The sequence below is a fragment of the Prosthecomicrobium pneumaticum genome, assembly GCF_014199915.1.
In the GTDB taxonomy this organism is placed as follows: domain Bacteria; phylum Pseudomonadota; class Alphaproteobacteria; order Rhizobiales; family Kaistiaceae; genus Prosthecomicrobium; species Prosthecomicrobium pneumaticum.
Window position 1 is genome coordinate 224,444 of sequence record NZ_JACHOO010000004.1, and the last position, 54,055, is coordinate 278,498.

A 54,055-nucleotide genomic window follows, 5' to 3' on the forward strand; every position below is an offset into this window, starting at 1 on the left:
TGACGGCGGGGCCGAATGCCGGCGAGATCCTCGTCTCGACCAGTTCCGGCTTCGAGACGGGATCGAAGACCAAGGTGCTGACCGGCTTCGAGCAGCTCGAATATCACGGCACGCAGCACGACGATTTCGTCACCGGCCTGCGCGGGGGCGACGACCGGCTGTTCGGCGGCGCCGGCAATGACAGCCTGATCGGCGATGGCGGCGCCGATTATCTCGACGGCGGCGCGGGCGACGATTTTCTCAACGGCCGGCAGATGGTCGAGGACGGCACCTATGCGAACGGCGCCGACGTGCTGTTCGGCGGCGACGGCAATGACCGGCTGATGGTCGACGAGGGCTTCGCCTATGCCGATGGCGGGGCGGGCACCGACACGCTCTATCTCTGGACCAACCCCTATCTCGACCAGGTGATCGACCTTTCCGAGGACAGCCTCCTGATGCTGCGGATGGAGAGCATCGAGAAGATCATCGTCTGGACCGGCGAGGGCGACGACACGCTGATCGGCGGCGCGCAGGACGACACCTTCGTCGCGGGGGCCGGCAACGACGTCCTCTATGGCGGCGACGGTGACGACCTCCTGACCGGCGGCGCGGGGGCGGACACCTTCGTCTTCTCCGGCACGGCCGGCTCCGGCTTCGACACGGTGACGGACTTCACGGTGGGCGACCTGATCGCCTTCGGCTCGGAGAGCCTGATCGGCGGCTATTCGGACTTCCTCGCCGCGGCGACGCAGACGGCGGACGGCGTCCTGCTCGCAATCGGCGGGGCGGGCGACGGCGTGCTGTTCGCCGGCACGACGCTGTCCGACTTTTCCGCCGCGAGCTTCACGGATACGAACCCGATCGGCTGATCGCGGGCCGACCCCATCCCAGACGGCGACGACAGAACCGAAACGCCAGGCGCCCGTCCCATCCGAAGAGAAGGAACGAACCGATGACCGTTCTCGTCACCGGTGGCGCCGGCTATATCGGCAGCCACATGGTTCTCGCGCTGCGCGACGCCGGCCGTGCCGTCGTCGTGCTCGACGATCTCTCGACCGGCTTCCGCGATCTGGTGCCGGACGGCGTACCGCTGGTGCGCGGCGACATCGGCGACGCGGACCTCGTCGCCGCGACGCTCGCCGGGCACGGTGTCACGGCGATCGTGCATTTCGCCGGGTCGATCGTGGTGCCGGATTCCGTCAAGGATCCGCTCGGCTACTACCTCAACAACACCGTCAAATCCCGCGCGCTCCTCGCCGCAGCGGTGGCGGGCGGGGTGAAGCATTTCATCTTCTCCTCGACCGCCGCGGTCTATGGCGAGCCGGAGACGAGCCCGATCGACGAGACCGCGGCGACCGCGCCGATCTCGCCCTATGGCGCCTCGAAGCTGATGACGGAATGGATGCTGCGCGACACGGCGGCGGCGCATGGGCTCACCTATGCGGCGCTCCGCTATTTCAACGTCGCCGGCGCCGACCCGCAGCGTCGCGCGGGCCAGTCCTTCCCGCGCGCCACCCATCTGATCAAGCTCGCCGCGCAGGCCGCGCTCGGCGAGCGGCCCTATCTCGAGATCTTCGGCGAGGACTATCCGACACCGGACGGCACCTGCATCCGCGACTATGTCCACGTTTCGGATCTCGCCCGGGCGCATCTCCTCGCGCTCGAGCATCTGGAAGCGGGCGGGGAGAGCCTCGTCGCCAATTGCGGCTATGGCCGCGGCTATTCGGTGAGGGAGGTGATCGCGGCGGTGAAGCGCGTCTCGGGCATCGACTTCCCCGTGCTCAAGGCCGCCCGGCGGCCGGGCGATCCGGCGGCGCTCGTTGCCGGCGTGACGCGGATCGGCGCGACGCTCGGCTTCCGCCCGGCGCTCGACCACCTCGACACGATCGTCGCCGATGCGCTCGCCTGGGAGGAGCAGCTCCGCCGCCGGCGCGACGGCGCCGCGCCGCTCGCCCCGCAGGACGAGAGCCGTATCGCCGCGGCGCCCGCGGCGGGCTGAGGCGCCGTTCAGGCGGAGCGCGCGGCGCGCTGCTCGGCGACGAAGAGGAAGAGGCCGGAGGCGACGATGATCGCCGCCCCGGCGATCATGCTGACGGTCGGCTGGTCGCCGAAGACGAGATAGCCGAGCAGCACCGCCCAGACGATCGTGCTGTACTGATAGGGCACGACGACCGACGCCGGCGCGAGCTTGAGCGAGCGCGTCACCATCAGATGCGCCCCGAGCGCCACCACGCCGAGGAGGGCGAGCAGCCCGAGATCGGCGAGGTGCGGCGTCGCCCAGTCGAGCGGGCCCCAGACGAGCCCGACGGCGAGCGCGCCGACCATCTGGTAGGTGACGAGCACCGTGTCCGGCGTGCCGCGCAGATGCCGGGTGACGAGCATCAGGAAGGCGAAGACGATGCTGCCGGCGATCGCCACGATCGCCGAGAGGGAGAAGGTGGCCGCCGACGGATTGAGCGAGACGAGCACGCCGACGAAGCCCGCGAGGATGGCGAGCCAGCGCGCCCGGTCGATCTTCTCGCCGAGCAGGAAGGGCGACAGCGCCGCCACCCAGATCGGGCTCGCGAGATAGAAGGTCATGACATCGGCGAGCGGCAGCGCGATCACCGAGAAGTAGAAGAAGGCGACCTCGGCCGTCGAAAGAACGACGCGCAGGACCTGCAGGCCCGGCCGTGGCGGGCGCAGGAAGGCGGCGACCGGCTCGCGGCGGATCAGCGGCACGAGCACGACGAGCGCCGCCGCCGAGCGGACGAGCAGCACCATGCCGACCGAATAGGACGCGACCAGCCATTTGCCGAGCGCGTCGTTCACCGCAAAAAGGAAAATGCCGCCGAGCATCAGGGCGATGCCGAGCGTCACGGCGTGGCGCGCGGCGGGCGCGAAGGGGATCGACGTCATGGTCTGCTCTCGTGCGGGACCGGCAGTCTGCACAGTTCCTAGGCAGAAGCAATCACCGTCTGCCCGTTTGCCGGCGCAACTCCGGAAAGTCCCGTATATTGCTATTCCTGCATCTGCCGGTTAGATTATCCCTGCGTGGTGGCTCCGGGCGGGCCGCGATGCGTTTCGATGTGGGCGGCGGCGCCGCGAAGCCGTCGAGGGAAGCGGATGCGTATGGATCTCCTGAAGAAGCCGGGCCGCGGCACCGAGAAGCGGATGCCGGAGATTCGCGGTCTGCTGCGCCAGGCCGGGCTGCGGCCGACGCGCCAGCGCGTCGCGCTCGCCGATCTCCTGTTCGCACAGGGTCCGCGCCACATCTCGGCGGAAGGCCTGCACGAGGAGGCGATGGCGAACCGCGTGCCCGTCTCGCTCGCCACCGTCTACAACACGCTGCATCAGTTCACCGAGGTCGGCCTGCTGCGCGAAGTCGCAGTGGATGGCACGAAGACCTATTTCGACACCAATACCGACGATCACCATCATTTCTTCGTCGAGGACGACAATGAGGTGCTCGACGTGCCCCTGTCGAGCCTGCGGGTGGAAGAGATCCCGGTGCCCCCCGAGGGCATGGAGATCACCCGCATCGACGTGATCGTCCGGCTGCGGCGCATCAAGAACGCCTGAGCCCCGCAAGCGGCGGGTCCGGTTGCTTCCGATTCTCGAGGGCGCGCTCCGCATTCCAGGCGGCGCGCGCCCTTGTCGCATGTGTGGCCCGGTCGGGGTTTTTCTCCGGAGCGGGGATGCACGCCGTTTCGTCTTGCGTTATATCCAAACCGCTTTGGAAGGCCGTCGGGCCGCCGCTGTGACGAGGCCGGCCGTGTGATCGGCGGGCCGGTCCTCGGCGAACTTCGGCGCGCGTTCCGGGTTCTGTAGTCGCACGCCGATCTCGTCCGGGGCGCAGACGACCCCGGAAGCATCCTTCAGGGAGAAACGTTCATGACGATCCGTTGCGTGGTCTGGGGCGAAAACGTCCACGAGCAGGAGAACGAAGTCGTTCGCGGGATATATCCCGAGGGCATGCACACGACGATCGCCAGGGGCCTCGCCGAGGACGGGATGATCGAGGCGTCGACCGCGACGCTGCAGGAGCCGGAGCACGGCCTCTCGGTCGAGCGGCTCGCCGCGACCGATGTGCTCGTCTGGTGGGGCCACAAGGCGCACGGCAAGGTCGACGACGCGATCGTCGAGCGGGTGGCGCAGCGGGTCTGGGAAGGGATGGGCCTGATCGTCCTCCATTCCGGCCATTTCTCGAAGATCTTCAAGCGGCTGATGGGCACGCCCTGCTCGCTGAAATGGCGCGAGGCGGGCGAGAAGGAGCGCGTCTGGGTGATCAACCGCAACCACCCGATCGCCTATGGCCTGTCGGACTATTTCGAGATCGAGCAGACCGAGATGTATGGCGAGCCCTTCACGGTTCCCGAGCCGATGGAGACGGTGTTCGTCACCTGGTACGAGGGCGGTGAGGTCTTCCGCTCCGGCCTCACCTATCGCCGCGGTGCCGGCAACGTCTTCTATTTCTCGCCCGGACACGAGACCTATCCGATCTATTACGACGCCAACGTCAAGCTGGTGCTGAAGAACGCCGTGAAGTGGGCGTACAACCCGGCGCCGGCCTGGGCCGGCATCGACAAGGCGCCGAACACGCCCGCCGACAAGGCGCCGAACGGTCCGCTCGAGATCAAGGGCGGCCGGCTGCACCGGCCGGGCGAGGAAGGGTTCCGCTAGGCGCGGACGGGGGAGACGATCGATGAGGGTCCTGATCCTCGGCTCGGGCTCGATGGCCGAGCAGCATGCGCGGAGCTTCATGGCGGAGGAGGGCGTTCTGCTCGCCGCCGCGGTGGAGCCGAACGCCGAGCGGCGCGCCGTGTTCGGCGCCATGTTCGAGATTCCGAAGCTCTTCGCCTCGCTCGACGAGGCGCTCGCCTGGGGCGAGTTCGACGCCTGCGCCAATGTCACGCCGGACGCCGTGCACCATCCGACGACGATGGCGCTGCTCGCCGCCGGCAAGCATGTGTTCTGCGAGAAGCCGCTCGCGACGAGCTATCCGCTGGCGATCGAGATGGCGGAGGCCGCCGAGAAGCGCGGCGTCATCAACATGGTGAACTTCACCTATCGCAACTCGCCGGCCCTGCAGCGCGCCCATGCGCTGGTCGAGGCCGGTGCGATCGGCGAGGTCCGCCATTTCGACGCCGCCTATCTGCAGAGCTGGCTCGTCGGCAAGCACTGGGGCGACTGGCGGACCGAAAGCCGCTGGCTGTGGCGCCTGTCGGAGAAGCACGGCTCGAAGGGTGTGCTCGGCGATGTCGGCGTCCACATCGTCGATTTCGCGAGCTTCGCCATGGCGAGCGACATCGTCGGTGTCGAGAGCCGGCTGCGGACCTTCGCCAAGGCGCCCGGCGACAAGATCGGCGACTATACGCTGGACGTGAACGACAGCGTGGTGATGACGGCGGAGCTCGCCAATGGCGCGCTCGGCACGATCAGCGCGACCCGCTACGCGACGGGCCACGCCAACGACCTCGTGCTCAACATTTACGGCACCGAGGGCGCGCTCGAGGTCCGCACCACGGCGCGGGAATGGTCGCTGCGGATCTGTGCCGGCGCCGACATCGACACACAGACCTGGCAGGAGGTGCCGCTCGAGCCGGTGGCGACCACCTATCAGCGCTTCGTCGCGGCCGTGAAGTCGGGCGAGAACGGCGTGCCGAGCTTCCGCCGCGCGGCGGAGATCCAGCGCATTCTCGACCTCTGCTTTGCGCAGGACGAGGCCCGCCGGCTCGCCGCCGCGGCCCCGGCCGCCACGGCCTGATCGGTCGCACGGGGATCCTCCCCTGCGCGGTGTCGCGGGGGAGGATGTCGCCCGAGACCGGCAGTCGCGGATGCCCGCAGGCGACGGCCTGTGGCCGTCTTCACAGTCCGGAAACCATGATCGTGGCAAGCTCGTGTCCGGTTGCGCCGGGGCGGGCGCGGCGGCTCCGCGGCCTTTCGCGGGGGCCGTCCCCCTTCGGCCAGGTCGTTCCGGGCGTCGGGCGGTTCCGGCGCTCCTCCTCGTCGCAAGGGCACCAGGGCATGCTGAAGCCGTTTCTCCTCATCGCGGGCGTCGCCGCCGCCATTACAGGCGCCACCTCCGGTGCGCAGGCCGCCAAGAAGGTCTTCTGGGACGGCGTCACCCAGAGCTTCCGGGAATTCGAGACCGATCCGGCGCTGTTCAACACGCCCGGCGCCCGCAGCTACACGCCGATCCGGCGCGAGGACATTTCCTATGACGGCCCCTATGGCCCGCAGACGCTGGTGGTCGACACCGCCGAGCGGCGGCTCTATTACGTCTATGCGGCGGGCCGGGCGCTCAAATACGGCATCGGCGTCGGCCGCGACGGCTTCCAGTGGTCGGGCGTCAACCGGATCACGCGCAAGGCCGAATGGCCGGGCTGGACGCCGCCGCCGCAGATGCGCAAGCGCCGCCCCGACCTGCCGGCCTATATGGAAGGCGGCATCAACAATCCGCTCGGCGCCCGCGCCCTCTATATCGGCTCGACCGTCTTCCGCATCCACGGCTCGAACGAGCCCTGGACGATCGGCCACGCCGTCTCGTCGGGCTGCTTCCGGATGACCAATGAGGACGTGACGGACCTCTATGACCGCGTGCCGGTCGGCACCAAGGTCGTCGTGCTGCGATAGGCCGCCTTCGGCCATCGCCTCACCTCGCAGAGAGCCGGGACCCATCCCGCTGACCGTCTGACGGCGTTCTTCTTGATGGATTCTGGCTCTTCGCGTCGCCCGGGATGACGGACGCTGACGCAAGCGGCAGGACCGCGCCTACTCGAACTTCACCATGACGTGGCGGACGACCGAATAATCCTCGAGCGCATAGGACGACAGGTCCTTGCCATAGCCGGATTGTTTCAGCCCGCCATGCGGCATCTCGTTGACCAGCATGAAATGGCAGTTGACCCAGGTGCAGCCGTACTGGAGCTGCGCCGCGGTCGCCATCGCCTTCGAAACGTCCTTCGTCCACACCGATGAGGCGAGGCCGTAATCGGAATCGTTCGCCCAGCCGACGGCGTCCTCGACCTCCGAGAAGCGGGTGACCGAGACGACCGGGCCGAACACCTCGCGCCGGACGATCTCGTCCGTCTGCAGCGCGCCGGCGACGACGGTCGGCTCGTAGAAGAAGCCGGCGCCGCCGGCGACCTTGCCGCCGGTCGTGACCTCGATGTGCGTCTCTTCCGCCGCACGGGCGACGAAGCTCGCGACGCGGTCGCGCTGCCTCGCCGAGATCAGCGGGCCGATATCGTTGTTCTCGTCGTCGGCCGCGGCATAGCGGATCGAGGCGACGGCGGCGGAGAGATCGGCGACCAGCCGGTCATAGATCTTCGGGCCGGCATAGATCCGGCAGGCGGCGGTGCAGTCCTGGCCGGCATTGTAGAAGCCGAAGACCTTGACCCCCTCGACGACCGCCTCGAGATCGGCATCGTCGAAGACGATCACCGGCGCCTTGCCGCCCAGTTCGAGATGGGTGCGCTTGACGCTCTTCGCCGCCGCGGCGAGCACCTTGCGGCCGGTCGCGATGTCGCCGGTGAGCGAGATCATCGAAACCTTCGGATGGTTGATGAGCGTCGAGCCGACGCTCTCGCCGCGGCCGACCACGACGTTGAGCACGCCTTCCGGCAGGATGTCCGCGGCGAGCCGGGCGAGCTTCAGCGTCGTCAGCGGCGTCTGCTCGGAGGGCTTCAGCACGACCGTATTGCCGGCGGCGAGCGCGGGGCCGAGCTTCCAGGCCGCCATCATCAGCGGATAGTTCCACGGCGCGATCGAGGCGACGACGCCGATCGGGTCGCGCCTGATCATCGAGGTGTGGCCGGGCAGATATTCGTTCGCGGCGCTGCCGGTCTGGACCCGCGCGGCGCCGGCGAAGAAGCGGAAGCAGTCGACCACCGCCGGAATCTCGTCGCGCAGCACCGCCGGACAGGGCTTGCCGCAATTGAGCGCCTCGAGCGCGGCGAACGCTTCCGCCTCCGCCTCGATCGCATCGGCGAGCTTCAGGAGGGCCGCGGCCCGACCCGAAGGGGGCGTCCGCGACCAGGTGCGGAAGGCCTTCGCCGCCGCCTCGACCGCGGCGTCGATCTGCGCCGGCGTCGCCTCGGCGAGGTCGAGAATGGTCTCGCCCGTCTTCGGCGCGAGCACGCGCTCGGCCTCGGCCGAGCCGCTCTCGAAGCGGCCGCCGATCAGCATGGCGGTGTCGGTGACGGGGGTGGCGGGAATCGGGGCGTTCATCGGAAACCTCCCTATTTGCCTTGTCCGGCGATGCGGTCGCCGTCGCGGGTGAGGTAGTAGGCGGCGAGGATGGGCAGGAAGGTCACGGCGATCACCATCGCCGCGACGACATTGGTGACCGGCCTCTGCCGCGGCCGGATCAGCTCCGACAGCATCCAGATGGGCAGGGTGGTCTGCTGGCCGGCGGTGAAGGTGGTGACGATCACCTCGTCGAAGGAGAGCGCGAAGGCGAGCATGCCGCCGGCGAGCAGAGCCGTCGAAAGCTGCGGCAGCACGACGTGGCGGAAGGTCTGGAAGCCGTCCGCGCCGAGATCCATCGAGGCCTCGACGAGCGAGCCGGAGGTGCGGCGGAGCCTTGCCACGGCGTTGTTGTAGACGACGACGATGCAGAAGGTCGCGTGGCCGACGACGATCGTCCAGAACGAGAAGGGGATGTCGGCGAGGCTATAGGCGGAGCGGAGCGCGATGCCGGTGACGATGCCGGGGAGCGCGATCGGCAGGATGATGAGAAGGGTGACGGAATCCCGCCCGAAGAAGCGCGACCGGGCGACCGCGGCAGCGGCGAGCGTGCCGAGCACCAGGGCGATCGCGGTGGCGGTCGCGGCGACCCGCACCGAAAGGCCGAGCGCCGCCCAGATGTCCGGCCGGTTCCAGGCGACGGCGAACCATTCGAGCGTATAGCCGGGGGGCGGGAACTGGTAGCTCCGCTCCTCGGTGGTGAAGGCATAGAGGAAGATCAGCGCCAGCGGCAGATGCAGGAACAGAAGGCCGGCGGCCGCGGCGATCCTGAGGCCGAGCGGGGCGCGGTTCATGGGGCCGCCCTTCCGGCGTATTCACCCCCCACCCAGACCCTCCCCCACGAGGAGGGAGGGGGATTGCCGCTCTGGACGTCGAAGCGCCGTTCGTGCCGCGGTGCGTCCTGCTCACTCCCCCCTTGTGGAGAACGGCAAGGGGGGAGGGTGAATATCTCACAGCGCATCGAAGGCCCCCATGCGCTTGGCGACCGCCAGATAGCCGACCATGATGGCGATCGGCACCACCGAGAAGGCGGCGGCGAGCGGGATGTTTCCGGCCGTGCCCTGCAGGGTGTAGACCGCCTGGCCGATATAGAGGGTCGACGAGCCGACGATCTGCGGCGTGATGTAATCGCCGAGCGTCAGCGCGAAGGTGAAGATCGAGCCGGCGACGACGCCCGGCAGGGCGAGCGGCAGGATCACCTTGCGGAGGGTCTGGCCGGGCCGCGCACCGAGATCGGCCGACGCTTCGAGGAGCGAGCCGGGCACGCGCTCGAGCGCCGCCTGGATCGGCAGGATCATGAAGGGCAGCCAGAGGTAGAGGAAGACGAGGAAGGTGCCGGTATAGCTGATCGACAGCGACGGCCCGCCGACCACCGGCAGAGCGAGCCATGCGTCGAGGAGCGGCGTCGTGCCGGTCCTCTCGGTCGCCCAGGCGAGGATGCCCTCGCGCGCCAGAATGAGCTTCCACGCATAGACCCGGACGAGATAGCTCGACCAGAGGGGCAGCATGACGGCGAGATAGAACAGCGCCTTCGTGCGGCCGCGGGCGTAGCGCGCCGCGTAATAGGCGATCGGAAAGGCGATCACCGCGCCGACGAGGGTGACGAGCGCCGCCATCGTCACGGTGCGGCCGATGATGTCGAGATTGGCCGGCCGGAAGAGCTCGCCATAGGTCTTCAGCGTCCATTCCCGGACGATCAGGCCGGAAAACTCGTCGATCGAGAAGAAGCTCTGGGCGAGCAGCGCGACGAGCGAGCCGAGATAGACGACGCCGAGCCACAGCAGCGGCGGCGCGAGGAAGAGCGCGACGAGGAGGCGCGGCCGGGCGACGAGCCGGTCCGACAGCCGGCGCAGCGCGCCGTCGCGGCCGTCGATCGGCAGGGCGGCCATTCAGCCCTCCATCCGGTGTGCCGCGCCGGGCGGCACGAAGAGGCGCACGGCGCTGCCGACCGGCAGCGGCCCGCGCTCGGCCGGCGCGACGACGGCGAGCCGGTCCGACCCGACCGCGACGACGACGCGGCGCTGCGCGCCCTGATAGAGCGTCGTCTCGACCGTGCCGGCGAAGCCGATCTCGCCGAGTCGGATCTTCTCGGGGCGAAGGCTGTAGAGGCCGCGCGGCAGGCCGAGCCGCTCCGCCGCGTCCGGTTCGACGACGTTCGAGCCGCCGACGAAATCGGCGACGAAGCGGGTCTGCGGCCGTTCATAGACCTCGTCGGGCGCGCCGACCTGGACGATGCGGCCCTCGTTGAACACGGCGATGCGGTCGGCCATCGACAGCGCCTCGCTCTGGTCATGGGTGACGAAGACGAAGGTGATGCCGAGCCGCCGCTGCAGGCTCTTCAGCTCCACCTGCATCTGCTCGCGCAGCTTGAGATCGAGCGCGCCGAGCGGTTCGTCGAGCAGCAGCACCTTCGGCTCGTTGATGAGTGCGCGGGCGAGCGCGACGCGCTGACGCTGGCCGCCCGAAAGCTGCGCCGGGCGGCGATCCTCGAAGCCGGAGAGCGCGACGAGGGCGAGCAGCTCGCGTGCCCGTGCCTCGCGCTCGGCGCGCGGCACGCCGCGCACCATCGGCCCATAGGCGACGTTCGCCCCGACCGTCATGTGCGGGAAGAGGGCGTAGTCCTGGAACACGGTGTTGACGCTCCGTCGGTAGGGCGGAACGCCCGTCATCGGCGCGCCGAAGATCTCGATCGAGCCGGCATCGGGCTGTTCGAAACCGGCGATCAGCCGCAGGCAGGTGGTCTTGCCGGAACCGGACGGCCCGAGCATGGCGAAGAAGGCGCCGGGCGCGATGTCGAGATCGACCCCGTCGACCGCCCGCGTCGCGCCGAAATGCCGGGAAACGCCCCGGAAGCGGACGGCGGAAAGCGCGGCGGGGTCGGTCATCGATCGTCCGTGAGACGGGCGCCGGCGGTCATGCCCGGATCAGGCGGACCATGGCGCCCTCGAGGAGGGGGGAGATGGCCGGGAAAAGCCCGGCCATCGCGGTCTTCGGCGGGCGGGCGCCGGCTCAGCGGCCGCCGAGGATGGCGATGTAGTCGGTGACCCAGCGGTAATAGGGCACGCAGCCGGCTTCCTGGGTGGCGCACTTCGAGACCGGCGTGCGCCAGAAATGAATCCGGTCGAAATTGCCGAGGCCGTTGGTGTCGCAGCCGCTGTCGCCGAGGAGCGCGTTGCCCTTGCAGGCCTCGAGATTGGCCGGAACGGAGCCGAACCAGGCGGCGAGGTCGCCCTGCACCTTGGCGTCGATCGAATGCTCGAGCCACTGATAGGCGCAGTTCGGATGGGCGGCGTTGGCGTGCATCATCGTCGTGTCGGCCCAGCCGGTCGCGCCCTCCTCGGGAACGGTGGAGGCGATCGGCTGCTTGTTGGCGACGAGCAGGTTGACCTGGAACGGCCAGCTCGACGAGGCGACGAAGCCTTCATTGGTGAAGTCGTCGATCTGCACCATCGCGTCGTGCCAGTAGCGCGAGACGATCTGGCGCTGGCCGCGCAGCAGCTCGAGCGCGGCCTTGTACTGATCCTCGGTCAGCTCGTAGGGATCCTTGATGCCGAGGTCGGGCTCCTTCTTCATCAGATAGAGCGCCGCATCGGCGATGTAGATCGGTCCGTCGAAGGCCTGGACGCGGCCCTTGTTCGACTTGCCGTCCGGCAGGTCCTGTTCCTCGAAAACGACAGACCAGCTCTTCGGCGCCTCCTTGAACACCGTGGTGTTGTACATGAGGACGTTCGAGCCCCACTGATAGGGCACGCCGTAATGCACGCCGTCCACGGTGTGCCAGGGGGCGCTCTTCAGCCGGTCGTCGACCTTCGACCAGGAGGGGATGAGATCGGTGTTGATCGGCTGCACGGTCTTGCCGGCGATCAGGCGGAGCGATGCGTCGCCCGAAGCGGTGACGAGATCGAAGCCGCCCTCGTTCATCAGCGCCACCATCTCGTCGGAGGTGCCGGCGGTCTTCACATTGACCTTGCAGCCGGTCTTCTCCTCGAAGGCGGTGACCCAGTCATAGGCCTTGTCGGTGTCGCCGCGTTCGATATAGCCGGCCCAGGCGACGATATCGACCTGTCCTTCGCCAGGGCCGATCGCGGTCACTTGGGCGAAGGCGGCGAGCGGCTGCGTCACGGCGAGTGCGGCCGCGGTACAGCCGGCGGCGAAGCGTGCAATGCGGAGCATGGACTTCTCCCCTTTTTCGGCGCGACAGCCGCCCTCTTTTCTCCGGCTGTCGCGCCCCTCTGCCCAGAGTGCGCGCAGGATCAAATCTTCGCCAATACAAAATTCAGAACCGATCCATCGGAATCTCCGAAGGATCAGCCGCGCATCCGCTCCGAGCGCTGGCTCAGGCTGACCGCGACGAAATCGGCCGCCGGCTGGCGCATCGCCGCGCCGCGCCGCCAGGCGAGGCCGACCCGGATCGCCGGCAGCGGTTCCGCGGCCGGCCGCGCCTCGATGCGATCGCCTTCGAGCGACCAGGGCCGGTAGACGAGATCGGGCAGCACCGCGATGCCGGCGCCGGTCGCGACGAGGCTGCGCACGGCCTCGACCGAGCGGGTGCGGAAGGCGACCTTGGGGCGGATGCCGCTCGCCACCCAAAAACCCTTCGTCGCCTCCTCGATCTCCTCGACCGAGAGCATGACGTGCGGCTCGCCGGCGATCTCGGCGAGGGGCACCTCCCGCAGCGCCGTCAGCCTGTGGCCCTGCGGCAGCCAGATCCGATAGGGCGTCTCGCCGAGCAGCGCGGTGTCGAATGCCCGATCGGCCGGGCGATCGGGCACCACCATCACGACGACGTCGAGTTCGCCATTGATCAGAAGGTGTTCGAGATGGTCGCGGCCGTCCTCGAGCGCCTCGACGGCGACGGCCGGGTGGGCGCGGCGGAAGCGGGCGAGGAGATCGGAGAGCACATAGCCGGCGACGAGCGCCGTGACGCCGAGCGACAGCCGGCCGGCGGTCGGCGGCGCCCCGCCGAGCGAGCGGCGGGCATCGGCAACGGCCTCGAGGACGCGCGTCGCATGGCGCAGGAACATCCGGCCCTTATGGCTCAGCGCGACGCCGCGGCCGCTCCTCTCGAGCAGGGTCACGCCGAGATCGGCCTCGAGCTCCTTCACCGCCTCGGTGATCGTCGATTGCGACACGGAAAGCTGCTGCGCCGCGCCGGAGATCGAACCGGCATCGGCGACGGCGACGAAATATTGCAACTGGCGGAACTTGAAAGCCATGCCTCAGGCGACGGCACCGAGGCCGCCCCCCGCGCGCCGCAGCTCGATGTGGGCGCAGGCGAGCGCGATGTGGCGCGGCACGGGGCGGTCCTTGGCGTAATAGGCGACGAGCCTGCGGCTGATGCCGAGCTCGGCCGCGGCCGCATCGAGCGAGAGCCGATTGCGGGACAGGAAGGCGGCGAACTCCTCATTGGACATCGCCTCGGCTGCGAGCCGCTCGACGCTCGTCGCCGGCATGTCGATCGCGTCGTCGCTGCCCCAGGCGATCGCCGCGCCCTCGTCGACGAGGTGGACGGAGGCGAAAAGCGCGGGGTCGAAGCGGAGTGGACGATAGATTCGATAGGCGTGAAGATCGGGTGCCAGGCTGACGGTCTCGCGTCGTCCGGCACGGGGGCCCGCCGACCATTCGACGTCCACAGAGAGCGGTGCGACGGCGCGGACGGCGCCGATCCGAGGCATCGGGACGCCGGCGGCGATACGGTCAGTCGCGCTCATTGAGGTCTCTCCAGGCGGCGATGAGGAGGTCGCGGTGAGCCGTCGCCCACGTCTCGACGATCCCGAAGGCTCTGCGCGGGATGGAACCCCGGATGACACGAGGTCGGCGATCCGGATCTGCACGTCGGTGTCCGGGCCTCGGACGTGGAAATGGGGCGGCATGATCGGCCGCATAAACGAAGATCGACATTCCATTCGCGAGCGTGGCGATCCGCGGCAAACCGACTCCCTTTTCCCCACCCTAGTGCATTCCGTGCACGAATGCCAATAGGTCAAAGGTCTGACCTCATTGACCGCTGCCTCGTGGGGGCCTAGGCTCCGGCCTCTATCGGAAGCGAGGAATCACGTGACCCGCCGCAAGCTCATTCTCGACGTCGATACCGGCACGGACGATGCCGTCGCCCTCATGCTCGCGGCGCTGCATCCCGCGCTCGAACTCGTCGGCGTCACCGTCGTCAACGGCAATGTGCCGGTCTCGGTCTGCACCGACAACACGCTGCGCGTGCTCGATCACATCGGCCGCGGCGACATTCCGGTCTTCGAGGGGGCCGACCGGCCCTTCATGCGGCCGGATTTCCCGATGCCGCGCGGCACCGGCGAGCAGGGCTCGAAATATCACGGCGAGACGCTGCCCGTACCGCCGACGACGCGACAGAAGCAGGAGAAGCGGGCGGTCGAATATCTGATCGAGACCTATCGCGCCGCGACCGATCCGATCACCCTCGTGCCGGTCGGCACGCTCACCAACATCGCGGCCGCGCTCGCGGTCGAGCCGAAGCTCGTCGGCCTGATCCCCGAAGTGGTGATCATGGGCGGCGGCCACGAGATCGGCAATGTCACCCCGGCGGCCGAGTTCAACATCTGGGGCGACCCCGAAGCCGCCGAACGGGTTCTGAACGCCGGCTTCGAGAAGGTGACGCTGGTGCCGCTCGACGCCACCCACCGGGCGCTCGTCTCCTATGACGACTGTGACCGGCTCGCCGCGCTCGGCACGCCCGCCGGCACCGCGACGGCCGAGATCGTCCGCTTCCGCATCGACACGCACGAGAAATGGCAGCGCATGCCGATCCGTGGCACCGCGCCGGTGCACGACGCGCTCTGCATCGCCTTCCTCGTCGATCCGACGATCCTGACGACCAGGCGACTCAATGTCGTCGTCGAGGCCGCCGGCACCTATACGATCGGCCGGACCGTCATCGACGTCTATGGCCGTTCGGGCCGGGCGCCGAATGCCGACATCGCCTTCGACGCCGACCCGAAGAAGTTCGTCGACATGCTGGCCGAGATCTTCGCCCGGCCGCACGGCGCCGCGGCTTCGGTCTAATCGAGCCCTTCGAAGAGCGCCGTCGACAGATAGCGCTCGGCGAAGGACGGGATGATCAGGACGATGGTCTTGCCGGCGAATTCCGGCCGCGTCCCGACCTTCACCGCGGCGGCGATCGCCGCGCCGGACGAAATGCCGACCGGGATGCCTTCGAGCCGGGCGGCGAGGCGGGCATTCTCGAACGCCTCCTCGTTCGACACCGTGATCACCTCGTCATAGATCGCGGTGTCGAGCACGCCCGGCACGAAGCCGGCGCCGATGCCCTGGATCTTGTGCGGGCCCGGCGCGCCGCCCGACAGGACCGGGCTGTCCTTCGGCTCGACGGCGACGATGTGGAGCGAGGGCCGGCGCGGCTTCAGCACCTGGCCGACGCCGGTGATCGTGCCGCCGGTGCCGATGCCGGCGATGAAGGCGTCGATCTCGCCATTCGTGTCGTTCCAGATCTCCTCCGCGGTGGTGCGGCGGTGGATCTCGGGATTGGCCGGGTTCTGGAACTGCTGCGGCATCACAGCGCCGGGAATGGTCGCGACGAGTTCCTCGGCGCGGGCGATCGCCCCGCGCATGCCCTTCGGCCCTTCGGTCAGCTCGAGCTCGGCGCCGAGCAGCTTCAGCATCTTGCGCCGCTCGACCGACATCGTCTCCGGCATCACGAGGATCAGCCGATAGCCGCGCGCGGCGGCTGCAAAGGCGAGCGCGATGCCGGTATTGCCCGAGGTCGGCTCGACGAGCGTCGAGCGGCCGCGCTCGATGCGTCCCTCGGCTTCGAGCGCGTCGATCATCGCGACGCCGATGCGGTCCTTGACGCTCGCGATCGGATTGAAGAATTCGAGCTTGGCGAGGAGGTTGGCGGCGACGCCCTTCTCCTTCGCGATGCGGTCGAGCCGCACGAGCGGCGTATCGCCGATCGTGTCGGTGATCGAATCATAGACGCGGCCGCGTCCCGGCTTGGTCATGGCGTCGGATCTCCTCGAACGGGCTTTTCCGATAGCTAGCGCAGCAGGGGCGCGGAGGAAACCTCAGCCCGTGCCGGTCGAGCCGAAACCGCCGGTGCCGCGCGCCGTCTCGTCGAGCGGTCCTTCGACGAGACGGGCGCGCAGGCAGGCCGCGACGACGAGCTGCGCGATGCGCATGCCGCGGCTGACGAGGAAAGGCTCGGCACCGTGATTGACGAGCGGCACCATCACCTCGCCGCGATAATCGGCGTCGATCGTGCCGGGGGCGTTCAGCACCGTGACGCCATATTTGACCGCGAGCCCGGAGCGCGGCCGCACCTGTCCTTCCGTGCCGGGGGCGAGCGCGATCACGAGCCCGGTCGGCACCAGCGCCCGCGCGCCCGGATCGAGCGTCAGCGGATCATCGGCCGGCAGGGCGGCGAGAAGGTCGAGGCCGGCGGCCTGTTCGGTCTGATAGGCCGGCAGGGGGAGGTCCGCGCCGTGCGGCAGGCGCTGGACGCGCAGTTCGGTCGTCACGGTCATCCGGCCGCCTCCAGCCGCGCCGCGAGCCAGGCGACGAGGCGGCGGCCGACCTCCGCCTTGGAGAGGGTCGGCCAGTCCTCGACGCCGTCGGCGGTGAGGATGTGGACGGTGTTCGCCGGCCCCCCCATCACGCCGGTCTCGGCCGAGACGTCGTTGGCGACGATCGCGTCGGCACGCTTGCGGGCGAGCTTCGCCCGGCCGTTCGCGATCAGATCGTCGGTCTCGGCCGCGAAGCCGACGACGAGGCGCGGCCGGCCTTCGCCGAGCCGGCCGACAGTGGCGAGGATGTCGGGGTTCTCGGTGAGCGCGAGGGTCGGCGGACCGTCGGCGCCCTTCTTCATCTTCGATCCATGCGTCGCCTGTGGCCGCCAGTCGGCGACCGCGGCGGCGAAGACCGCGATGTCGGCCGGCAGGGCGGCGAGCACCGCTGCCTTCATCTCCTCCGCCGTCTCGATCCTTACGACTGCAGCGCCCGCCGGGTCGGCGATCGAGACCGGCCCGCTGACGAGGGTGACGCGGGCGCCGGCTTCCGCCGCAGCGGCGGCGATCGCGTGGCCCTGGCGCCCGGAGGAGCGGTTGGCGAGATAGCGGACGGGATCGATCGGCTCGTGCGTCGGCCCGGAGGTGACGAGCACATGCCGGCCGGCGAGCGGCCCCGAGGGGGCGAGCAGCGCCTCGAGCGCGGCGACGATCTCGAGCGGCTCGGCCATGCGGCCTTCGCCCGCCTCGCCGCGCTCGGCCATCTCGCCGGAATTGGGGCCGACGAAGCGGATCCCGTCTTCCCGCAGGCGGGCGGCGTTCCGCCGCGTCGCGGCGTTCGCCCACATGGCCGGGTTCATCGCCGGGGCGACGAGGATCGGCGCGCGCGCGGCGAGCAGGACCGCGCTCGCCAGATCGTCGGCGTGGCCGCCGGCCATCTTCGCCATCAGATCCGCGGTCGCCGGCGCGACGATGATCGCGTCCGCCTCGCGGGCGAGCCGGATATGGCCGACATCGTGCTCGTCATCCCGGTCGAAAAGATCGGTGAACACCTTGCCGCCCGACAGCGCGCCGGCAGCGAGCGGTGTGACGAAGCGCTGGGCCGCCGCGGTCATCACGACGCGCACGGTCATGCCGCGCTCCTTCAGCCGGCGGATCAGGTCGAGCGCCTTGTAGGCCGCAATGCCGCCACCGACGAGGAGAAGCACGGAGCGCCCGGCGAGCGATGCCATCTCAGTCCGTCCAGGGATCGACGACGGCGACGCCGCAGCCGGAGAAATCGCGCAGATTGCGGGTCGCGACCATCATCCCAGCGGCCTGGGCGATCGCCGCGATCAGGTGGTCGAGCGGCTTGCCGCCCAGCCCTTCGCGTCGCCGCGCGGCGACGATGCTGGCATAGCTCGCCGCCGCCGCCAGATCGAACGGAAGGATGCGCGGGCCGAAAGCGGCAGCGAGCACGCGCTCGAACATTGCGGTCTTCTCCTCCTTGCGCCGTCCGTCCGGCATGAATGCCAGACCGGAGCGGATCTCGGCAACGGTGATGGTGGTCGTGAAGGCCGCCTCCGGGCGCACCCGCGCGAACCAGGAGACCACGGCGCCGGAGACGAGTGCCGGCGGCTTCATCAGTTCCGACAGCACATCGGTGTCGAGGACGATCATTGCCGGTCGTCGTCGAGGCGCGGTGGCGACCACTCCTCCGAGCGGGGCGGCAGATCGAGTTCGAGCCCGCCCTCCGGCTCGACGATGCTCCGGATCAGCGCGGCAATATTGCCTTCGACTGCGGCCGCTCCCTGGCGCGGCGGTGCGCCCCTTGTCCCCCCGAGCCCCGCGGCGAGCACCTGACGGGCCTCCTCCTCCATGGATCGGCCGTTCTCCGCGGCCTGGACACGAAGACGGCGCTTCAGATCCTCGTCGAGGCGACGAATGAGAAGGCTCGCCATGACGATCTCCGGCACGATAGCGATGCTATCAACGTAAGCCCCGCGCGCCGCCGGTCAACCGGTTCACCGCAGCACGAGGATCAGAAGGAGCAGCGCGACCGCCCAGACGCCGGCGGTGAGCCAGCGATTGCCGCGGCCCTCGGCCCGGCCGATCGCCTCGACGGTCTCGGGTGCGAGGACGAGGCCCTTCTCCGTCGCGCGGTCGAGATGGCCGAGCACCCGCTCGGCGCGGGCGGCGATGGTCGGCAGCCGGACGGCGGCGCGGCCGAAATCGAACAGGCCCTCCTTCGCTTCGCCGAGCCGGCCCGCGGGGCCGAAATTCCGCTCGATCCACTCGCGCAAGACCGGTTCGGAGCTCGACCACATGTCGAAATCCGGGTCGAGCGTGCGGGCGACGCCTTCGACGACGACCATCGTCTTCTGCAGCATGATCAGCTCGGGCCGCGTCTCCATCTCGAAGATCTCGGTGATCTCGAAGAGCAGGGCGAGCAGCCTGCCCATCGAGATGACGCGGGCCGACTGGCCGTGGATCGGCTCGCCGATCGCCCGCAGCGCCTGTGCGAAATCGTCGATCGAATGACGCGCCGGGACGTAGCCGGCCTCGAGATGCACCGCGGCGACGCGGCGATAGTCGCGCCGGACGAAGCCATAGAGGATCTCCGCGAGAAAACGACGCTCCGGCGCGCCGAGCCGGCCCATGATGCCGAAATCGACGGCGACGATCGACCCGGCCGCGTCGACGAAGAGATTGCCCTGGTGCATGTCGGCGTGGAAGAAGCCGTCGCGCACCGCGTGGCGGAGGAACGCCTGCATCAGGCGGCGGGCGAGCGCCTTGCGGTCATGGCCGGCGGCATCGATCGCCGCGAGGTCGGACAGCTTGATGCCGTCGATCCACTCCATGACGAGCACATCGCGGCCGGTACGCGACCAGTCGACCTGCGGCACACGGAAATCGGGATCGTCGGCGGTGCGCTCCGCCATCTCGGAGAGCGCCGAAGCCTCGAGCCGCAGATCCATCTCGAGCGCCACCGAGCGGGCGAGGATCTCGACGACCGCCCGCGGCCGCAGTCGGCGCGACGCCGGATCGAGCCGTTCGGCCATGTCGGCGGCGACGAAGAAGGTGGCGAGGTCGCGCCGGAAATCGCCCCGCACCCCCGGCCGCAGCACCTTGACGGCGAGATCGCGCGCCGTGCCGTCGGGTTCAATGGCGCGGGCACGGTGGACCTGCGCGATCGAGGCCGCGGCGAGCGCCGGCGAGAGACTGGCGAAGAGCGCTTCGACCGGCTGGCCGAGATCGGCTTCGATCGTCCTCCGCGCCGCGCTGTCCGGGAAGGGCGCGATCTCGTCGCGCAGCCGGCCGAGCGCATCCGCGACATCGGCGCCGACGAGATCGGGCCGGGTGGCGAGGAACTGGCCGAGCTTGATCCAGGACGGGCCGAGCCGGTTGAAGGCGGCGGTCAGCCGGTCGCCGCGGTCGGACAGCGCGGCGCCCCGCCGCTCGACCAGCCGCGCCATGCGGACGAGAAAGGTCGGGCCGGGCGGCAGGTCGTCGGTCGCAACGAGCGCGAAGGCGCCCTCGCGGGCGAGCACATAGCCTGCGGCGAGGAGGCGGACGAAGGCGATCGGGCGAAAGGCCAAGCGCGCGTATCCGTCAGAGCTTCCAGCCGGAATGGATCGCCGCGATCCCCCCGGACAGATTGCGATAGGAGACCCGCGCGAAGCCGGCATCGCGGATCATCTGGGCGAAGCGCTCCTGATGCGGGAAGCGACGGATCGATTCGACGAGATAGCGGTAGCTCTCGGAATCCCCGGCGACGAGCCGGCCCATCGCCGGGATGGCCCGGAAAGAATAGAGGTCGTAGAGCCGGTCGAGGGCCGGCATGTCGACGGTCGAGAACTCGAGGCAGAGGAAGCGGCCGCCCGGCTTCAGCACGCGATAGGCCTCGGCGAGCGCCCGGTCGATCCGCGGCACGTTGCGGATGCCGAAGGCGATCGTATAGGCCTCGAAGCTCGTGCCGCCGAAGGGGAGGTCCTCGGCATTGCCCTCGATGAAATCCACCGTCTCGGCGAGGCGGCGCTTCTCCGCCCTCTCACGGCCCACGGCGAGCATCGAGCCGTTGATGTCGCAAACCGTCGCCCGCGCATGGCCGCGCGACCGCTCGACGATCCGGAAGGAGATGTCGCCCGTGCCCCCGGCGACGTCGAGGACCCGATAGGGCGCGCCGGAGCGCGGCGGGTTGAGCCAGACCACCATCGCGTCCTTCCAGACGCGGTGCAGCCCGCCCGACATCAGGTCGTTCATCAGGTCGTAGCGCCGGGCGACCTTGTGGAACACCTCGTCGACGAGATCCTGCTTCGCTTCGACCGCGACCTCGCGAAAGCCGAACGAGGCGCGGGGCGCGGCGGTTTCCAGCGGCATCATCCTGTTCCTTTCCGCAAACGGGCGGGACCATAGCGGATGGGGTCCGGCGGCGCTATGGTCCGCCGCTTTCGGCCGCATCCGTGGCCTGTGGGACGAGAGATATGCCGGAACTGCCCGAGGTCGAGACCGTGCGCCGCGGCCTCCTTCCCGCCATGGAGGGGCATCGGATCGAGAGGGTCGAGCAGAGGCGGGCCGATCTGCGCTTTCCCCTGCCCGAGCGCTTCGCCGCGCGGCTCACCGGCCGGCGGGTGGAGAGCCTCGGCAGGCGGGCGAAATACCTTCTCGCCGACCTCGATGACGGCATGGTGCTCGTCATGCATCTCGGCATGTCCGGCTCGTTTCGCGTCGAGGACGAGGGGGGCGGCACGACGCCCGGCGTCTTCCACCACGAACGCTCGTCCGCCCTCGCGCACGATCACGTCGTCTTCCACCTCTCCTCCGGCAAGCGCGTGGTCTACAACGATCCGCGCCGCTTCGGCTTCATGGACCTTATCGCCCGGGCCACGCTCGCCGAGGCCCCGTTCTTCCGCGATCTCGGCCTCGAGCCGGCCGGCAATGCCCTCGACGGCGCGCGGCTCGCCGCGCTCTTCGCCGGCAAGCGGACGCCGCTCAAGGCGGCCCTCCTCGATCAGAGCCGCATCGCCGGGCTCGGCAACATCTATGTCTGCGAGGCGCTCAACCGCGCCCGGCTGTCGCCGCGCCGGATGGCGGGGACGCTCGCCACCGCGAGCGGAGGGCCGACGGTCGCGGCCGGCCGGCTCGCCGAGGCGATCCGCAGCGCCATCGCCGAGGCGATCGAGGCGGGCGGCTCGTCGCTGCGCGATCACCGCCAGACCAATGGCGAACTCGGCTATTTCCAGCACGCCTTCCGCGTCTACGATCGCGAAGGCGAGCCTTGCCCGACGCCCCGCTGCCGGGGCATCGTCGCGCGGATCGTGCAGAGCGGGCGCTCGACCTTCTATTGTCCCGTCTGCCAGCGCTGAGGAGCTTCGGGCATGTCCTACGAGACGGTCAGGGTCGAGACGCTGGGGTCCGTCGGGCTCGTCACGCTCGACCGCCCGGCGGCGCGCAACGCCCTCTCCCGCCAGCTGATCGCCGAGCTGAACGCCGCGCTCGACGGCTTCGAGGCGGACCCGGCGATCGGTGCGATCGTGCTCACGGGCTCGGACAAGGCCTTCGCCGCCGGTGCCGACATCGCCGAGATGAAAGGGCTCGGCCTCGTCGACGTGTTCGAGAACGATTTCGTCGCCGCCTGGGAGCGGCTCGCGGCGGTGCGCAAGCCCGTCGTCGCCGCGGTCGCCGGCTATGCGCTCGGCGGCGGCTGCGAGCTCGCCCTGATGTGCGACCTCGTGATCGCCGCCGAGACCGCCCGTTTCGGCCAGCCGGAACTCTCCCTCGCCCTCATCCCGGGTGCCGGGGCGACGCAGCGCCTCGCGAAATCGGTCGGCAAGGCGAAGACGATGGACATGGTGCTGACCGGACGGCTGATCGACGCCGCGGAGGCCGAGCGGATCGGCCTCGTCTCCCGCGTCGTTCCGGCGGCGGCGCTCCGCGATACGGCGCTCGCCGTCGGGGCGAAGATCGCCGCCCTGTCGCGGCCGGCGGCGCTGATGGCGAAGGAGGCGGTCAACCGCGCCTTCGAGAGCGGCCTTGCCGACGGCATCCGCTATGAGCGCCGGCTCTTCCAGGCGCTCTTCGCGACGAGGGACAAGGAGGAGGGCCTCGCCGCCTTTCTCGAGAAGCGGCCGCCGCGCTTCGAGAACCGTTGACGACCGGGGCGCGCCCGACTATAAGCGCCCACCGAACCGGGGCGGCGCGAGCCGCCTCTTCCGTTTGGCCGGGCGCCGCGTCGTCACGCGCCGCCGCCCGCCGGGCGGAATCGACAGAATCGAGAGCGACAGACCGACATGGCCAATACGCCGTCCGCCAAGAAGGCCACGCGCAAGATCGAGCGCCGCACCGCGATCAACCGCATGCGCCGCAGCCGCCTGCGCACGATCGTCCGCAAGATCGAAGAGGCGATCGCCTCGGGCGATCAGGCGATCGCCGCCGAGGCCTTCAAGGCGGCGCAGCCCGAGCTGATGCGGGCCGCGCAGAAGGGCGTGATCCACAAGAACACGGCCTCACGCAAAGTGTCCCGTCTCGCCGCCCGCGTGAAGGCGATCGGCGCCTGACGAAGCGTCATCAAACACTTCCGAAAGCCCGGCTCCGCCGGGCTTTTTTGTTATCCGGATTAAGTCATTGAGTTGCCTTAATCGCCGCCCGCACGGCCGTTGGCGGGCCTCGCGGTGGCCGAAATTTCGGTGGTAATTCATAGACTTAAGACTAGATCGCCGGGGTTGCCGGAGTCGTCCGGGGATTCCCCGCGAGTCAAGCCCTCGAAGCAGATTCTTTTTTGCTCGCTATCCTTCGATTCGCCCCTGCCCGATCGCGTCGGCGAATCGAAAGAGGAGCAAGGGTTTATCGAGTCGGGCGGCGCGCTGCCGCCTTTCTGTTCCGTCTTCGTTCGTGGCGCGGGCGGCGAATCCGGGCTTGCAGGCGTTGCGGCGCGCGGAGGCGGCGTGTAGTTTCCTGTGCATAGCGTTGGGCGGTGAAGTCACCGCCACCTATGAGGGAGGCGCGGATCGGCATCGGGAGCTTCGGCGAGGTCGGCTTTGGTTGTCAAAACGAGTTTGCGAGTTCCTATGCTTGTTGTTTGTTTTTCCGCGCGTGTTCCGTTGGGTAGTTCCGTGCGCCCTTAGTATAGGGCGGTCCCCAAATCCAAAGAGTTCAAGAAGATGTGGAAGCGCTTGGCCGTGAAGGTCGGGTGCCGACGGAGAACGCATGTCTGAAGGGTCTGATCGGGCCGGCTTTGCCGGCAACGTTTCGGTCGAACACGCTTTCGATCGGCTGAGCGCGGAAGCGGCGGCGACGCTGATCGACGTGCGGACGCGCGCCGAATGGTCCTATGTCGGCGTTCCCGACCTGACGGTGCTCGGCAAGGAGCCGGTGCTCGTCGAATGGCAGAGCTGGCCGACCGGCGCGGTCGCCGCGGATTTCGTCGGAACGCTCGAGGCGGCGCTCGCCGCCCGGGGCGTCGCGAAGGGCGCGCCGCTCTATTTTATCTGCCGGTCCGGTGCCCGCAGCCATGCCGCCGCGCTCGCCATGGCGGCGGCGGGCCATGGACCCTGCTTCAACGTGGCGGATGGATTCGAGGGGCCGCTCGACGGCGCGCGGCATCGGGGAGCGAGCGGGGGATGGAAGGCGGCGGGGCTGCCCTGGGTTCAGACCTGAGGAGCGGCGCAGATGCGGGAACAGGCGGAACGTCGGGTGCGGCGCCCGGCGGAAACTTCCACGGCGGTTGAAGAGGTCGAAGGCATGGACGGATCGGACGCGAGCGGACGAACGGGCGTTGAGGCGTGGGCGCGCGTGAAGCAGAGGCTGCGGACCGAGCTGGGCGAAGATGTCTTCCAGAGCTGGTTCGCACGGGTCGAGTTCGTGGCGACGGACGGGCTCTCGGTCGAGCTTTCGGTTCCGACCCGGTTCCTCAAATCCTGGATCGTCAGCCATTATCAGGACAAGCTGATCGCGCTCTGGCAGACGGAGATCGCCTCGATCCGGCGGGTCGAGATCGCGATGCGCAGCGCCGTGCGGCTGCGGCCGCAGGCTGTGCCGGCGGCGGAGGAGCGAGCGGTGGAGGCACCGGCCGCTCCCCGAGCCGCGGCTCCGGCGGTGGCGCCCGCGGCTGCGGCGCCGCAGCCGCTGCGTCCGGTCGAGGCGGAGAGCGCCCATGGCGGCTCGCCGGTCGATCCGCGCTTCACCTTCGAGACCTTCTGCGAGGGGGCGGCGAACCGGGTCGCCTTCGCGGCGGCGAAGGCCGTCGCCGAGACGCCGGCCGGCCGCGCGACGCCCTATAACCCGCTCTACATCCATGCCGGGGTCGGGCGCGGCAAGACGCATCTCCTGCACGCCGTCACCCAGGCGGCGCGCCGGATCGACCCGGCCCGCCGCGTCGTCTATCTGACGGCGGAGCACTTCATGGTGCGCTTCGTCGCGGCCCTGAAGACGCAGTCGACCCTCGCCTTCAAGGAGGGGCTGCGCGACATCGACCTGCTCCTGATCGACGACCTGCAGTTTCTTCAGGGCAAGTCGGTGCAGCAGGAGTTCTGCCATACGCTGAACGCCCTGATCGACGGAGCGCGGCAGGTGGTCGTGGCCGCCGACCGGCCGGCTGCGGAGCTCGAGACGCTCGACGAGCGGGTCCGCTCGCGGCTGCGCGGCGGCGTCGCCTTCGAGATCGCCACCCCCGATCTCGAATTGCGCCAGCACATCGTGCTGGGGCGGTACGAGGCCGCCCTTCGGCAGCATCCCGGGCTCGATATCCCGCCGATGGTGCTCGACTACGTCGCCCGCACGGTGGTCTCGAACGGCCGCGATCTCGAGGGGGCGCTCAACCGTCTCGTCGCGCAGTGGCAATATACCGACCAGCCGGTGACGCTCGCCTCCGCCGAGATTTCGCTGCGCGATCTCGTCGGCGTGCGCGAGGCGAAGCGGGTCCGCATCGAGGACATCCAGAAGGCGGTGTCGCGGCACTACAACGTGTCGAAGGCCGACCTCCTGTCGAGCCGGCGGACACGGACGATCGTGCGGCCGCGCCAGATCGCGATGTATCTCTCGAAGATGCTGACGCCGCGCTCATTGCCCGAGATCGGCCGGCGCTTCGGCGGACGGGATCACACCACCGTGCTGCACGCGGTGCGGAAAGTGGAAGAGCTGATGGCCGCGGACGCCACGCTCGCCGACGAGATCGAGCTGATCAAGCGGCTGATCGACGAGTAGGCATGCGAGAAGGCCCGGCGGGACGGCCGGGCCTCTTCGGTGGTGAAACAAGGGTGCCGCCGGCTTGCGCGCCGGCCTGCCGTCAGGCGGCGCGCGCGTGCGCAGCCGGCTTGTCGGGCTCTTCCTCGGTGATCACCTTGAAGCCGACGAGTTGGGCCGCGCCGAAGGCGTGGGTGAGCGGCACGTCGGTCGCGTCGCGGCCACGGGCGATCACGACACGGCCGATGCGGCGCTTGTTGTGCCGGGCGTCGAAGGTATACCAGCGGCCGCCTATATAGGCCTCGAACCAGGCCGAGAAATCCATCGGCGCCGGATCGCGCGGAATGCCGATGTCGCCGAGATAACCGTTCACATAGCGCGCCGGGATGTTCATCGCCCGGCAGAGCGTGATGGCGAGGTGGGCGAAGTCGCGGCAGACGCCGCGCCGCTCCTCGAAGGCCTCGAGCGCCGTGCGGGTCGAGCGGGCGTGCCGATAGCCGAATTCGATGTGGTTGTGGACGTATTCGACGATCGCCTGCACGCGGCTCCAGTCGGCCGGCAGATGGCCGAACTGCGCCCAGGCGAAATCGCTCAGCCGGTCCGTCTCGCAATAGCGGCTGCCGAGCAGATAGACGAGGGTCTCGGGCGGCAGATCCTCGACGGCATGGAGCGCGGCATAGGGCGCCGCCTCGTCCGGCGCGCCGCTGTCCTCGATCAGCGCGTCGCTGAAGAGCCGGGTGCGGCCGGCCGGCAGAACCGTGCGGGCGACCCGGTTGCCGAAGCCGTCTATATAGGTGCTGAGGGGAACCGCCGGATCCGACCGCAGGAGGTCGGGCACGACGAGATCCTGCATACGCGAGGGATGGACATTGAGCATCAACAGCATGGGCGTCGGCAGCGGGCAGTCGAAGGCGATCTCGAATCCGAGTCTGATGCGCATCGCGGGCTTCCTGGCTGGTTTGGCCGCAGCGTCGCGCGCGGGCCATCTTTGCCGACACAATGTCCGGATGGCCGGCTTCGTTCCGGAGCGGAAGGAATGCCGATGAGCGAGGACGGTACCGTGCTGTCGCCCGACGAGGTCGCGCGCTATGCGCGCCACCTCGTCCTGCCGGAGGTCGGCGGGCCGGGGCAGCGGAAGCTGAAGGCGGCTCGCGTGCTCGTCGTCGGGGCGGGCGGGCTCGGCGCGCCGCTGATCGCCTATCTCGCCGCGGCGGGGGTGGGCACGATCGGCATCGTCGACGAGGATACGGTCGCGCTGTCGAACCTGCAGCGGCAGATCATTCATGGCACCGGCGATCTCGGCCGGAGGAAGGTCGACAGCGCCGCGGACGCGGTCGCTGCCCTCAATCCGCATGTCGCGGTCGAGCGCCATGCCATGCGGCTCGACATCGATAATGCCGAGCACCTCCTCTCCGCCTATGATGTCATCGCCGACGGCTCGGACAATTTCGCCACCCGCTTTCTCGTCGCCGATGTCGCCGAGCGGCTCGAAAAGCCGCTCGTTACGGCGGCTGTCGGGCGGTTCGACGGCTCGCTGACCACGCTGCGGCCGTTCGAGCGGGACGAGGAGGGGGTTCTGCAGCCGAGCTATCGCTGCCTGTTCCCCGAGCCACCGCCGGAAGGCCTCGTGCCGGCCTGCGCGGAGGCGGGCATTCTCGGCGCGCTGACCGGCGTGCTCGGCACGCTGCAGGCGCTCGAGGTGCTGAAGGCGATCCTCGGCATCGGCGAGCCGCTGGTCGGGCGGCTGCTGCTCGTCGACGCGCTCTCCTTCCGCTTCGAGACGATCCGCTATCGCCGGCGCCGGCCGTGAGCCGCTAGCGGCCGCGGCGGCGCGGCCGGTCGGTGCGGTCGCCGCGCAAAGGACCGGTGAGAAGGAAATCGGCGAGGATCGCCGACAGGGACGGCCGGGCATCGCGGCGGCGGGCGAGCAGCGCGTCGTCGCCGTCCGGCCCGTCGAAATGCTGGTCGTAGCGGTTGCGGAAGAGATAGCTGGCCGGGATCATGGGAGCCTCCTGTCGGCCGGGATGGTGATATGAATCGATTCATTGAATCGCTTCAATATGCCATCTAATGCATCGTGCCGATGGCGTCAAGAGGTTGATTGAACCGATCCAATCCGTCGACTATCTAATTTTTTCGAGAGCGATTAGGATGCCTCCGACGCGGCAGGGGGCCGGCAGACGGGGGCGAAACCGGGAGAGCGGATGAGGACGGTAAGGCTGGCCGATGTCGCCAAGGCTGCGGGGGTCTCGCAGGGAACCGCCTCGAACGTCTTCAATCGTCCCGATCTCGTCCGCGACGAGGTGCGCCAGCGGGTCGTCGCGACCGCGCAGGCGCTCGGCTATGCCGGACCGGACCCGAAGGGCCGGCTGTTGCGTGCCGGCAAGGTCAATGCGATCGGCGTCGCGACGGCCGAGCCGCTGTCCTATTTCTTCGACGATCCGTTCGCCCGCGTCCTGATGACGGCGATCAGCGCCGCCTGCGACGCGCGCGGCGCGGGCATCTCCCTCGTTTCCGCGATGAGCGACGAGCGGCTCGCCTGGAACATCCAGAGCGCGGTGGTCGACGGCTTCGTGCTCCTCTGCATCGAGGGTGGCACAAGGCTCGTCGAACTGACGCGCGAGCGGCGCCTGCCCTTCGTCGCGCTCGAACTCGGCAGCAATGACGAGACCGTGGCGGGCATCGGCATCGACGATTTCGGCGGCGCGCGGGCGGCGGCCGTCCATCTCTGCGAACTCGGCCATCGCCGCTTCGGTGTGCTCGGCATCCAGTTCGTCGACGACCATGTCGGGCCGGTGACGCCGGACCGGGTCGAGACGGCGATCTATTCGACCGGCCGCGACCGCTGGCAGGGCTATCGTGCCGGGCTCGCGCCCTATGGCGTCGACGCCGGCGCGATCCCGATCTTCGAGACCGAGAACGAGCCGAAGAGCGTTCGTGAGGGGCTCGATTATCTGTTCTCGCGGCCGGAACGGCCGACCGCCATCCTCGCCATGTCGGACCGGGTCGCGCTGTGCGCGCTCGAATGGTTCGCCGAGAGGGGGATCGCCGTGCCGGGCGAGGTCTCGATCGTCGGCTTCGACGGCGTGCCGGAGGCGGCGCGCGCGACGCCGCCGCTCACCACGGTCGAGCAGCCGATCGCGGAGATCGGCCGCCGTGCGGTGGAGATGATCCTCGACGGCGCGCTGCCCGAAGGGCGCGAGCGCCTGCCGGTTCGCCTCGTCGTGCGCGGCTCGACCGGGCCGCCCCCGGCCTGACGCGGCTCAGAGCATCGAGGGCAGCACGCGGTCGGGCGGCTTGTGGCCGTCGATCAGCATGCGGATGTTGATGATCACCTTCTCGCCCATCGCGATCCGGCTTTCGATCGTCGCCGAGCCCATGTGCGGCAGGAGCACGACGCGACCCTGCTGTGCGAGGCGGACGAGTTTCGGATCGGGGACCGGCTCGTGCTCGAAGACGTCGAGCCCGGCGCCGGCGATCTCGCCGCTCTCGAGCAGCCGGATCAGCGCCGCCTCGTCGATCACCCCGCCGCGCGCCGTGTTGACGATATAGGCGTCGGGCCGCATCAGCTTCAGCCGCCGTGCCGAGAGGAGATGATAGGTCGCCGGCGTGTGCGGGCAGTTGACCGAGATGACGTCCATGCGGGCGAGCATCTGATCGAGGCTCTCCCAATAGGTCGCCTCGAGCGCGTCCTCGGTCTCGGCCGGGACGCGGCGGCGGTTGTGATAATGGATCGACATGCCGAAGGCGCGCGCCCGGACCGCCACGGCGCGGCCGATCCGGCCCATGCCGACGATGCCGAGCCGCTTGCCGGCGAGCCGGCGGCCGAGCATCCAGGTCGGCGACCAGCCGTCCCAGGCATGCCCCTCGACGAGATGGCGGGCGCCCTCGACGAGCCGTCGCGGCACGGCGAGAATCAGCGCCATCGTCATGTCGGCCGTATCCTCGGTCAGCACGCCGGGGGTGTTGGTCACCGTGATGCCGGCCTCGCTCGCCGCTTTCACGTCGATGTGATCGACGCCGTTCGAGAAGGTGGCGATCAGCTTCAATTGGCCGCGCCCCGCCTCGATCACGGCGGCGTCGATTCGATCGGTGACGGTCGGGACGAGGATATCGGCGGTGCGCGCCGCTTCAACGAGCGCAGCAGGGCTCATCGGCCGGTCGTCGAGGTTGAGACGGGTATCGAAGAGCTCCCGCATCCGCGTCTCGACCGTCTCGGGCAGCTTGCGGGTGACGACGACGACCGGCTTCTTCTTCATCGGCTGCCGCCCTTCGTAAATCCGTCCTTAACCACGCGCCCCAAGACTCCGCGATGCGACCGGGCCGCTCGTCTCTAGCAGATGGCCCGGCGAACCAAAAGGCGAGGCGGGACGGCGGCCCGCGCGCTCGAGGGCATTGGCGAAGGGCGATCGACCATGCGGACACGGCATTCGAGGCATTTGCGGGGCCTCGCGGCACTCCTTCTCATTTCCTGCGTCGTCGCGGCTCCCACCGCGCCGGCGACCGCGCAGGGCGCTGCGGCGGCCGGCATCCGCACGGGGCCGAGCGGCCTGCCGCTGCCGCGCTTCGTCTCGCTGAAGGCGAGCCGGGTCAATGTCCGCGTCGGCCCGGGCGAGGATTACGACATCGCCTGGGTGTTCACCCGGCCCGGACTGCCGGTCGAGATCGTCCAGGAATTCGACAACTGGCGCCGCATCCGCGATTCGGACGGCGCCGAGGGCTGGGTCTTCCACAGCCTCCTGAGCGGCCGGCGCACCGCGGTGGTCGCCCCCTGGGAGGCGAAGCAGCCGATCCCGATGCGCGCCGCACCCGATGCCACGGCCGAGATCACCTATTACCTCGAGCCGAAAGTCGTCGGCGCCGTAACCCAGTGCGACAAGGGCTGGTGCCGGCTGAGCGACAAGCGCTTCCGCGGCTGGATGGAGCAGCAGCGTCTGTGGGGCGTCTATCCGAACGAGACGGTCGACTGACCGGCCGGCCGGACGCGCCGACCGCCTGTATGCCCATCATCCTTCGCTCCGCTGCCCGCCCTGCACGGCGGCCGCCATCCGCCTTGTGTGGCGCGCGGAACCGGCGGGCCGCGGCCTCCGTTGAGCTCCCGAGAGGTCGCGCTCGTGAACCGGCGTCGAAGGAGATGGAACATGGCTGCTCGCCCCCGGCCGGCGCCGCTCGCGCCGCTGCAGAACGATCGCCCCGCAACCGGTCCGGCCCTTTTCGCCGGTGGCCCCGTGCCGATCCGCATCGGCTTCCTCGTCGCGCTGACGCTCGAATTGAGCCTGCTCGGCGCCGTCGTCGCCCTGGTCGGCGTCGTGGTCGGGGTCTGAGGGTCGAGCGGATTCCGCCTCGCACGGCGAGATAGCCCGAAACGGCCGGCGACGTGCCGTGCCCGATGCAGCGCCTTCGGCATCTCGTCCATATAGCGGCGGAGCCGGCATTCGGTCTCTGCCGCCCCGTCCATCCGGACGCCTGCTCGAGACGCGCCCCCAAGGGCATCGGCAACCCTTCGCCATCGCCGTCTGACGGCGATCATCGCCCGGCTGGACGAGTTTTCACGTCGATCGTAGTCTCCCCATGTCATAAGCTTGGTGGGGTGGCGATCATAATTAATATGCGACAATGTTTAGGAAAAATAACCGCCATTATCGAGCGCATGGTCGACTCATTTGCGCGCAGAGATAATATTTTTAAATCAAAGTATGAAAACACGGCGGTGGCATTATTAACATTTAAGCCTGATCCGCATCAAATTAAGTTCTATGAGCAGGTCGCGGCGCTCGGATACAGAGTTTTTGTTTTTGTTGATGACAATGATTTTGTTATACCGGCCTCAAAGGCGGTTCGATATATCAAGATTGACGAGGATAGATGCATTTCCCGCGGCTATATTCTGTTGAATCCTGTAATATCGAAGAACAAGAGGCCTCAGGTTAGTGCATGGGAGAAGGCGTTGTTCTTCTTCAACGTCATCGAGCCCGGATTCGATAATGTCTGGTTTCTCGAGCATGACGTTTTCATTCCGCGTGCGGATCTGATTACGGCTATTGATATCAAATATTCTGGCGATGATTTGTTGTGCGCCCGCACTGATGTAGTCAATTATGATGGAACATTAGAGGGGTGGTCTTGGTGGAAGTTCATTCCCATCGATGTTCTTCCCCTTCCCTGGGCTGCCTCGATGGTGTGTGCCGTCCGAATCAGTAGATCTCTCCTCGGTCACCTGGATGACATTATTGTTGAAAACTCGGATAGGGTAACAAAAATGGGAATTTCGAGCGAAGTCGGGGAAGGTCAGGAGAAATACCTGTTCATCGAGTATCTGTTTAACACGGTGGCCCTTCACCGTGGGCTTAGAATGGCTGCCCCGCCGGAGCTTTCGACGATCACATTTTCTCGAAGCTGGCAGCCTTCCGAGTTGGATGATGAACACCTCTATCATCCAATGAAAAATATCAGTGAACATGATAATCTGAGAACGCTCGTGAAAGGCAAGCGTAACATTGGCGTCGCGAAGGCGATGCCGTAATCTTATGATCAAGCGGCTCGCGTGTTTATATCTTCGTGTGCCGTCTCTGCGTTCCGCGAGATATGGAAATAATGCGCTGGATTGGCCTCGTATCTCAGGAACAGTCGGGCTTTTAACGGGTTAGGCGGAGCCGGCTATGATCTCAAAGGCGCTACACGTTCTAGAGTAGCGGGGAGGACGCGCGCTCCGGCGTCCCGAGGCGAGATCCCGTTCTTTGCCGAAAGGCGATAAACGCATCTCGGGCGGCGCTCACGCGACGAATGCTTCCTGTGGCCGCGGGACTGCCGTCGACCGCTTCGAGGGCGGTGCAGGACGCCGCTCCCGCCCTTGACTCGCCCGGCCCGCCCCCCTTATATCGCCGCCACCCTGCCGCTCCGCGCGGCGGAGGGCGATTAGCTCAGCGGGAGAGCACTCCCTTCACACGGGAGGGGTCACAGGTTCAATCCCTGTATCGCCCACCATTTTCTGAAAGGCTGTTTGACGGAGTGCCGTAGTCGGCATGCGTCGTGCGATCCGGTTCATCGGAACTCGTGCGTCGTTTCCTCGATGCGGGCCTTGGTCGATCGCGGCCGCCGCCGGACGATGTGACCTGTCTGCGCGCGAGCCCTTCGGCAGCGCCGGCGCACTCTTGGAACCCTCTGAGGGCGGTATCCGGTCCGGCCTCTCGGCCGGCCGCATCACGGGCGGCGATGCGCCGCTCCGTCAGGTCCGCGTGTAGGCGTATGGCCCGCCGGCGTCGAGGGCGCGGCGGTAGGCCGGGCGCGCCTGCACCTTCTCGAGCCAGGCGAGCATGTGCGGGCGGCGCGAATCGAGCCCGCCGCGATCGCGGGCCACTTCGATCGGGAAGCTCATCATGACGTCCGCTGCCGTGATGGCGTCGCCCGCGAACCAGGCCTGCCGCGCCAAATGCGATTCGATGAAGTCGAGATGCACATCGATCATCGGCTGGATCCGCCGGATCGCCACCCGGCCGAGAACCGGCACCTGGGCGAGCACCAGCTTGACGAGCAGAGGCGGCATCACCGAGCCCTCGGCATAGTGGAGGAACATCCGGTAGGCGAGCGCCAGTGCCCGGTCATCGGGTGGTCCGAAGCGACCGCCTGTGCGCTCGACCAGATATTCGACGATCGCCCCGCTCTCGACCAGAACGGCGCCGTCGATCTCGAGCGCGGGCGCCTTGCCGAGCGGATGGATCCGGGCGAGCGCAGGGGGCGCGAACCGGGTCTTCGGATCCCGCGCGTAGCGTTCGATCCGATAGGGCAGTTCCAGCTCCTCGAGCAGCCAGAGCACACGCTGCGAACGGGAGTTGTCGAGATGGTGGAGGACGATCATGGGTCAGCCTTGCTCAGCGCGACGTATCGTGTTTACAACGTAAACATAGGGCGGAAAGTTTACGGTGTAAACAGGCGATGGCCGAATCCGGCGGTTTGCGCGCAAGGCTGGTGCAGGAAGCGATCGAGATGGTGGCGGCGGGCGGGGGCGAGCCGAGTCTGCGCGACCTCGCGAAGCGTCTGGGCGTCTCGCCAATGGCCTCCTATCGCCATTTTCCGAACAAGGCCGCCCTCATGGAGGCCGTCACGGAGGCGGGCTTCTGCCGGCTCCATGCGCGGCTCGAGGAGGCCGATGCGAGCGGCGACGACGACGAAAGGCTGCTCGCCCAAGGTATCGCCTACGTCACCTTCGCGATCGACCATTCCAGTCTGTTCCGGCTGATGTTCAGCGGACATCCGGCCGAGGCCGGCGACGGGTCGGCGCGCGGCGCGGCCTATGGCGTGCTGCAGAGGCGGATCGCGCAGAGCCTCGCCGAGGCCGGCCCGCACGCCGCTCTCGCCTGCTGGGCGCTCGTCCATGGGCTGGCCGTGCTCCACCTCGACGCCGGAATGGTCTTCGACCGGGAACGGGTCGCCGCGACCCTTGAGGTCTTCCTCCGCCGCTCGGCCGAGCGGTCTCGGCGCTCCCAAGAAGGGCCGTGCGGGCCGGACGCGGCGCCTGCAGGTGCGGGCGGACCGTGAAACCTCGGCAACCGCTCGTGGGGTGAGGAACCCGCTCGCCCCGGCGCCGTTATCCGCCGATCGAGGAGGGAGGCCGCCATGAACAGCTTCGACAGCGACAGCGCCGGGCGCGAGCACGAATTCGTCTATGGCGACGCCTCGCTCTATGGTCGCGAGGCCCATGTGCCCGAGGCGGACGGCGCGATCGATTACGATCCGGTGCTCGTTCTCCCTGCCGGTCTCGCCCGGCTCGACCGGCTGCCGGCTGCGCGCCGCTCGGCGCGGCGCTGAGGCGTTCGGGTCGCCCGCCCTTCTTCCTTTTTGCCTCTCCTGCTTGGACTCGACGGATGATCGCGCGGGCGGACGGGGCCGCGCTCGCGGCTCAGAACCGTCCGAACGAAGCCGACGAGCAGCCGATCCCGGCGGCGATGCACAGCTCGACCTGGGTCGAGCGAGCGCCGCCGAAGCCGCGCGGCGGGGCCGACTGGACGAGTTCGGCGAGGCCGATGCCGACGAGCGTGGCGAACAGCGTGACGAGGAAGAAGGAGCGATTGGCCATGACGCGCAACTCCGATCGGCCGATGATGGACGTCAGCCTCACCCCCCGCGACTGAACCCGCCCTGAAGCCTTCGTTCAGCTAGCGTTCGGATTGCTTACCGAGTGCTTAATCTTCCAGAGGATTCACCGTAACGGTCCGGTCGGCGCCGCGGACGCGCAGCGTCCCGCCGGTCGGCCCTTTCGGGACAGGCGCCTGAGTGTCGGGGCAGGGGAGCGCGATGGCGGCGAGCCGAGGCAGGGAGCGGGACGGCGGGGGCGTTGCGACGCTCCGCATCCCGTCGTCGACCGAATTCTTCGTCGGCGCCGGCCGCGCCTTCGCCGGGGCGCTCCTCTTCAGCCTGCCGATGCTGATGACGATGGAGTTCTGGCAGCTCGGCTTCACGATCGATCCCTTTCGCCTCGCCCTTCTCCTCGCCATCGGCGTGCCGCTCCTCGTGCGCCTGTCGCGCTATGGCGGTATCCGCCATACGGTCCGGCTGCAGGACGATGTCGCCGATGTCTTCGTCTCGCTCCTGATCGCCTTCGTAACCGCGGGGCTGCTGCTCTGGCTGTTCGGCGAGGTCGCGCCCGGCCGGCCGCTCCGCGAGGTCTGGGGCAAGGTCGCGGTGCAGGCCTTCCCCGCCGCGATCGGCGCCATGTTGGCGCTCAACCAGTTCGGCCAGGGCGATACCGACGCCGATGCCGACGCCGACCGCGGCGAGATCGAGACGCGCTATGGCGGCGAACTGTTCCTGATGGTCGTCGGCGCGCTGTTCCTTTCCTTGAACCTCGCGCCCACCGACGAAGTCGCCGTGCTCGCCTTCACGATGTCGGTCTGGCAGGAGATCGGCCTTCTCGTCCTCACCCTTCTCCTGATGCACGCCTTCGTCCACGCGGTCGAGTTCGGCGGGACCCACCGGCGCGTCGCGGGCGAAAGCGTCCTCGGGCTCTTTGCGCGTTCGACGCTCGCGGGCTATGCCGCGGTGTTCCTCGTCAGCGTCTACGTGCTCTGGACCTTCGGCCGCACCGACGGCGTCGCCCTTCATGAGGTGATCAGCATGGCGATCGTTCTGTCGTTTCCCGGCGCGGTCGGGGCCGCCTTCGCCCGGCTGATCCTCTGATGGCCGGCCGGGACAGCGAAGGGAAGCGCGACGGAAAGGCCCCGGTCGGCACCTCGCCGGTCGAATGGGCGGCGGCGGCGGCCGGCGCCGTGCTGCTCGTCGCGACGATCGCCTATCTCGTCCATTACGGGCTGACCAAGCCGGAAGGACCGCCGGTGATCCGCGTGGTCGTCGAGACCGTCGAGCCGGCGGGGGAAGGCTACCGTGTCGGCTTCACGGCGACGAATGAGGGGAACGGCACGGCGGCCGAACTGTCGATCCGCGGCGTGCTGCGCGCGGGCGGCGCCGAGATCGAGGCGAGCACCGCCCGGATCGACTTCCTCCCTCAGGAGTCGAGCCGCTCCGGCGGCCTCTTCTTCCGTCGCGATCCCCGCGCGCTGACGCTCGACCTGCGTGCGGAGGGCTATGTCGAGCCTTGAGCGGCGGGCGCCTCGCTGCCTTATGCGGCGACGCCGTGGATCGCGCAGAGGCCGCGCATTCGCGCGGCGGCCCGGTCCGCGTCGGCCAGCAGGCCGGCTTCGGCGGCGAGGCGGAAGACCTCGGCATAATGCGCGATGCCGCGCCCTGCCTGCATGCCGCCGACCATCGTGAAATGATCCTGGAAGCCATTCAGCCAGGCGAGGAAGACGACGCCGGCCTTGTAGTATTGCGTCGGCGCCTCGAAGATCGCGCGCGACAGCGGCACGGTCGGGCCGAGGATCGCATGGAAAGCGTCGAGATCGCCCTCGCCGAGCCGGGTCAACGCCGCCGCAGCCGCCGGGGCGATCGGATCGAAAATGCCGAGCAGCGCGTGGCTGTGGCCGAGCGCGTCGCCGGCGATCAGCTCGGCATAGTTGAAATCGTCGCCGGTGAACATCATCACGCCGGCGGGCAGGCGGCGGCGGAGCGCCACCTCCTTGTCCGCGTCGAGCAGCGAGATCTTGATGCCCTCGACCTTCGCCGCATGGCGGCCGATCAGGTCGACGACGGTGTCGAGCGTGTCCTCGAACCGGTCGGAGCCCCAGTAGCCGGCGAGGGCCGGATCGAACATCGCGCCGAGCCAGTGGAGGATCACCGGCCGCGCGGCCTGTGACAGGATCCGGTCGTAGACCGCGGCATAGTCCTCGGCCGAACGGGCGAGGCGGGCGAGCGCCCGGCTCGCCATCAGGATCGCCTTGCCGCCCTCGCCCTCGACGAAGCCGAGCTGCTCCTCATAGGCCGCGACGACATCGTCGAGCGAACGGGCGGCGGCCGGATCGAGATGATCGGTGCCCGCGCCCGAGGCGAGATCGGCCCCCGCAATCGTCCGCGCCTCGGCGATCGACCGGCGGATCAGCTCCTGCGCCGAGCCCCAGTCGAAGCCCATGCCGCGCTGCGAGGTGTCCATCGCCTCGGCGATCTTGAGCCCGAGCGACCAGAGATGACGGCGGAAGGCCATCGTCGCGTCCCAGTCGACCGCGGCCCGGCCGAAGGGATCGTCCTGGCGCAGCGGATCGGCGACGACATGGGCGGCGGCATAGGCGACGCGGGAAAAGCGGGCCGGATCGATCGCGCCGAAATCCCGCCGCTCCGGCATCGTGAAGGGTGCGAGACCGCCCGCGCGGGTCGGCAGAACGAGACGGATCGACATCGGACATCCTCCCCGAAGATTTGGAACGTTCCAATATCCCTCTTCCCGGCGATTCACAAGCGGCGGAAACGCGCCCCGGAACCTCTTGACGCTCGCGCCGGGAAGGCCTATCCGAATTGGAACGTTCCAAACTTGGCCGAAAGAAGCCGATGTCCCTGGGAGAGATGCCGAATGCGGGAGGCGGGTCGTCGCGGGTCACCGTGATCGACATCGCGCGCCATGCCGGCGTCTCGAAATCGACCGTCTCGCTGGTTCTGCAGGGCTCGCCGCTCGTCAAGGCCGAGACCCGCGAACGGGTGCTCTCGTCGATCGAGGCGCTCGGCTATGTCTACAACCGCGGCGCCGCCAATCTCAGGAGCGCCCGTTCGAACATCGTCGGCATGGTGATCAACGATCTCGCCAACCCCTTCTTCGCCGAGCTCGCGGTCGGCATCGAGCGGGTGTTCCAGACCGCCGGCTACATCCCCTTCATCGCCAACACCACCGAGAGCCCGACGCGGCAGGGCGAAGTTCTGCGCTCGATGAGCGAGCACGACATTGCCGGCCTGATCATCTGCCCGGCGCGCGGCACGCGGGCGGCGGAGATCGAGAGCTTCGCGAGCCGCGGCTTCCCGATCCTGCTCGCCATGCGCCGGCTCGCCGGCCTGCGGGTGTCGTCGGTCGCGCCGGACAATTTCCGCGGCGCCCGCCGGGCGACCGAGCATCTGATCGGCCTCGGTCACCGCCGCATCGCCTTCTTCGGCGGCTATGCCGACATGAGCGCGCAGGCGGAGCGCTCCGGCGGCTATCTCGCCGCGCTCGACGCGGCTGGGATCGTTCCTGACCGGGCGCTGATCGTCGAGGGGCCGCCGAACCGCGAGGGCGGCCTCGCCGCGATCGATCGCGTGCTCGACATGGCCGAGCCGCCGAGCGCCGCGCTCTGTTTCAACGATGTGGTCGCCTTCGGCGTGCTCGACGGGCTGGAGCGCCGGCGGCTCGCCGCCGGCCGCGATTTCGGCCTCGTCGGCTTCGACGATGTGCGCGAGGCGCGCCACACCAATCCCGCGCTCACCACCGTGCATGTCGACACGCTGGCGCTCGGCGAGCGGGCCGCCCATGCGGTGCTGCGGATGATCCATGGCGACACGCGGCCGGAGGAGCACATCGGCGAGGTCCAGCTCGTCGTGCGCGAGAGCTGCGGGGCGAAAGAGGTGAGGAGACCGTCGTGACGAGCATCAACTGGGCCCTGATCGGGGCGTCCAACATCGCCCGCGAGTTCGTCATCGGGGCGATCCGCGACAATGGCGGCACGGTATCGTGGGTGATGAGTTCGAATGCCGAGCGGGCGCGCGCCTATGCCGACGCGAACGGCATCGAGAAGGCGACCACCGATCTCGACGCGCTGCTCGCCGATCCGGCGGTCGACGCGGTCTATATCTCGACCACCAACGAGTTGCACCGCGACCAGGCGATCGCGGCGGCGAAGGCCGGCAAGCACGTGCTCTGCGAGAAGCCGCTCGCCCTGTCGCTCGGCGACGCCCATGCGATGGTCGCTGCGGGGAGGGCGGCGGGCGTCGTCTTCGCCACCAACCATCATCTGCGCAATGCCGGCGCGCATCGCGCGATGCGCCAGGCGATCAAGGACGGGCTGATCGGCCGGCCGCTCGCCGCCCGCGTCTTCCATGCCGTCTACCTGCCGGAGAGCCTGCAGGGCTGGCGGATCACCAATCCGTCGGCCGGCGGCGGCGTGGTGCTCGACATCGCCGTGCACGACGCCGACACGCTGCGCTTCGTCCTCGACGACGAGCCCGAAGCGGTCGCCGCGATCACGCAAGGAGGCGGCATGGCGTCGGCCGGGCTCGCCGACGCCGTGATGACGACGGTGCGCTTCCGCTCCGGCCTGATCGCCCAGACGCACGATGCTTTCACGGCGAAGTTTGCCGGCACCGGCTTCGAGGTGCACGGCACCGAGGGCTCTCTGATCGCACGGGACGTGATGACGCAGCGGCCGATCGGCGAGGTCGTGCTGCGCACCGCGGAAGGTGAGCGCTCGCTCGATTTCGATCGCACCGGCCTCTACGTCACCGCGCTCGCCGCCTTCCATGCTGCGATCGCCGGCGAGGGCCGTCCGGCGGCGGACGGCGAGGATGGCATCCGCTCGCTCGCCTTCGGTCTCGCCGTGCTGGCCGCGGCGGAGACCGGCCGGACCGTGCCGGTGGAGACCGGCCTGTGAGTGCCGTCGCTGGGGCGGCCGCCCTCGCCCTCTCCCGCAGGCGGGAGAGGGGGCAGCCGCTCATGTCATCAAGGGTTGGAAGTCTCTGAAATGAAGTCGAAAGTGATCTCGGCGGCCGAGGCCGCGGCGCTCATTCCGGACGGGGCGGTCGTCACCGTCTCGTCCTCGAGCGGGCTCGGCTGCCCGGATGCGGTGCTCGCCGCGATCGGCCGGCGCTTCGAGACCGAGGGCCATCCGAAGGCGATCACCACGCTCCATCCGATCGCCGCCGGCGACATGTCGGGCATCAAGGGCATCGACCACATCGCCAAGGCCGGCCTGCTCGGCAAGGTGATCGCCGGCTCCTATCCCTCCGGCCCGTCCTCGGCCGAGCCGCCACTGATCTGGCAGATGATCGGCGGCGATGAATTGCCGGCTTATAATGTTCCCTCGGGCATCCTTTTCGATATGCATCGCGAGGCGGCGGCGAAGCGGCCGGGCGTGCTGACCAAGGTCGGCCTCGACACCTTCGTCGATCCCGACCGCCAGGGCTGCGCGATGAACGCCAAGGCGGCCGCCGAGCCGATCGTCGAGAAGATCGAGTTCGACGGCGAGGAATGGCTCTATTTCCGGGCGATCGCGCCACAGGTGGCGATCCTGCGCGCCACCACGGCGGACGAGCGCGGCAACCTCACCTTCGAGCACGAGGGCGCCTTCCTCGGCAATGTCGACCAGGCGCTCGCCGTCCGCAACAATGGCGGCATCGTCATTGCGCAGGTGAAGCGCCTTGCCGAGGCCGGCACGCTGAAGCCGCACGCCGTGCACGTGCCGGGCGTGCTCGTCGATCACATCGTCGTCGCGCCGGACCAGATGCAGACGACGCAGACCGTCTACGATCCGGCGATCTCGGGCGAGATCTTCCGGCCGCTCTCCTCCTTCCGCACCCCCGCCTTCGATATCGCCAAGGTCATCGCCCGGCGTGTCGCGATGGAGCTGAAGGCCGGCTGGGCGGTCAATCTCGGCTTCGGCATATCGGCCAATGTGCCGCGCATCCTGCTCGAGGAGGGCCGGCACGGCGACGTCACCTGGGTGATCGAGCAAGGCGCGGTGGGCGGCGTGCCGCTGCTCGATTTCGCCTTCGGCTGCGCCTCGAACGCCGAGGCGATCTTCCCCTCGCCGCATCAGTTCGTCTATTTCCAGGGCGGCGGCTTCGACTGCTCGCTGCTCTCCTTCCTGCAGATCGACCGGGCCGGCTCGGTCAATGTCTCGCGCCTCGCGGCGCGGCCACACGTCACGGCGGGCGCAGGCGGTTTCGTCGACATCACGACGCGGGCGAAGAAGATCGTCTTCTCGGGCTATTTCAACGCCGGCGCCAAGCTCGCGGTCGTCGACGGCCGCGTGGTGATCGAGAAGGAAGGCAAGGTTGCGAAGCTCGTCGACGAGGTCGAGCACGTGACCTTCTCCGGCCGCAACGGCGTCGCCCGCGGCCAGGACATCACCTATGTCACCGAGCGCTGCGTGATGAAGCTGACGGCCGAGGGCGTCGTCGTCACCGAGATCGCGCCCGGCATCGATCTCGAGCGCGACGTGCTCGGCAAGGCCGCGTTCCCGCTCGGCGTCGCTTCCGATCTCGAGGTCTCCCCGGCGGCGCTCTACCATCCCGAGCCGATCGGCCTCGATCTCGGAGAAGCGGCATGAGCGCCATCGTCGATGACCCCGACGGCACCGCCCCCTCTCCCGCGCGCGGGAGAGGGCTTCGCCTCTTGGCGAGCGAAGCGAGCCTAGATGCGAAGGGTGAGGGGTTCTTCCTCGCCGGCCGCCGGAGGTGCCCTCACCCTTCCGGCCTAAGCGTCTCGGCCGCTGCGCGGCCTGCGACGCCAAGTCCGGAAGCCCTCTCCCGCGCGCGGGAGAGGGGCGGTCCGGGCGTTCCTCTCCTCGGAGAAGCGGCATGAGTGAGACCCGTATCCGTTCCGAGGTCGAGGGTGATGTCGCCATCCTGACGCTCGACCGCCCGGAGAAGCTCAACGCCCTCGATCAGGCGATGATCGCCGGCATCGAATCCTGGGTCGACGCCGTCGAGGCGAGCCGGGCCCGCGCCGCGATCATCACGGGCGCCGGCGAGAAGGCGTTCTCGGCGGGCGGCGACATCGCCGCCTGGGCGGATCTCGATCCGATCGGCTTCGCCCGCCACTGGATCCGCACCGGCCATCGCGTCTTCGATCGTCTGGCCCGGCTCCGCCAGCCGCTCGTCGCGGTGCTGAACGGCCACGCCTTCGGCGGCGGGCTCGAGCTCGCCGCGACCGCCGATTTCCTGATCCTCGAGACGCACGGCCGGATCGGCCTGCCCGAGACCGGCATCGCCATGGCGCCGGGCTGGTCGGGCACGCAGCGTCTCGTGCGCCGCTTCGGCGCCGCGGTGGTTCGTCGGATGGCGCTCGCCGGCGACATGATCGGCGCGGAGGAGGCGCTCCGCCTCGGCCTCGTGCATCAGGTCGTGCCGAAGGGCGAGGGCCTCGCCGCGGGCCGGGCGCTCGCCGCACGGATCGCCGCGCGCGGGCCGGCCGCGGTGCAGATCACCAAGCAGCTCATCAACGCCGCCGAGGGCGAGGAGCGCGACGCCGCGCTCGAGAGCCTCGCCGGCGGTCTCGTCGCCACCACGGCCGACCTTGCCGAGGGCGTCGCGAGCTTCCGCGAGAAGCGCGCGCCCCGTTTCGAGGACAAGTGACATGACGCTCCGCATCGATCCGGCGACCCTCGCCGAGACGACGGCCGGCCCCGGCCGCTACCAGCTCTTCATCGACGGCCGCTGGACGGACGGCGCCGAGGGAGTGACCGGCGAACGGACGAGCCCCGGCCACGGCGTGGTCGTCAGCCGCTATGCCTTTGCGAGCGCGTCCGACGTCGATGCCGCGGTCGGCGCGGCGCGGCGGGCCTTCGATCTCGGCCCCTGGCCGCGGATGAAGGCCTCGGAGCGCGCCGCCGTCCTCCTCAGGACCGCGGATCTCATCGCCGCCAACGCCGAGGAGATCGCCCGGCTCGACGCGCTCGAGAGCGGCAAGCCGATCCGCCAGGCGCGCGGCGAGGTCGCCGGTGCGGTCGACATCTGGCGCTACGCGGCCTCGCTCGCCCGCACGCTGCACGGCGAGAGTTACGCCAATCTCGGCGAGGACATGCTCGGCGTCGTGCTGCGCCAGCCGATCGGCGTGGTGGCGATCGTCACGCCGTGGAACTTCCCCTTCCTGATCGTCGGCCAGAAGCTGCCCTTCGCGCTCGCCGCCGGATGCACGGTGGTGATGAAGCCGAGCGAGCTCACCTCGGCCTCGACCGTGCTGCTCGTCCGCCTGCTGATGGAAGCCGGCCTGCCGGAGGGCGTCGTCAATCTCGTGATGGGCACCGGCCCGCAGGTCGGGGCGCCGATGGTGAGCCATCCCGACGTCGACATGATCTCCTTCACCGGCTCCACCCGCGTCGGCAAATGGGCGATGGAATCGGCGGCGAAGACCCTGAAGAAGGTCTCGATGGAGCTGGGCGGCAAGAACGCGCAGGTCGTGTTCCCCGACGGCGACATCGAGGCGGCGGTCGATGCGGCCCTCTTCGGCGCCTTCTTCAACGCCGGCGAATGCTGCAATGCCGGCTCGCGCCTGCTGCTCCACAGCGACATCGCCGAGGATTTCCTCGCCGCGATGGATGCCCGGCGGAAGGAGGTGGTGGTCGGCGATCCGCTCGACGAGGCGACCGATGTCGGCGCGATCATCACGCCCGACCATCTCGCGAAGATCGAGAGTGCGGTCGCCGCGGCGACCGGCGCAGGTGCGGTGTTGCGTGGCGGCAGCCGCCTCGCCTCGGCGGCAGGGCAGTATCTCGAACCGACGATCGTGTCGGGCGTGACCCCCGACATGCCGATCGCCCGCGACGAGGTGTTCGGCCCCGTCGTCTCCGTGCTCACCTTCTCGGATCTCGGCGAGGCCGTCGCGCTCGCCAATTCGACCGATTACGGCCTCTCGGCGGGCGTCTGGAGCGCCGACATCGACACCGCGCTCGGCTTCGCGCGGGCGGTGCGCACCGGCACGGTGTGGGTCAACACCTTCATGGACGGACACCCCGAACTGCCCTTCGGTGGATTCAAGCAGTCGGGCCTCGGAAGAGAGCTTGGCAAACACGCCGTAGAGGATTATTCGGAACCCAAAACAATTCAGATCCATCGCGGTCCCCGCACCTCTTGGTGGGTGAGACGGTGAGGAAACCCCGGTGTCCGAGGGGGCGCCGGCAACACATGTGGAGGACGAACATGCGTAAGCTTCTGCTCGCGACCGCGCTCCTGTCCGCGTCGGCCCTTTCGGCTGCCGCCCAGGAGTCGGTCGAAGTGCTGCACTGGTGGACGTCGGGCGGCGAAGCCGCGGCCCTCAACGTCCTGAAGAAGGACCTCGAAGGCCAGGGCGTCTCCTGGACCGACATGCCGGTCGCCGGCGGTGGTGGCGAGCAGGCCATGACCGTTCTGCGCGCCCGCGTCACCGCCGGCAATCCGCCGACCGCGGTGCAGATGCTCGGCTTCGACATCACCGACTGGGCCTCGCAGGGCGCCCTTGCGGACCTGAACGACATCGCCGCGGCCGAGGGCTGGGACAAGGTCGTCCCCGAGGCGCTGCAGAAGTTCTCGAAGTATGACGGCAAGTGGGTCGCCGCCCCGGTCAACGTCCACTCGACCAACTGGGTCTGGGCGAACAAGAAGATCTTCGACGAACTCGGCATCGCCCAGCCGACCAGCTGGGACGAGCTGGTCGCCGCGCTCGACAAGATCAAGGCCGCCGGCTACACCGCCGTCGCCCATGGCGGCCAGCCCTGGCAGGACGCGACGATTTTCGACGCGATCGTGCTCTCCTTCGGCGGCGACTTCTACAAGAAGGCGCTGATCGACCTCGACCCCGAGGCGCTCGGCTCCGACACGATGAAGCAGGCGTTCGACCGCCTCGCCAAGATCCGCACCTATGTCGACGACAACTTCTCGGGCCGCGACTGGAACCTCGCCTCGGCGATGGTGATCCAGGACAAGGCCGGCGTGCAGTTCATGGGCGACTGGGCGAAGGGCGAGTTCCTCAACGCCGGCAAGAAGCCCGGCCAGGACTTCCTGTGCTTCCGCTTCCCCGGCACGCAGGGCTCGGTCACCTTCAACTCGGACCAGTTCGCGCTGTTCAAGGTCGGTGAGGCCCAGCGTTCGGCGCAGGAGAAGCTCGCCAAGGCGATCATGAACCCGACCTTCCAGTCGGCCTTCAACGTCGTCAAGGGTTCGGTCCCCGCGCGCACCGACGTTCCCGACACCGCTTTCGACGATTGCGGCAAGAAGGGCATCAAGGACCTCGCCGAGGCCTCGGCCTCCGGCCATCTCTACGGCTCGATGGCGCACGGCCATGCCGAGCCGGCCGCGATCAAGAACGCGATCTACGACGTCGTGACGGCGGCCTTCAACGGCCAGTACGACTCGGCGGCCGCGGTCAAGGAGCTCGTCTCCGCGGTCGAAGCGGCGAAGTGAGCCGCACGGGGTCCCGGCCAGGGACCCGCTTTCTCTCCGTCCCGCCGGTCGACCGGCGGGACGGGATGCTACCATCCACAGTCATCGAGGGGAGGGACGGGCCGATGGCGATCGCCGCCGACCGGGGCCACGTGCATAGTCCGGAACGATCCGGCGCGATGGAGCGCCTGCAGGGCCTGTTGCCGAAGATCGTGCTGGCGCCGAGCTTCGCCGCCATTGTCGTCTTCGTCTACGGCTTCATCCTCTTCACGGGCTATCTGTCCTTCACCAATTCGCGCATCCTGCCGAACTTCGATCTGGTCGGCCTCGCCAATTACACGCGCCTGTTCGGTCAGCCGAACTGGTGGCTGGCGCTGAAGAACCTCGCCATCTTCGGCTCGCTCTACATCGTCATCTGCTCGGTGATCGGGCTCGGCCTCGCTATCCTGCTCGACCAGAAGATCCGCGGCGAGGGCCTGCTGCGGCCGATCTATCTCTATCCGATGGCGCTCTCCTTCATCGTCACCGGCACGGCCTGGAAGTGGTTTCTCGATCCCGGCATCGGCGTGGAGACGATCGTCCGGTCCTGGGGCTTCACCACCTTCACCTTCAACTGGATCAAGGACTCGCAGATGGCGATCTATACGGTCGTCATCGCCGCGGTCTGGCAGTCCTCCGGCTTCGTCATGGCGATGTTCCTCGCCGGCCTGCGCGGCATCGACAACGAGATGATCAAGGCGGCGCAGATCGACGGCGCGTCGAATTTCAATCTCTACCGCCGGATCATCATCCCGCAGCTCCGGCCCGCCTTCCTCTCCGCCTTCGTGGTGCTCGCCCATCTCGCGATCAAGTCCTACGACCTCGTCATCGCGCTGACCAATGGCGGACCCGGCCGGGCGACCGAGCTGCCGGCGACCTTCATGTATTCCTACACCTTCACCCGCAATCAGATGGGTGTCGGCGCCGCCTCCGCGGTGATCATGCTCATCATGATCGCCTCGGTGATCATCCCCTACATCTACGCCGAAGTCCGCGGAGGTCAGTCGAATGGCCGCTAGTTCGCCCGATACCGCGGTCCGCACCGGGCGCGTGACGCGCGCCGTGATCTATACGGCGCTGATCGTCTTCGCCTTCTACTATCTGCTGCCGCTCTATGTGATGCTCGTCAACTCGGTGAAGCCGCTCGCCGAGATCCAGGGCGGCGCGATGCTCGCTCTGCCGCAGGCCTTCACGCTCGCGCCGTGGCAGAGCGCCTGGTCGACGGCGCAGATCGGCGTCAGCCCGACCGGCCTGAGCCCCTATTTCATCAACTCGATCGTCATGGTCATCCCGGCGGTGGCGATCTCGACCATTCTCGGCGCGCTGAACGGCTATGTGCTGACCAAATGGCGCTTCCCGGGCTCGACGGTCGTCTTCGCGATGATGCTCCTCGCCTGCTTCATCCCGTTCCAGATCGTGCTGATCCCGATGGCGCGCATCCTCGGCCTGCTCGGCCTCGCCGGCACGACCTCCGGACTCGTGCTCGTCCACGTCGTCTACGGCCTCGGCTTCACGACGCTGTTCTTCCGCAACTATTACGAGGCCTTCCCGACCGAGCTGGTCAAGGCGGCGCAGATCGACGGCGCCGGCTTCTTCGGCATCTTCCGCCGCATCCTGCTGCCCTCGTCGGGGCCGATCATCGTCGTCACGGTGATCTGGCAGTTCACCAATGTGTGGAACGACTTTCTGTTCGGCGCCTCGTTCTCGAGCGCCGATTCCCAGCCGATGACGGTGGCGCTCAACAACCTCGTCTCGTCGTCGACCGGCGTGAAGGAATACAACGTGCATTTCGCGGGCGCGATCATGGCCGCCCTTCCCACTCTCATCGTCTATATCGTCTCGGGCCGCTATTTCGTGCGCGGCCTGATGGCGGGCGCAGTGAAGGGCTGAACCCATGGCGTTCCTGGAAATCGATCATCTGGTGAAGCGCTTCGGCTCGACCGAGGTGCTGAAGGGCATCGACATCTCGGTCGACGAAGGCGCTTTCCTCGTGCTCGTCGGCCCGTCGGGCTGCGGCAAGTCCACCCTCCTGTCGATGATCGCCGGTCTCGACACGATCACCTCCGGCGAGGTGCGGATCGGCGGGCGGCGGGTCAACGAGCTGCATCCCTCGAAACGGGACATCGCCATGGTGTTCCAGTCCTATGCGCTCTATCCGAACATGACGGTGGCGGAGAACATCGCCTTCGGTCTCGAAATGCGCGGCGTGGCGAAGTCGGAGCGCGAAGCGGCGGTCGCCCGCGTCTCGGAGATGCTGCAGATCGGCCATCTCCTGAAGCGCAAGCCCAGCCAGCTTTCGGGCGGCCAGCGCCAGCGCGTCGCAATGGGCCGGGCGCTCGTCCGCGACCCGCAGGTCTTTCTGTTCGACGAGCCGCTGTCGAACCTCGACGCCAAGCTGCGCGTCGACATGCGCACCGAGATCAAGCGCCTGCACGAGCGGATGGGCACGACGATCGTCTATGTGACGCACGACCAGATCGAGGCGATGACGCTCGCCACCCAGATCGCCGTGCTGCGCGACGGCGTGCTGCAGCAGTTCGGCACGCCGGCCGAGATCTACAACAATCCGGTCAACGTCTTCGTCGCCGATTTCATGGGCTCGCCCTCGATGAATCTCGTGCCGGCGAAGGTGCGGGAGGAGAACGGCCGCACCGTCGTCGCGCTCGCCCGCACCGGCGAGGCCGAGCTGACGCTCGATACCGGCGCGGCGGCGCAGAAGCTCGCCGGTCAGATCGGCCGCGAGGTGCTGCTCGGCGTGCGGCCGGAGGCGATCACCGATGCCGACGGCGCCGACCGCAACGCCCGCACCGTCGTCGACGCGGAGTGCCATGTCGATGTCGTCGAGCCCGCCGGCTCGGACACCTTCGTCGTCACCTCGCTCGGCGGCAAGCACGTCATCGCCCGCATGCGCTCGGACGCCGCAGTGCGCGCCAAGGAACGGGCACGTTTCGCCTTCAACATGGACAAGGCGGTCTATTTCGACCCCGCCACCGAGAAGCGCGTCGCCTGAGGCGGCGCGGCCCTCCGGCCGCGTCCCTCTTCACTTTGGAACGTTCCAATGCAGTCCAGCCCCGACATCGTGATCATCGGCTCCGGCATGGGCGGCGCCAGCCTCGCCGCGGGCCTGGCCGGCTCCGGCGCCCGGATCACCATTCTCGAAAAGGGCCGGCAGCTCCCCGACACGCCGGAATGCCGCGACCCGCGCGCCATCTTCCAGCGCGGCCATTTCCGCCCGAAGGAGGTCTGGTACGATGCCGCCGACGGGTCCGCCTTCAATCCGGGCAATTACTACTATGTCGGCGGCAACTCGAAATTCTATGGCGCGGTGCTGATCCGCTACCGCGCCGAGGATTTCGAGGTGCTCGAACACCGCGATGGCGTGTCGCCGGCCTGGCCCTATCGCTATGCCGAACTCGAGCCGCATTACACCCGGGCGGAACGCCTCTACCGGGTGCGCGGCTCGCTCGGCCAGGATCCGACCGAACCGCGCCATTCCGCCGGTTATCCGTTCCCGGCGGTGCGCGACGAGCTCGCGATCGCCGAGGTGCGGGCGCGGCTGAAGGTCGAGGGGCTGCATCCCTCCGACCTGCCGCTCGGCGTCGATGCCGAGGCGTGGCTGAAGCGGGCGAAGACGCCCTGGGACGCTTTCCCCGACAGCCGCTCGGGCAAGATGGACGCGGAAACCTGCGGCCTCGACACGGCGCTGCGCGATCCGAACGTGACGCTCGAGACCGAGGCCGAGGTGCTGCGCCTCGTCGCGGGGTCGGACGGCCGTATCGCCCGCATCGTCTATCGCCATCGCGGCGAGGAGAAGACGCTGTCGCCCAAGATCGTCGTGCTCTCGGCGGGCGCGGTGAAATCGGCGGCCCTCCTCCTCGCCTCGAAGGACGAGCGGCATCCGACCGGCCTCGCCAACCGCTCGGACGTGGTCGGCCGCTATTTCATGAATCACAACACGACGGCGGTGATCGCCATCGACCCGCTCTTCCGCAACACGGCGATCCATCAGAAGACCTTCGGCTTCAACGACTTCTACTTCTCGGACGGGGCCGGCGGGCCGCCGCTGGGCAATGTCCAGCTGCTCGGCCGGGTCTCCGGCGCGATCCTGAAGGCGCAGATCCGATGGGCGCCGACCCTCGCCCTCGACATGATGGCGAGCCGGGCCGTCGACTTTCTCGCGATGAGCGAGGATCTGCCGGATGCCGAGAGCCGTGTGCGGGTCGACGGCGACAAGGTCGTGCTGCAGTGGAAGCGCTCGAACATGGCCGCGCACGACCGTCTGGTCGCGGTGATGAAGGAGAAGTTCCGCGCCGCCGGCTTCCCGATCGTGGTCTCCAAGCCGTTCGACCGCCGCACGCCCTCGCATCAGTGCGGCACCGTCCGCTTCGGCACCGATCCGAGCGCGTCGGCGCTCGATCCCTATTGCCGGGCGCACGATCACGCCAATCTCTTCGTCGTCGACGCCTCCTTCATGCCGTCCTCGGCGGCGGTCAATCCGGCCCTCACCATCGCCGCACAGGCGCTGCGCACCGCCGATCACATGATCGCCACAGGGTTCGCGGCATGAGCATGGGAGACAGGCCGGTCGCCCTCGTCACCGGTGCGGCGCGCGGCATCGGCCTCGCGATCGCCGCCGCACTCGGCGCTGCGGGCTATGATCTGGTGCTCGCCGACCGCGCCGCCCCCGAGGATCTCGTCCCCGCCGAGGCGCGGGTGCGGGCGACCGGGGCACGGACCTTCGGCGCCCGCTTCGACCTTGCCGCGCTCGACGAGCACGGGCCGATGCTCGCGGCCGCCGCTTCGGCGCTCGGGCCGATCGACCTCCTCGTCAACAATGCCGGCATGGGCGCGGTCGAGCGCGGCGACCTGCTCGCCCTCAAGCCCGAAAACTTCGACCGCATCATCGACGTCAATCTGCGCGGCACGCTCTTCCTCACCCAGCAGGTCGTCGCCGGCATGCTCGCCACCGCATCGCCGCATCGCCGTGCGGTGATCACCGTCACCTCGGTCTCGGCGGCGCTCGCCTCGCCCGAACGGGCGGATTACTGCATCTCGAAGGCCGGCCTGTCGATGTTCGTGCAGAATCTCGCGCTCCGGCTCGCCGACACCGGCATCGGCGTCTACGAACTGCGCCCCGGTATCATCCGCACCGAGATGACGGCGGGCGTCGCGGCGAAATACGACCGGCGGATCGCCGAGGGCCTCGTGCCCGCCGGCCGCTGGGGGGAGCCGGACGACATCGCGCGCGCCGCGGTCGGCCTCGCGACGGGCGCGTTCGGCTTCGCGACCGGGGCGGTGCTCGCGCTCGACGGGGGGCTTTCGCTTGGCCGCCTCTAGCTTTTTTCGGACCTCGAATTTGGAACGTTCCAAAAGGCGCGACGGCGGCAGAGCCGGCCGGCCTGGGGAGGGATCATGGTCGATTATGTGATCGTCGGCGGCGGTTCGGCCGGCTGCGTGATCGCGGCGCGGCTCTCCGAGGACCCGTCCGTGTCGGTGCTGCTCATCGAGGCGGGCGGCACCGACCGGCATCCGCTCTATCACTGGCCGGCCGGCTTCGCGAAGATGACGAAGGGCATCGGCTCCTGGGGTTGGTCCACCGTGCCGCAGAAGCACATGAAGGGCCGCGTGCTGCGCTACACCCAGGCGAAGGTGATCGGCGGCGGCTCGACGATCAACGCCCAGCTCTACACCCGCGGCAACCGGCTCGATTATGACGAGTGGGCGCAGGCCGGCAATCGCGGCTGGAGCTATGAGGAGGTTCTGCCCTATTTCAAGCGGGCGGAGGACAATCAGCGTTTCGCCGATGATTTCCACGGCTATGGCGGTCCGCTCGGCGTCTCGATGCCGGTGGCGCCGCTGCCGATCTGCGACGCCTATATGCGCGCCGCGCAGGAAATCGGCATTCCCTACAATCACGATTTCAACGGCGCCCGGCAGGCCGGCGTCGGCTTCTACCAGCTCAGCCAGAAGAACGCCCGCCGCTCCTCGGCCTCCGTCGCCTATCTGGCGCCGGCGAGGGGCCGCAAGAACCTCACGGTCGTCACCGGTGCGCGCGTGCTGCGCATCGTCGTCGAGGGCGGCCGCGCCGTCGGCGTCGACTATGTCGAGGGCGACGAGCGGACGCCCAGGCGTGCCCGCGCGGAGCGGGAGGTGGTGGTCTCCTCCGGCGCGATCGGCTCGCCCAAGCTGCTGCTGCAATCCGGCATCGGCCCGGCCGATCACCTGCGCGCCGTCGGCGTCAAGGTGGCGCACGATCTCGCCGGCGTCGGCGGCAATCTGCAGGACCATCTCGATCTCTTCGTGATTGCCGAATGCACCGGCCCGCACACCTACGATCCCTATTCGGCCTGGTACCGCTCGGCCGCCGCCGGCCTGCAATATCTCCTCTTCCGGCAAGGGCCCGTCGCCTCCTCGCTCTTCGAGACCGGCGGCTTCTGGTATGCCGATCCCGAGGCCCGGTCGCCCGACATCCAGTTCCATCTCGGCCTCGGCTCGGGCATCGAGGCGGGCGTCGCACGGCTGAAGAATGCCGGCGTGACGCTCAATTCGGCCTTCCTGCGGCCGCGCTCCCGCGGCACGGTGCGGCTCGCCTCAGCCGATCCGGCCGCCGCGCCGCTGATCGACCCGAACTATTGGGAAGACCCCTATGACCGCCGCATGTCGATCGAGGGGCTGAAGCTCGCCCGCGAGATCATGCGGCAGAAGGCGCTGAAGCCCTATGTCATGGCCGAGCGTCTGCCCGGGCCGGATTACCTGACCGACGACGAACTCTTCGAGTATGGCTGCCGCCACGCCAAGACCGACCATCACCCCGCCGGCACCTGCAAGATGGGCATCGATGACCGCGCCGTGGTCGACCCGCAACTGAAGGTGCGCGGGCTCGAAGGGCTGCGGGTCGCCGATTCCTCGATCATGCCTACGGTCAACTCGTCGAACACCAACGCCCCCTCGATCATGATCGGCGAGAAGGCGGCCGACCTGATCCTCGGCCGCGCGCCGCTGCCGCGCGTGCCGATCGCGCCGATCGAGGAGATGCGGCCGAAGGCGGCCTGAGCGCGGGCGAGGACGCCCGCTCTGGTCTGACGGCCCGGAATCCCTTACGCCTTGTGGCCCCTCTGTTCAGGACGCCGCCCATGATCGCCCATATCGTGCTCCTCCGCTTCCCCGCTACGGTCACGGCCGAGGAGAAGGCCGCGCTCTACCGCTCCGTCGAGGCGCTGCAGCCGCGCATCCCCGGCATGGCGGGCGTCGTCGCCGGTCCGAACGTCTCGCCGGAGGGCCTCGACCAGGGCTTCTCGGACGGCTTCGTCGTGACCTTCGACGGCGCGGCGGCCCGCGACGCCTATCTCGCCGATGAGGAGCACGCCAAGGTCGGCACCGCGCTCGTCGCCCTCGTCGGCGGCCTCGAAAACCTCCTCGTCTTCGATCTCGACCAGGGATGACACCCTCGCCCTTCGCCGATCCGCGCGGCTTCCTCATCGCCCTTTTCGAGGCGGCGGTCGCCGCCGCCGATCCGGCGGTGACGGTCCGCGACCACCTGCCCGAGCCGCCGAAGGGGCGCACCATTGTGGTCGGTGCCGGCAAGGCCTCCGCCGCCATGGCCGAGGCCTTCGAGGCCGCCTGGCTCGGGGCCGGCAACCGCATCGACGCCGGGCTCGTCGTGACGCGCTATGGCTATGGCCGGCCCTGCCGGGCGATCGAGATCGTCGAGGCGGCGCATCCCGTGCCGGACGCCGCCGGCGCGGCGGCCGCGCAGCGCATCCTCGATCTCGTCTCGGACCTCACCGCGGACGATCTCGTCGTCGCGCTGATCTCGGGCGGCGGCTCGGCGCTGCTTTCTCTGCCGCCCGATGAGGTGGGGGCGGAGGCGAAGCGGCAGGTCAACCGGCTCCTGCTCGCCTCCGGCGCCTCGATCCGCGAGATGAACGGCGTGCGCAAGCACCTGTCGCGGATCAAGGGCGGCCGGCTCGCCGCCGCGGCGCATCCGGCGCGGGTGGCGACCCTCGTCGTCTCCGACATTCCGGGCGACGATCCGGCGCTCGTCGCCTCCGGTCCGACGCTCCCCGATGCCGCGACCCGCGCCGACGCGCGCGCGACCATCGCGCGCTACGGCATGGCGCTGCCGGAGACGGCGGCGGCCTGGATCGCGACCGAGGCGGCCGACGCGCCGCGGCCGGGCGACCCGGCCTTCGCGCGCGACAGCGTCGCCACCATCGCCGCGGCGCGCAAGTCGCTCGAGGCGGCGGCTGCGCTCGGCCGCGCCGCCGGCCTGTCGGTCCATATCCTCTCCGACGCGATCGAGGGCGAGGCGCGCGATGTCGGCCTCGTCCACGCCGCGATCGCCCGCGAGGTGGCGACCCGGGATGCGCCCTTCGTGCGGCCGGTGCTTCTGCTTTCCGGTGGCGAGACGACGGTGACGGTGCGCGGTCCCGCCGGCCGCGGCGGACGCAACAGCGAGTTCCTGCTCGCCTTCGCGACGGGCATTGCCGGGCTCGAGGGCGTCACCGCGCTCGCCGGCGATACGGACGGCATAGACGGCTCGGAGGAGAATGCCGGCGCGCTCGCCGACGGGGCGACCGTCGAGCGCCTCTTCGCCGCCGGCCTGAAGCCGCTCGACCTGCTCGCCGGCCATGACGCGCACCGCGCCTTCGCCGCGCTCGGCGATCTTCTCGTCACCG

General features: G+C 68.9%; 56 protein-coding genes and 1 tRNA gene (2 of these 57 cut by a window edge). 36 read left to right on the forward strand and 21 right to left on the reverse strand.

Annotated elements, in window-relative coordinates; genetic code table 11:
• Both GGQ63_RS11350 and galE read left to right on the forward strand, forming a co-directional pair.
• On the forward strand, positions 1-851 hold the 3' portion of the coding sequence (locus GGQ63_RS11350; protein ID WP_183855841.1) for a calcium-binding protein. The gene continues 916 nt to the left of window position 1, outside the view; the window shows 851 of its 1,767 coding nt (coding positions 917-1,767); its start codon lies off the left edge, out of view; its stop codon occupies positions 849-851.
• Positions 852-934: 83 nt separating this feature from the next.
• Complete coding sequence (galE, locus tag GGQ63_RS11355) at positions 935-1,981, forward strand: UDP-glucose 4-epimerase GalE (protein WP_183855843.1); 1,047 nt, start codon at positions 935-937, stop codon at positions 1,979-1,981.
• 8 nt (positions 1,982-1,989) lie between these two features.
• Here galE and GGQ63_RS11360 read toward each other — a convergent pair whose 3' ends face one another.
• Positions 1,990-2,880, reverse strand: a complete 891-nt coding sequence (locus GGQ63_RS11360; protein WP_183855845.1) for a DMT family transporter — start codon at positions 2,878-2,880, stop codon at positions 1,990-1,992.
• Between the two features lie 255 nt (positions 2,881-3,135).
• On the opposite strand from GGQ63_RS11360, the gene irrA reads away from it, so the two are divergent.
• From irrA to GGQ63_RS11380, 4 genes are all read left to right on the forward strand, one after another.
• On the forward strand, positions 3,136-3,543 hold the full coding sequence (gene irrA / locus GGQ63_RS11365) for an iron response transcriptional regulator IrrA (protein WP_246429751.1): 408 nt from the start codon (positions 3,136-3,138) through the stop codon (positions 3,541-3,543).
• A 312-nt stretch (positions 3,544-3,855) separates the two neighbouring features.
• The gene (locus GGQ63_RS11370) at positions 3,856-4,644 is read left to right on the forward strand and encodes a ThuA domain-containing protein (RefSeq protein ID WP_183855849.1); all 789 of its coding nucleotides are present in this window, start codon (positions 3,856-3,858) and stop codon (positions 4,642-4,644) included.
• A 22-nt stretch (positions 4,645-4,666) separates the two neighbouring features.
• Positions 4,667-5,728 carry a Gfo/Idh/MocA family protein gene (locus GGQ63_RS11375; protein WP_183855851.1) on the forward strand — a complete coding sequence of 354 codons (1,062 nt, stop codon included), beginning with the start codon at positions 4,667-4,669 and terminating at the stop codon, positions 5,726-5,728.
• A 260-nt stretch (positions 5,729-5,988) separates the two neighbouring features.
• Entirely contained in the window at positions 5,989-6,597 is a 609-nt protein-coding gene (locus GGQ63_RS11380; protein ID WP_183855853.1) for a L,D-transpeptidase, read from the forward strand.
• A gap of 138 nt (positions 6,598-6,735) precedes the next feature.
• On the opposite strand, the gene GGQ63_RS11385 is transcribed toward GGQ63_RS11380, so the two are convergent.
• From GGQ63_RS11385 to GGQ63_RS11415, 7 genes are all read right to left on the reverse strand, one after another.
• Positions 6,736-8,193, reverse strand: a complete 1,458-nt coding sequence (locus GGQ63_RS11385) for a gamma-aminobutyraldehyde dehydrogenase (protein WP_183855854.1) — start codon at positions 8,191-8,193, stop codon at positions 6,736-6,738.
• Positions 8,194-8,204: 11 nt separating this feature from the next.
• Positions 8,205-9,005 carry an ABC transporter permease gene (locus tag GGQ63_RS11390; protein WP_183855857.1) on the reverse strand — a complete coding sequence of 267 codons (801 nt, stop codon included), beginning with the start codon at positions 9,003-9,005 and terminating at the stop codon, positions 8,205-8,207.
• Positions 9,006-9,161: 156 nt separating this feature from the next.
• A complete protein-coding gene (locus GGQ63_RS11395; RefSeq protein ID WP_183855859.1) occupies positions 9,162-10,100 on the reverse strand; it encodes an ABC transporter permease in 939 nt (312 codons plus the stop codon).
• Positions 10,101-11,096, reverse strand: coding sequence for an ABC transporter ATP-binding protein (locus tag GGQ63_RS11400; RefSeq protein WP_183855861.1), 996 nt, complete (start codon positions 11,094-11,096; stop codon positions 10,101-10,103).
• 124 nt (positions 11,097-11,220) lie between these two features.
• The gene (locus GGQ63_RS11405) at positions 11,221-12,384 is read right to left on the reverse strand and encodes an ABC transporter substrate-binding protein (RefSeq protein WP_183855863.1); all 1,164 of its coding nucleotides are present in this window, start codon (positions 12,382-12,384) and stop codon (positions 11,221-11,223) included.
• Between the two features lie 134 nt (positions 12,385-12,518).
• Positions 12,519-13,427 carry a LysR family transcriptional regulator gene (locus GGQ63_RS11410; RefSeq protein WP_183855865.1) on the reverse strand — a complete coding sequence of 303 codons (909 nt, stop codon included), beginning with the start codon at positions 13,425-13,427 and terminating at the stop codon, positions 12,519-12,521.
• Positions 13,428-13,430: 3 nt separating this feature from the next.
• Complete coding sequence (locus GGQ63_RS11415) at positions 13,431-13,922, reverse strand: hypothetical protein (protein WP_183855867.1); 492 nt, start codon at positions 13,920-13,922, stop codon at positions 13,431-13,433.
• A 346-nt stretch (positions 13,923-14,268) separates the two neighbouring features.
• Between GGQ63_RS11415 and GGQ63_RS11420 the strand changes: the two genes are divergently transcribed.
• Positions 14,269-15,246, forward strand: a complete 978-nt coding sequence (locus GGQ63_RS11420) for a nucleoside hydrolase (protein WP_183855869.1) — start codon at positions 14,269-14,271, stop codon at positions 15,244-15,246.
• Here the strand turns inward: GGQ63_RS11420 and cysK are convergent.
• From cysK to ubiE, 7 genes are all read right to left on the reverse strand, one after another.
• Entirely contained in the window at positions 15,243-16,199 is a 957-nt protein-coding gene (cysK, locus tag GGQ63_RS11425) for a cysteine synthase A (protein WP_183855871.1), read from the reverse strand. The two genes, GGQ63_RS11420 and cysK, sit on opposite strands and share 4 nt — an antisense overlap.
• Positions 16,200-16,262: 63 nt before the next feature.
• Positions 16,263-16,721, reverse strand: coding sequence for a dUTP diphosphatase (gene dut / locus GGQ63_RS11430; RefSeq protein ID WP_183855873.1), 459 nt, complete (start codon positions 16,719-16,721; stop codon positions 16,263-16,265).
• Positions 16,718-17,932 (reverse strand): bifunctional phosphopantothenoylcysteine decarboxylase/phosphopantothenate--cysteine ligase CoaBC, encoded by a 1,215-nt coding sequence (gene coaBC, locus GGQ63_RS11435; RefSeq protein WP_183855875.1) that lies wholly within the window; start codon positions 17,930-17,932, stop codon positions 16,718-16,720. Before coaBC ends, dut begins: the two co-directional genes overlap by 4 nt.
• A gap of 1 nt (position 17,933) precedes the next feature.
• Positions 17,934-18,359: a type II toxin-antitoxin system VapC family toxin gene (locus tag GGQ63_RS11440; protein WP_183855877.1), complete on the reverse strand. Its 426-nt coding sequence runs from the start codon at positions 18,357-18,359 to the stop codon at positions 17,934-17,936.
• Positions 18,356-18,640: a FitA-like ribbon-helix-helix domain-containing protein gene (locus GGQ63_RS11445; RefSeq protein WP_183855879.1), complete on the reverse strand. Its 285-nt coding sequence runs from the start codon at positions 18,638-18,640 to the stop codon at positions 18,356-18,358. Before GGQ63_RS11445 ends, GGQ63_RS11440 begins: the two co-directional genes overlap by 4 nt.
• A 63-nt stretch (positions 18,641-18,703) precedes the next feature.
• Positions 18,704-20,278 (reverse strand): 2-polyprenylphenol 6-hydroxylase, encoded by a 1,575-nt coding sequence (ubiB, locus tag GGQ63_RS11450; protein WP_246429734.1) that lies wholly within the window; start codon positions 20,276-20,278, stop codon positions 18,704-18,706.
• Positions 20,279-20,291: 13 nt separating this feature from the next.
• Positions 20,292-21,062 (reverse strand): bifunctional demethylmenaquinone methyltransferase/2-methoxy-6-polyprenyl-1,4-benzoquinol methylase UbiE, encoded by a 771-nt coding sequence (gene ubiE, locus GGQ63_RS11455; protein ID WP_425502074.1) that lies wholly within the window; start codon positions 21,060-21,062, stop codon positions 20,292-20,294.
• Positions 21,063-21,163: 101 nt separating this feature from the next.
• Here ubiE and mutM point away from each other — a divergent pair, with 101 nt between their 5' ends.
• The 5 genes from mutM (at position 21,164) to dnaA (ending at position 25,880) form a co-directional block, all read left to right on the forward strand.
• Positions 21,164-22,045: a bifunctional DNA-formamidopyrimidine glycosylase/DNA-(apurinic or apyrimidinic site) lyase gene (gene mutM, locus GGQ63_RS11460; RefSeq protein WP_183855883.1), complete on the forward strand. Its 882-nt coding sequence runs from the start codon at positions 21,164-21,166 to the stop codon at positions 22,043-22,045.
• 12 nt (positions 22,046-22,057) lie between these two features.
• Entirely contained in the window at positions 22,058-22,831 is a 774-nt protein-coding gene (locus GGQ63_RS11465) for an enoyl-CoA hydratase (RefSeq protein WP_183855886.1), read from the forward strand.
• 138 nt (positions 22,832-22,969) lie between these two features.
• Positions 22,970-23,236 carry a 30S ribosomal protein S20 gene (rpsT, locus tag GGQ63_RS11470; protein WP_183855888.1) on the forward strand — a complete coding sequence of 89 codons (267 nt, stop codon included), beginning with the start codon at positions 22,970-22,972 and terminating at the stop codon, positions 23,234-23,236.
• A gap of 649 nt (positions 23,237-23,885) precedes the next feature.
• Positions 23,886-24,335 carry a rhodanese-like domain-containing protein gene (locus GGQ63_RS11475; protein ID WP_183855890.1) on the forward strand — a complete coding sequence of 150 codons (450 nt, stop codon included), beginning with the start codon at positions 23,886-23,888 and terminating at the stop codon, positions 24,333-24,335.
• Between the two features lie 84 nt (positions 24,336-24,419).
• Positions 24,420-25,880 (forward strand): chromosomal replication initiator protein DnaA, encoded by a 1,461-nt coding sequence (dnaA, locus tag GGQ63_RS11480; protein WP_183855892.1) that lies wholly within the window; start codon positions 24,420-24,422, stop codon positions 25,878-25,880.
• Between the two features lie 82 nt (positions 25,881-25,962).
• On the opposite strand, the gene GGQ63_RS11485 is transcribed toward dnaA, so the two are convergent.
• Positions 25,963-26,799: a transglutaminase-like domain-containing protein gene (locus GGQ63_RS11485; RefSeq protein WP_183855894.1), complete on the reverse strand. Its 837-nt coding sequence runs from the start codon at positions 26,797-26,799 to the stop codon at positions 25,963-25,965.
• Positions 26,800-26,895: 96 nt separating this feature from the next.
• Here GGQ63_RS11485 and GGQ63_RS11490 point away from each other — a divergent pair, with 96 nt between their 5' ends.
• Positions 26,896-27,669 (forward strand): HesA/MoeB/ThiF family protein, encoded by a 774-nt coding sequence (locus tag GGQ63_RS11490; protein ID WP_246429735.1) that lies wholly within the window; start codon positions 26,896-26,898, stop codon positions 27,667-27,669.
• A gap of 4 nt (positions 27,670-27,673) precedes the next feature.
• On the opposite strand, the gene GGQ63_RS11495 is transcribed toward GGQ63_RS11490, so the two are convergent.
• Entirely contained in the window at positions 27,674-27,862 is a 189-nt protein-coding gene (locus GGQ63_RS11495) for a hypothetical protein (protein ID WP_183855899.1), read from the reverse strand.
• Between the two features lie 201 nt (positions 27,863-28,063).
• Here GGQ63_RS11495 and GGQ63_RS11500 point away from each other — a divergent pair, with 201 nt between their 5' ends.
• Positions 28,064-29,116: a LacI family DNA-binding transcriptional regulator gene (locus tag GGQ63_RS11500; protein ID WP_183855901.1), complete on the forward strand. Its 1,053-nt coding sequence runs from the start codon at positions 28,064-28,066 to the stop codon at positions 29,114-29,116.
• A gap of 6 nt (positions 29,117-29,122) precedes the next feature.
• Here the strand turns inward: GGQ63_RS11500 and GGQ63_RS11505 are convergent, their stop codons facing one another.
• A complete protein-coding gene (locus GGQ63_RS11505; RefSeq protein ID WP_183855903.1) occupies positions 29,123-30,118 on the reverse strand; it encodes a 2-hydroxyacid dehydrogenase in 996 nt (331 codons plus the stop codon).
• A 156-nt stretch (positions 30,119-30,274) separates the two neighbouring features.
• On the opposite strand from GGQ63_RS11505, the gene GGQ63_RS11510 reads away from it, so the two are divergent.
• From GGQ63_RS11510 to GGQ63_RS11525, 4 genes are all read left to right on the forward strand, one after another.
• On the forward strand, positions 30,275-30,829 hold the full coding sequence (locus GGQ63_RS11510) for an SH3 domain-containing protein (protein WP_183855906.1): 555 nt from the start codon (positions 30,275-30,277) through the stop codon (positions 30,827-30,829).
• Between the two features lie 171 nt (positions 30,830-31,000).
• Positions 31,001-31,183: a hypothetical protein gene (locus GGQ63_RS11515; RefSeq protein WP_183855908.1), complete on the forward strand. Its 183-nt coding sequence runs from the start codon at positions 31,001-31,003 to the stop codon at positions 31,181-31,183.
• A 65-nt stretch (positions 31,184-31,248) separates the two neighbouring features.
• Positions 31,249-32,382, forward strand: a complete 1,134-nt coding sequence (locus GGQ63_RS11520) for a hypothetical protein (protein ID WP_183855910.1) — start codon at positions 31,249-31,251, stop codon at positions 32,380-32,382.
• A 386-nt stretch (positions 32,383-32,768) separates the two neighbouring features.
• Positions 32,769-32,843 (forward strand) — tRNA-Val (locus tag GGQ63_RS11525).
• 241 nt (positions 32,844-33,084) lie between these two features.
• Here the strand turns inward: GGQ63_RS11525 and GGQ63_RS11530 are convergent.
• Positions 33,085-33,714: a glutathione S-transferase family protein gene (locus GGQ63_RS11530; protein WP_183855912.1), complete on the reverse strand. Its 630-nt coding sequence runs from the start codon at positions 33,712-33,714 to the stop codon at positions 33,085-33,087.
• A 77-nt stretch (positions 33,715-33,791) separates the two neighbouring features.
• Between GGQ63_RS11530 and GGQ63_RS11535 the strand changes: the two genes are divergently transcribed.
• Together GGQ63_RS11535 and GGQ63_RS11540 are read left to right on the forward strand one after the other, a co-directional pair.
• A complete protein-coding gene (locus GGQ63_RS11535; protein WP_183855914.1) occupies positions 33,792-34,394 on the forward strand; it encodes a TetR/AcrR family transcriptional regulator in 603 nt (200 codons plus the stop codon).
• A gap of 78 nt (positions 34,395-34,472) precedes the next feature.
• Complete coding sequence (locus tag GGQ63_RS11540) at positions 34,473-34,664, forward strand: hypothetical protein (protein WP_183855916.1); 192 nt, start codon at positions 34,473-34,475, stop codon at positions 34,662-34,664.
• Positions 34,665-34,755: 91 nt separating this feature from the next.
• Here the strand turns inward: GGQ63_RS11540 and GGQ63_RS11545 are convergent, their stop codons facing one another.
• Positions 34,756-34,932 carry a hypothetical protein gene (locus GGQ63_RS11545; RefSeq protein ID WP_183855918.1) on the reverse strand — a complete coding sequence of 59 codons (177 nt, stop codon included), beginning with the start codon at positions 34,930-34,932 and terminating at the stop codon, positions 34,756-34,758.
• 218 nt (positions 34,933-35,150) lie between these two features.
• On the opposite strand from GGQ63_RS11545, the gene GGQ63_RS11550 reads away from it, so the two are divergent.
• Positions 35,151-36,032: a TIGR02587 family membrane protein gene (locus GGQ63_RS11550; protein WP_183855921.1), complete on the forward strand. Its 882-nt coding sequence runs from the start codon at positions 35,151-35,153 to the stop codon at positions 36,030-36,032.
• Complete coding sequence (locus tag GGQ63_RS11555; RefSeq protein ID WP_183855923.1) at positions 36,032-36,451, forward strand: hypothetical protein; 420 nt, start codon at positions 36,032-36,034, stop codon at positions 36,449-36,451. The genes GGQ63_RS11550 and GGQ63_RS11555 overlap by 1 nt, the downstream gene beginning before the upstream one ends.
• 20 nt (positions 36,452-36,471) lie before the next feature.
• On the opposite strand, the gene GGQ63_RS11560 is transcribed toward GGQ63_RS11555, so the two are convergent.
• Entirely contained in the window at positions 36,472-37,641 is a 1,170-nt protein-coding gene (locus GGQ63_RS11560) for a dihydrodipicolinate synthase family protein (protein ID WP_183855925.1), read from the reverse strand.
• Positions 37,642-37,790: 149 nt separating this feature from the next.
• Between GGQ63_RS11560 and GGQ63_RS11565 the strand changes: the two genes are divergently transcribed.
• The 14 genes from GGQ63_RS11565 to GGQ63_RS11630 form a co-directional block, all read left to right on the forward strand.
• On the forward strand, positions 37,791-38,849 hold the full coding sequence (locus tag GGQ63_RS11565; RefSeq protein ID WP_246429737.1) for a LacI family DNA-binding transcriptional regulator: 1,059 nt from the start codon (positions 37,791-37,793) through the stop codon (positions 38,847-38,849).
• Positions 38,850-38,854: 5 nt separating this feature from the next.
• A complete protein-coding gene (locus tag GGQ63_RS11570; RefSeq protein WP_343061138.1) occupies positions 38,855-39,853 on the forward strand; it encodes a Gfo/Idh/MocA family protein in 999 nt (332 codons plus the stop codon).
• Positions 39,854-39,943: 90 nt separating this feature from the next.
• Positions 39,944-41,530, forward strand: coding sequence for an acyl CoA:acetate/3-ketoacid CoA transferase (locus tag GGQ63_RS11575; RefSeq protein WP_183855930.1), 1,587 nt, complete (start codon positions 39,944-39,946; stop codon positions 41,528-41,530).
• Between the two features lie 250 nt (positions 41,531-41,780).
• Positions 41,781-42,557: an enoyl-CoA hydratase/isomerase family protein gene (locus GGQ63_RS11580; protein ID WP_183855932.1), complete on the forward strand. Its 777-nt coding sequence runs from the start codon at positions 41,781-41,783 to the stop codon at positions 42,555-42,557.
• A gap of 1 nt (position 42,558) precedes the next feature.
• The gene (locus tag GGQ63_RS11585) at positions 42,559-44,070 is read left to right on the forward strand and encodes an aldehyde dehydrogenase family protein (RefSeq protein ID WP_183855933.1); all 1,512 of its coding nucleotides are present in this window, start codon (positions 42,559-42,561) and stop codon (positions 44,068-44,070) included.
• Positions 44,071-44,120: 50 nt separating this feature from the next.
• Positions 44,121-45,359 (forward strand): ABC transporter substrate-binding protein, encoded by a 1,239-nt coding sequence (locus tag GGQ63_RS11590; protein ID WP_183855935.1) that lies wholly within the window; start codon positions 44,121-44,123, stop codon positions 45,357-45,359.
• Positions 45,360-45,463: 104 nt separating this feature from the next.
• Positions 45,464-46,396 (forward strand): carbohydrate ABC transporter permease, encoded by a 933-nt coding sequence (locus GGQ63_RS11595; protein ID WP_183855937.1) that lies wholly within the window; start codon positions 45,464-45,466, stop codon positions 46,394-46,396.
• Positions 46,386-47,267: a carbohydrate ABC transporter permease gene (locus GGQ63_RS11600; RefSeq protein WP_183855939.1), complete on the forward strand. Its 882-nt coding sequence runs from the start codon at positions 46,386-46,388 to the stop codon at positions 47,265-47,267. The genes GGQ63_RS11595 and GGQ63_RS11600 overlap by 11 nt, the downstream gene beginning before the upstream one ends.
• A 4-nt stretch (positions 47,268-47,271) precedes the next feature.
• A complete protein-coding gene (locus GGQ63_RS11605; protein ID WP_183855941.1) occupies positions 47,272-48,387 on the forward strand; it encodes an ABC transporter ATP-binding protein in 1,116 nt (371 codons plus the stop codon).
• Positions 48,388-48,435: 48 nt separating this feature from the next.
• Positions 48,436-49,944 (forward strand): GMC oxidoreductase, encoded by a 1,509-nt coding sequence (locus GGQ63_RS11610; RefSeq protein WP_183855943.1) that lies wholly within the window; start codon positions 48,436-48,438, stop codon positions 49,942-49,944.
• Positions 49,941-50,714: a 3-ketoacyl-ACP reductase gene (locus GGQ63_RS11615; RefSeq protein ID WP_183855945.1), complete on the forward strand. Its 774-nt coding sequence runs from the start codon at positions 49,941-49,943 to the stop codon at positions 50,712-50,714. Before GGQ63_RS11610 ends, GGQ63_RS11615 begins: the two co-directional genes overlap by 4 nt.
• Before the next feature lie 72 nt (positions 50,715-50,786).
• Complete coding sequence (locus GGQ63_RS11620) at positions 50,787-52,430, forward strand: GMC family oxidoreductase N-terminal domain-containing protein (protein WP_183856187.1); 1,644 nt, start codon at positions 50,787-50,789, stop codon at positions 52,428-52,430.
• Between the two features lie 80 nt (positions 52,431-52,510).
• Positions 52,511-52,819, forward strand: a complete 309-nt coding sequence (locus GGQ63_RS11625) for a Dabb family protein (RefSeq protein ID WP_183855947.1) — start codon at positions 52,511-52,513, stop codon at positions 52,817-52,819.
• Positions 52,816-54,055: the 5' portion of a glycerate kinase type-2 family protein gene (locus GGQ63_RS11630; protein ID WP_183855948.1), read on the forward strand. It continues 50 nt past the right edge of the window; only the first 1,240 of its 1,290 coding nucleotides appear in the window; the start codon lies at positions 52,816-52,818; the stop codon falls past the right edge of the window. Before GGQ63_RS11625 ends, GGQ63_RS11630 begins: the two co-directional genes overlap by 4 nt.

Coding starts and splice junctions, on each gene's coding strand:
- galE (WP_183855843.1), top strand. CDS start 935: ATGACCGTTCTCGTCACCGGTGGCGCCGGCTATATCGGCAGCCACATG.
- GGQ63_RS11360 (WP_183855845.1), bottom strand. CDS start 2,880: ATGACGTCGATCCCCTTCGCGCCCGCCGCGCGCCACGCCGTGACGCTC.
- irrA (WP_246429751.1), top strand. CDS start 3,136: ATGCCGGAGATTCGCGGTCTGCTGCGCCAGGCCGGGCTGCGGCCGACG.
- GGQ63_RS11370 (WP_183855849.1), top strand. CDS start 3,856: ATGACGATCCGTTGCGTGGTCTGGGGCGAAAACGTCCACGAGCAGGAG.
- GGQ63_RS11375 (WP_183855851.1), top strand. CDS start 4,667: ATGAGGGTCCTGATCCTCGGCTCGGGCTCGATGGCCGAGCAGCATGCG.
- GGQ63_RS11380 (WP_183855853.1), top strand. CDS start 5,989: ATGCTGAAGCCGTTTCTCCTCATCGCGGGCGTCGCCGCCGCCATTACA.
- GGQ63_RS11385 (WP_183855854.1), bottom strand. CDS start 8,193: ATGAACGCCCCGATTCCCGCCACCCCCGTCACCGACACCGCCATGCTG.
- GGQ63_RS11390 (WP_183855857.1), bottom strand. CDS start 9,005: ATGAACCGCGCCCCGCTCGGCCTCAGGATCGCCGCGGCCGCCGGCCTT.
- GGQ63_RS11395 (WP_183855859.1), bottom strand. CDS start 10,100: ATGGCCGCCCTGCCGATCGACGGCCGCGACGGCGCGCTGCGCCGGCTG.
- GGQ63_RS11400 (WP_183855861.1), bottom strand. CDS start 11,096: ATGACCGACCCCGCCGCGCTTTCCGCCGTCCGCTTCCGGGGCGTTTCC.
- GGQ63_RS11405 (WP_183855863.1), bottom strand. CDS start 12,384: ATGCTCCGCATTGCACGCTTCGCCGCCGGCTGTACCGCGGCCGCACTC.
- GGQ63_RS11410 (WP_183855865.1), bottom strand. CDS start 13,427: ATGGCTTTCAAGTTCCGCCAGTTGCAATATTTCGTCGCCGTCGCCGAT.
- GGQ63_RS11415 (WP_183855867.1), bottom strand. CDS start 13,922: ATGAGCGCGACTGACCGTATCGCCGCCGGCGTCCCGATGCCTCGGATC.
- cysK (WP_183855871.1), bottom strand. CDS start 16,199: ATGACCAAGCCGGGACGCGGCCGCGTCTATGATTCGATCACCGACACG.
- dut (WP_183855873.1), bottom strand. CDS start 16,721: ATGACCGTGACGACCGAACTGCGCGTCCAGCGCCTGCCGCACGGCGCG.
- coaBC (WP_183855875.1), bottom strand. CDS start 17,932: ATGGCATCGCTCGCCGGGCGCTCCGTGCTTCTCCTCGTCGGTGGCGGC.
- GGQ63_RS11440 (WP_183855877.1), bottom strand. CDS start 18,359: ATGATCGTCCTCGACACCGATGTGCTGTCGGAACTGATGAAGCCGCCG.
- GGQ63_RS11445 (WP_183855879.1), bottom strand. CDS start 18,640: ATGGCGAGCCTTCTCATTCGTCGCCTCGACGAGGATCTGAAGCGCCGT.
- ubiE (WP_425502074.1), bottom strand. CDS start 21,062: ATGATGCCGCTGGAAACCGCCGCGCCCCGCGCCTCGTTCGGCTTTCGC.
- mutM (WP_183855883.1), top strand. CDS start 21,164: ATGCCGGAACTGCCCGAGGTCGAGACCGTGCGCCGCGGCCTCCTTCCC.
- GGQ63_RS11465 (WP_183855886.1), top strand. CDS start 22,058: ATGTCCTACGAGACGGTCAGGGTCGAGACGCTGGGGTCCGTCGGGCTC.
- rpsT (WP_183855888.1), top strand. CDS start 22,970: ATGGCCAATACGCCGTCCGCCAAGAAGGCCACGCGCAAGATCGAGCGC.
- GGQ63_RS11475 (WP_183855890.1), top strand. CDS start 23,886: ATGTCTGAAGGGTCTGATCGGGCCGGCTTTGCCGGCAACGTTTCGGTC.
- dnaA (WP_183855892.1), top strand. CDS start 24,420: ATGGACGGATCGGACGCGAGCGGACGAACGGGCGTTGAGGCGTGGGCG.
- GGQ63_RS11485 (WP_183855894.1), bottom strand. CDS start 26,799: ATGCGCATCAGACTCGGATTCGAGATCGCCTTCGACTGCCCGCTGCCG.
- GGQ63_RS11490 (WP_246429735.1), top strand. CDS start 26,896: ATGCCGATGAGCGAGGACGGTACCGTGCTGTCGCCCGACGAGGTCGCG.
- GGQ63_RS11495 (WP_183855899.1), bottom strand. CDS start 27,862: ATGATCCCGGCCAGCTATCTCTTCCGCAACCGCTACGACCAGCATTTC.
- GGQ63_RS11500 (WP_183855901.1), top strand. CDS start 28,064: ATGAGGACGGTAAGGCTGGCCGATGTCGCCAAGGCTGCGGGGGTCTCG.
- GGQ63_RS11505 (WP_183855903.1), bottom strand. CDS start 30,118: ATGAAGAAGAAGCCGGTCGTCGTCGTCACCCGCAAGCTGCCCGAGACG.
- GGQ63_RS11510 (WP_183855906.1), top strand. CDS start 30,275: ATGCGGACACGGCATTCGAGGCATTTGCGGGGCCTCGCGGCACTCCTT.
- GGQ63_RS11515 (WP_183855908.1), top strand. CDS start 31,001: ATGGCTGCTCGCCCCCGGCCGGCGCCGCTCGCGCCGCTGCAGAACGAT.
- GGQ63_RS11520 (WP_183855910.1), top strand. CDS start 31,249: ATGCAGCGCCTTCGGCATCTCGTCCATATAGCGGCGGAGCCGGCATTC.
- GGQ63_RS11530 (WP_183855912.1), bottom strand. CDS start 33,714: ATGATCGTCCTCCACCATCTCGACAACTCCCGTTCGCAGCGTGTGCTC.
- GGQ63_RS11535 (WP_183855914.1), top strand. CDS start 33,792: ATGGCCGAATCCGGCGGTTTGCGCGCAAGGCTGGTGCAGGAAGCGATC.
- GGQ63_RS11540 (WP_183855916.1), top strand. CDS start 34,473: ATGAACAGCTTCGACAGCGACAGCGCCGGGCGCGAGCACGAATTCGTC.
- GGQ63_RS11545 (WP_183855918.1), bottom strand. CDS start 34,932: ATGGCCAATCGCTCCTTCTTCCTCGTCACGCTGTTCGCCACGCTCGTC.
- GGQ63_RS11550 (WP_183855921.1), top strand. CDS start 35,151: ATGGCGGCGAGCCGAGGCAGGGAGCGGGACGGCGGGGGCGTTGCGACG.
- GGQ63_RS11555 (WP_183855923.1), top strand. CDS start 36,032: ATGGCCGGCCGGGACAGCGAAGGGAAGCGCGACGGAAAGGCCCCGGTC.
- GGQ63_RS11560 (WP_183855925.1), bottom strand. CDS start 37,641: ATGTCGATCCGTCTCGTTCTGCCGACCCGCGCGGGCGGTCTCGCACCC.
- GGQ63_RS11565 (WP_246429737.1), top strand. CDS start 37,791: ATGTCCCTGGGAGAGATGCCGAATGCGGGAGGCGGGTCGTCGCGGGTC.
- GGQ63_RS11575 (WP_183855930.1), top strand. CDS start 39,944: ATGAAGTCGAAAGTGATCTCGGCGGCCGAGGCCGCGGCGCTCATTCCG.
- GGQ63_RS11580 (WP_183855932.1), top strand. CDS start 41,781: ATGAGTGAGACCCGTATCCGTTCCGAGGTCGAGGGTGATGTCGCCATC.
- GGQ63_RS11585 (WP_183855933.1), top strand. CDS start 42,559: ATGACGCTCCGCATCGATCCGGCGACCCTCGCCGAGACGACGGCCGGC.
- GGQ63_RS11590 (WP_183855935.1), top strand. CDS start 44,121: ATGCGTAAGCTTCTGCTCGCGACCGCGCTCCTGTCCGCGTCGGCCCTT.
- GGQ63_RS11595 (WP_183855937.1), top strand. CDS start 45,464: ATGGCGATCGCCGCCGACCGGGGCCACGTGCATAGTCCGGAACGATCC.
- GGQ63_RS11600 (WP_183855939.1), top strand. CDS start 46,386: ATGGCCGCTAGTTCGCCCGATACCGCGGTCCGCACCGGGCGCGTGACG.
- GGQ63_RS11605 (WP_183855941.1), top strand. CDS start 47,272: ATGGCGTTCCTGGAAATCGATCATCTGGTGAAGCGCTTCGGCTCGACC.
- GGQ63_RS11610 (WP_183855943.1), top strand. CDS start 48,436: ATGCAGTCCAGCCCCGACATCGTGATCATCGGCTCCGGCATGGGCGGC.
- GGQ63_RS11615 (WP_183855945.1), top strand. CDS start 49,941: ATGAGCATGGGAGACAGGCCGGTCGCCCTCGTCACCGGTGCGGCGCGC.
- GGQ63_RS11625 (WP_183855947.1), top strand. CDS start 52,511: ATGATCGCCCATATCGTGCTCCTCCGCTTCCCCGCTACGGTCACGGCC.